The organism is Streptosporangium sp. NPDC002607, from assembly GCF_053592655.1.
This window is the reverse complement of sequence record NZ_JBSFWD010000063.1, coordinates 1-46796: the sequence shown is the minus strand read 5'-3', so window position 1 is coordinate 46796 and position 46796 is coordinate 1. Positions and strand designations below refer to the sequence as shown.

General features: G+C 71.7%; 41 protein-coding genes and 3 tRNA genes. 22 read left to right on the top strand and 22 right to left on the bottom strand.

Annotated features, from left to right (window positions below):
- From kdpB to kdpF, 3 genes are all read right to left on the bottom strand, one after another.
- Positions 1-1483: potassium-transporting ATPase subunit KdpB (gene kdpB / locus ACWD3H_RS41160; protein WP_451958872.1), on the bottom strand; the 1483-nt coding region annotated here is incomplete at its 3' end.
- Positions 1483-3144, bottom strand: a complete 1662-nt coding sequence (kdpA, locus tag ACWD3H_RS41155) for a potassium-transporting ATPase subunit KdpA (protein WP_451958871.1) — start codon at positions 3142-3144, stop codon at positions 1483-1485. The genes kdpB and kdpA, both read right to left, overlap by 1 nt.
- Positions 3144-3233, bottom strand: coding sequence for a K(+)-transporting ATPase subunit F (gene kdpF / locus ACWD3H_RS41150; protein WP_355565104.1), 90 nt, complete (start codon positions 3231-3233; stop codon positions 3144-3146). Before kdpF ends, kdpA begins: the two co-directional genes overlap by 1 nt.
- Before the next feature lie 402 nt (positions 3234-3635).
- Between kdpF and ACWD3H_RS41145 the strand changes: the two genes are divergently transcribed.
- Positions 3636-4139 carry an NUDIX hydrolase gene (locus ACWD3H_RS41145; protein ID WP_451958870.1) on the top strand — a complete coding sequence of 168 codons (504 nt, stop codon included), beginning with the start codon at positions 3636-3638 and terminating at the stop codon, positions 4137-4139.
- A 31-nt stretch (positions 4140-4170) separates the two neighbouring features.
- Here ACWD3H_RS41145 and ACWD3H_RS41140 read toward each other — a convergent pair.
- The 3 genes from ACWD3H_RS41140 to ACWD3H_RS41130 all read right to left on the bottom strand — a co-directional run bounded on the left by ACWD3H_RS41140 (position 4171) and on the right by ACWD3H_RS41130 (position 4627).
- Positions 4171-4243, bottom strand: a tRNA-Leu gene (locus ACWD3H_RS41140).
- Between the two features lie 119 nt (positions 4244-4362).
- Positions 4363-4435 (bottom strand) — tRNA-Pro (locus ACWD3H_RS41135).
- A 120-nt stretch (positions 4436-4555) separates the two neighbouring features.
- A tRNA-Gly gene (locus ACWD3H_RS41130) sits at positions 4556-4627 on the bottom strand.
- Between the two features lie 602 nt (positions 4628-5229).
- On the opposite strand from ACWD3H_RS41130, the gene ACWD3H_RS41125 reads away from it, so the two are divergent.
- Positions 5230-6201, top strand: coding sequence for an alpha/beta hydrolase (locus ACWD3H_RS41125; RefSeq protein ID WP_451958869.1), 972 nt, complete (start codon positions 5230-5232; stop codon positions 6199-6201).
- A 58-nt stretch (positions 6202-6259) separates the two neighbouring features.
- Here ACWD3H_RS41125 and ACWD3H_RS41120 read toward each other — a convergent pair whose 3' ends face one another.
- A complete protein-coding gene (locus ACWD3H_RS41120) occupies positions 6260-7249 on the bottom strand; it encodes a radical SAM protein (RefSeq protein WP_451958868.1) in 990 nt (329 codons plus the stop codon).
- A gap of 269 nt (positions 7250-7518) precedes the next feature.
- Between ACWD3H_RS41120 and ACWD3H_RS41115 the strand changes: the two genes are divergently transcribed.
- The 7 genes from ACWD3H_RS41115 to ACWD3H_RS41085 are packed head-to-tail and all read left to right on the top strand — an operon-like array spanning position 7519 to position 14867.
- Positions 7519-7746 (top strand): hypothetical protein, encoded by a 228-nt coding sequence (locus ACWD3H_RS41115; protein ID WP_350928642.1) that lies wholly within the window; start codon positions 7519-7521, stop codon positions 7744-7746.
- A 17-nt stretch (positions 7747-7763) separates the two neighbouring features.
- Positions 7764-8807, top strand: coding sequence for a radical SAM protein (locus tag ACWD3H_RS41110; protein ID WP_355565117.1), 1044 nt, complete (start codon positions 7764-7766; stop codon positions 8805-8807).
- Positions 8804-9604 (top strand): sugar phosphate nucleotidyltransferase, encoded by an 801-nt coding sequence (locus tag ACWD3H_RS41105; RefSeq protein ID WP_355565120.1) that lies wholly within the window; start codon positions 8804-8806, stop codon positions 9602-9604. The genes ACWD3H_RS41110 and ACWD3H_RS41105 overlap by 4 nt, the downstream gene beginning before the upstream one ends.
- Positions 9601-10851: a DUF6365 family protein gene (locus ACWD3H_RS41100; protein ID WP_451958867.1), complete on the top strand. Its 1251-nt coding sequence runs from the start codon at positions 9601-9603 to the stop codon at positions 10849-10851. The genes ACWD3H_RS41105 and ACWD3H_RS41100 overlap by 4 nt, the downstream gene beginning before the upstream one ends.
- Positions 10852-10858: 7 nt before the next feature.
- Positions 10859-11770, top strand: a complete 912-nt coding sequence (locus ACWD3H_RS41095; RefSeq protein WP_350928634.1) for a radical SAM protein — start codon at positions 10859-10861, stop codon at positions 11768-11770.
- Between the two features lie 5 nt (positions 11771-11775).
- Positions 11776-13041 carry a polysaccharide pyruvyl transferase family protein gene (locus tag ACWD3H_RS41090; protein ID WP_451958874.1) on the top strand — a complete coding sequence of 422 codons (1266 nt, stop codon included), beginning with the start codon at positions 11776-11778 and terminating at the stop codon, positions 13039-13041.
- Entirely contained in the window at positions 13038-14867 is a 1830-nt protein-coding gene (locus ACWD3H_RS41085) for a B12-binding domain-containing radical SAM protein (RefSeq protein WP_451958866.1), read from the top strand. The genes ACWD3H_RS41090 and ACWD3H_RS41085 overlap by 4 nt, the downstream gene beginning before the upstream one ends.
- Here ACWD3H_RS41085 and ACWD3H_RS41080 read toward each other — a convergent pair.
- The 3 genes from ACWD3H_RS41080 to ACWD3H_RS41070 all read right to left on the bottom strand — a co-directional run bounded on the left by ACWD3H_RS41080 (position 14778) and on the right by ACWD3H_RS41070 (position 19421).
- Positions 14778-17543 carry a helix-turn-helix transcriptional regulator gene (locus ACWD3H_RS41080; protein WP_451958865.1) on the bottom strand — a complete coding sequence of 922 codons (2766 nt, stop codon included), beginning with the start codon at positions 17541-17543 and terminating at the stop codon, positions 14778-14780. The two genes, ACWD3H_RS41085 and ACWD3H_RS41080, sit on opposite strands and share 90 nt — an antisense overlap.
- A 2-nt stretch (positions 17544-17545) precedes the next feature.
- Positions 17546-18391, bottom strand: coding sequence for an ABC transporter permease (locus tag ACWD3H_RS41075; RefSeq protein WP_350928628.1), 846 nt, complete (start codon positions 18389-18391; stop codon positions 17546-17548).
- A gap of 76 nt (positions 18392-18467) precedes the next feature.
- On the bottom strand, positions 18468-19421 hold the full coding sequence (locus tag ACWD3H_RS41070) for an ABC transporter ATP-binding protein (RefSeq protein WP_355565136.1): 954 nt from the start codon (positions 19419-19421) through the stop codon (positions 18468-18470).
- A gap of 192 nt (positions 19422-19613) precedes the next feature.
- Between ACWD3H_RS41070 and ACWD3H_RS41065 the strand changes: the two genes are divergently transcribed.
- The 7 genes from ACWD3H_RS41065 (at position 19614) to ACWD3H_RS41035 (ending at position 28104) form a co-directional block, all read left to right on the top strand.
- The gene (locus tag ACWD3H_RS41065) at positions 19614-20285 is read left to right on the top strand and encodes an iron-containing redox enzyme family protein (protein WP_451958864.1); all 672 of its coding nucleotides are present in this window, start codon (positions 19614-19616) and stop codon (positions 20283-20285) included.
- Positions 20285-21373, top strand: a complete 1089-nt coding sequence (locus tag ACWD3H_RS41060) for a radical SAM protein (protein ID WP_451958873.1) — start codon at positions 20285-20287, stop codon at positions 21371-21373. Before ACWD3H_RS41065 ends, ACWD3H_RS41060 begins: the two co-directional genes overlap by 1 nt.
- A complete protein-coding gene (locus ACWD3H_RS41055) occupies positions 21363-21551 on the top strand; it encodes an aroma-sacti cluster domain-containing protein (RefSeq protein ID WP_350928622.1) in 189 nt (62 codons plus the stop codon). Before ACWD3H_RS41060 ends, ACWD3H_RS41055 begins: the two co-directional genes overlap by 11 nt.
- A gap of 12 nt (positions 21552-21563) precedes the next feature.
- On the top strand, positions 21564-24581 hold the full coding sequence (locus ACWD3H_RS41050; protein WP_451958863.1) for an adenylate/guanylate cyclase domain-containing protein: 3018 nt from the start codon (positions 21564-21566) through the stop codon (positions 24579-24581).
- Entirely contained in the window at positions 24578-25414 is an 837-nt protein-coding gene (locus tag ACWD3H_RS41045) for a S8 family peptidase (protein WP_355567789.1), read from the top strand. Before ACWD3H_RS41050 ends, ACWD3H_RS41045 begins: the two co-directional genes overlap by 4 nt.
- Positions 25398-26051 carry a GAF domain-containing protein gene (locus ACWD3H_RS41040; protein WP_355567786.1) on the top strand — a complete coding sequence of 218 codons (654 nt, stop codon included), beginning with the start codon at positions 25398-25400 and terminating at the stop codon, positions 26049-26051. Before ACWD3H_RS41045 ends, ACWD3H_RS41040 begins: the two co-directional genes overlap by 17 nt.
- A gap of 127 nt (positions 26052-26178) precedes the next feature.
- Positions 26179-28104 (top strand): BTAD domain-containing putative transcriptional regulator, encoded by a 1926-nt coding sequence (locus ACWD3H_RS41035; RefSeq protein WP_451958862.1) that lies wholly within the window; start codon positions 26179-26181, stop codon positions 28102-28104.
- A gap of 299 nt (positions 28105-28403) precedes the next feature.
- Here ACWD3H_RS41035 and ACWD3H_RS41030 read toward each other — a convergent pair whose 3' ends face one another.
- Together ACWD3H_RS41030 and ACWD3H_RS41025 are read right to left on the bottom strand one after the other, a co-directional pair.
- Positions 28404-29381 (bottom strand): aldo/keto reductase, encoded by a 978-nt coding sequence (locus tag ACWD3H_RS41030; RefSeq protein WP_355567779.1) that lies wholly within the window; start codon positions 29379-29381, stop codon positions 28404-28406.
- Positions 29382-29490: 109 nt separating this feature from the next.
- A complete protein-coding gene (locus ACWD3H_RS41025) occupies positions 29491-29685 on the bottom strand; it encodes a DUF1918 domain-containing protein (protein WP_355567776.1) in 195 nt (64 codons plus the stop codon).
- A gap of 163 nt (positions 29686-29848) precedes the next feature.
- Between ACWD3H_RS41025 and ACWD3H_RS41020 the strand changes: the two genes are divergently transcribed.
- From ACWD3H_RS41020 to ACWD3H_RS41010, 3 genes are all read left to right on the top strand, one after another.
- Positions 29849-30190, top strand: coding sequence for an ArsR/SmtB family transcription factor (locus ACWD3H_RS41020; RefSeq protein WP_350928608.1), 342 nt, complete (start codon positions 29849-29851; stop codon positions 30188-30190).
- 127 nt (positions 30191-30317) lie between these two features.
- Positions 30318-30446, top strand: coding sequence for a hypothetical protein (locus ACWD3H_RS41015; protein WP_355630014.1), 129 nt, complete (start codon positions 30318-30320; stop codon positions 30444-30446).
- Positions 30447-30575: 129 nt separating this feature from the next.
- Positions 30576-31655 carry a TauD/TfdA family dioxygenase gene (locus ACWD3H_RS41010; RefSeq protein ID WP_451958861.1) on the top strand — a complete coding sequence of 360 codons (1080 nt, stop codon included), beginning with the start codon at positions 30576-30578 and terminating at the stop codon, positions 31653-31655.
- A gap of 203 nt (positions 31656-31858) precedes the next feature.
- Here ACWD3H_RS41010 and ACWD3H_RS41005 read toward each other — a convergent pair whose 3' ends face one another.
- The 10 genes from ACWD3H_RS41005 to ACWD3H_RS40960 form a co-directional block, all read right to left on the bottom strand.
- The gene (locus tag ACWD3H_RS41005; protein ID WP_355566827.1) at positions 31859-32275 is read right to left on the bottom strand and encodes an ester cyclase; all 417 of its coding nucleotides are present in this window, start codon (positions 32273-32275) and stop codon (positions 31859-31861) included.
- Complete coding sequence (locus ACWD3H_RS41000) at positions 32257-32709, bottom strand: VOC family protein (protein WP_350928602.1); 453 nt, start codon at positions 32707-32709, stop codon at positions 32257-32259. Before ACWD3H_RS41000 ends, ACWD3H_RS41005 begins: the two co-directional genes overlap by 19 nt.
- Positions 32710-32768: 59 nt before the next feature.
- A complete protein-coding gene (locus ACWD3H_RS40995) occupies positions 32769-33683 on the bottom strand; it encodes an ABC transporter permease (protein ID WP_350928600.1) in 915 nt (304 codons plus the stop codon).
- Positions 33680-34912 (bottom strand): ABC transporter permease, encoded by a 1233-nt coding sequence (locus ACWD3H_RS40990; RefSeq protein ID WP_355566822.1) that lies wholly within the window; start codon positions 34910-34912, stop codon positions 33680-33682. Before ACWD3H_RS40990 ends, ACWD3H_RS40995 begins: the two co-directional genes overlap by 4 nt.
- Positions 34909-36492: an ABC transporter ATP-binding protein gene (locus ACWD3H_RS40985; RefSeq protein ID WP_355566819.1), complete on the bottom strand. Its 1584-nt coding sequence runs from the start codon at positions 36490-36492 to the stop codon at positions 34909-34911. The genes ACWD3H_RS40990 and ACWD3H_RS40985 overlap by 4 nt, the downstream gene beginning before the upstream one ends.
- 1 nt (position 36493) lies before the next feature.
- Positions 36494-37603, bottom strand: coding sequence for a BMP family ABC transporter substrate-binding protein (locus ACWD3H_RS40980; protein WP_355566816.1), 1110 nt, complete (start codon positions 37601-37603; stop codon positions 36494-36496).
- A gap of 118 nt (positions 37604-37721) precedes the next feature.
- The gene (locus ACWD3H_RS40975; protein ID WP_355566813.1) at positions 37722-38390 is read right to left on the bottom strand and encodes a flavin reductase family protein; all 669 of its coding nucleotides are present in this window, start codon (positions 38388-38390) and stop codon (positions 37722-37724) included.
- On the bottom strand, positions 38387-39826 hold the full coding sequence (locus ACWD3H_RS40970; protein ID WP_451958860.1) for an amidohydrolase family protein: 1440 nt from the start codon (positions 39824-39826) through the stop codon (positions 38387-38389). The genes ACWD3H_RS40975 and ACWD3H_RS40970 overlap by 4 nt, the downstream gene beginning before the upstream one ends.
- Entirely contained in the window at positions 39823-40809 is a 987-nt protein-coding gene (locus tag ACWD3H_RS40965; RefSeq protein WP_355566807.1) for a zinc-binding dehydrogenase, read from the bottom strand. The genes ACWD3H_RS40970 and ACWD3H_RS40965 overlap by 4 nt, the downstream gene beginning before the upstream one ends.
- Positions 40810-41067: 258 nt before the next feature.
- A complete protein-coding gene (locus ACWD3H_RS40960) occupies positions 41068-42537 on the bottom strand; it encodes an aldehyde dehydrogenase family protein (RefSeq protein WP_355566804.1) in 1470 nt (489 codons plus the stop codon).
- Between the two features lie 75 nt (positions 42538-42612).
- On the opposite strand from ACWD3H_RS40960, the gene ACWD3H_RS40955 reads away from it, so the two are divergent.
- The 3 genes from ACWD3H_RS40955 to ACWD3H_RS40945 all read left to right on the top strand — a co-directional run bounded on the left by ACWD3H_RS40955 (position 42613) and on the right by ACWD3H_RS40945 (position 46692).
- Complete coding sequence (locus ACWD3H_RS40955) at positions 42613-43695, top strand: NAD(P)-dependent alcohol dehydrogenase (RefSeq protein ID WP_451958859.1); 1083 nt, start codon at positions 42613-42615, stop codon at positions 43693-43695.
- Positions 43696-43850: 155 nt separating this feature from the next.
- A complete protein-coding gene (locus ACWD3H_RS40950) occupies positions 43851-46076 on the top strand; it encodes a cytochrome P450/oxidoreductase (protein WP_451958858.1) in 2226 nt (741 codons plus the stop codon).
- Between the two features lie 121 nt (positions 46077-46197).
- Positions 46198-46692, top strand: coding sequence for a hypothetical protein (locus tag ACWD3H_RS40945; protein WP_451958857.1), 495 nt, complete (start codon positions 46198-46200; stop codon positions 46690-46692).
- Positions 46693-46796: the final 104 nt, after the last annotated feature.

Genomic DNA, 46796 nt, shown 5'->3' with positions numbered 1-46796 from the left:
CGGTGCGGATGCCCATCCGGCGCATCTCGTCGAACCGCTCGCGCATGCCCTGCTTGACGACGTCCTTGAGATGAATGACCCCCAGCACCCGCGCCCTGCCGTCGACGATCTCACCGACGACCAGCGGGGTGCCACCGGAGCCGGAGACGGCGTCGACGATGCCTCCGACCGCCTCGACGGGATGGCCACCGTGGTCGCGAATCCACTTCATCACGGCGGTGGCGGCGCCCTTCCGGACCTGGCGGCCTTCGAGGTCGACACCGCTCATCCGGGTCTGCGCGGTGAACCCGATCCACTGGGCGCGGGCGAGTTCTCCCGGCAGTCGCTCTCTCAGCCCGTGCTCCTGCTTGGCGTAGACCACGATGGAGCGGCCTTCGGGGGTCTCGTCGGCCAGGCTGGCCAGTTGTGCGGCCTCCGCCAGTTCGTCCGCGGAGACTCCGGAGGCGGTCAGGAACGCCGACGCCTGCCGGTTGCCCAGGGTGATGGTGCCGGTCTTGTCCAGCAGCAGGGTGTTGACGTCCCCGGCGGCCTCGACCGCGCGGCCGCTCATCGCGAGCACGTTGCGCTGGACCAGGCGGTCCATGCCGGCGATGCCGATCGCCGACAGCAGTGCCCCGATGGTGGTCGGGATGAGGCAGACCAGCAGCGCGACCAGCACGACGCCGGTGACGCCGTCCGCGGTCAGGGCCGGCGAGTCCGGGACTCCGGGGTTCTGGGCCTTGGCGTAGATCGCCAGTGGCTGCATGGTCGCGGTGGTGACCAGGAAGATGATCGTCAGGGCGGCCAGCAGGATGTTGAGGGCGATCTCGTTGGGGGTCTTCTGCCGACCGGCGCCCTCGACCAGGGCGATCATCCGGTCGATGAAGCTCTCGCCGGGCCGCTGGGTGATCTGGACGACGATCCGGTCGCTCAGCACCTTGGTGCCGCCGGTCACCGCCGAGCGGTCGCCGCCCGACTCACGGATGACCGGGGCCGACTCGCCGGTGATGGCCGACTCGTCCACCGAGGCGATGCCGTCGACCACGTCGCCGTCACCTGGGATGATCTCTCCGGCCTCCACCACGACGAAGTCTCCCCGCAGCAGTTCGGGAGCCCCGACGACGTCCCACTCGGTGGAGTCGCGGCCACGCAGCCGCCGCGCCGTGGTGTCGCGCTTGGCAGCGCGCAACGTGGCCGCCTGTGCCTTGCCGCGCCCCTCGGCGACGGCCTCGGCCAGGTTGGCGAAGAGCACGGTCAGCCAGAGCCACACCACGGTGGCCCAGGCGAAGAACGAGGGGTTCACCACCGCGAGCGCCGTGGTGAAGGCCGCGCCGATCTCGACGATCAGCATCACCGGGTTGCGCCAGAGCGTGGCCGGATTGAGCTTCCTGATCGCCTCGGGCAGCGATGTGATCAGTTGCCTGGGGTGGAGGAGACCGCCGCCCACCCTGCCGTTCCCGGGGGTGGGGGTATGGCCCGGCATCTGGAACGTCCGGGTGAACATCACTGGAATCCCTCCGCGAGCGGGCCGAGTGCCAGGGCGGGCAGGAAGGTCAGCGCGACGAGGATCACCGTCACACCGACGACCATGCCGACGAACTGCGGCCGGTAGGTGGGCAGGGTGCCCGCCGAGACGGGCACCGGTGCCTGCGCGGCCAGGGAGCCGGCCAGCGCGAGTACGAAGATGATCGGCAGGAACCGGCCGAGGACCATGCACAGGCCGAGGACCACGTCGTACCACGGCGTGTTGGCGGTGAGGCCGGCGAACGCGGAGCCGTTGTTGTTGGCCGCGCTGGTGAAGGCGTACAGCACCTCGGAGAAGCCGTGCGGGCCAGTGTTGAGCATGCTCGCCCGCTGCTCGGCCGAGCCCATCGCCAGCGCCGTGCCGGTCAGCACCAGCACCGGCGTGACCAGGAAGTACATCGCGGCGAACTTGATCTCGCGGGAGCCGATCCGCTTGCCCAGGTATTCGGGGGTACGTCCGACCATGAGCCCGGCCACGAATACCGTGATCACCGCGAGGACGAGCATGCCGTACAGGCCCGCGCCCGCGCCGCCGGGCGCGACCTCGCCCAGCATCATGTTGAACATCGTGATCATGCCGCCGAGCGCGGTGAACGAGTCGTGGGAGGAGTTCACCGCGCCGGTGCTGGTCAAGGTGGTGGCGGCGGCGAAGGCGGCGGAGTCGGGCACGCCGAAGCGCATGTCCTTGCCCTCCAGCGCGGCGCCCACCGCCTGCGGGACCGTGCCGCCGTGGGCGGTCTCCAGCCCGGTGAGCAGCGCGACGCCGATCAGCGCCAGGATCCCCATGATCGCGACGATCGCGTAGCCCTGCCGCCTGTCTCCGACCATGCGGCCGAACGTGCGGGGCAGCGCGAAGGGGATCAGGAGGATCGCGAAGATCTCCACCCAGTTGGTCCAGCTCGTGGCGTTCTCGAAGGGGTGGGCCGAGTTCGTGTTGTAGAACCCGCCGCCGTTGTTGCCCAACTCCTTGATGATCTCCTGGCTGGCCACCGGGCCGCCGGTGATCGCCTGGGTGCCGCCGGTCAGGGTGGTCACCTCGTGCGGGGAGGCGAGGTTCTGGACCAGTCCGCCCGCCAGCAGCACGACCGCGCCGACGAAGGCGATCGGCAGCAGGATGCGGAGGGTGCCGCGGACCAGGTCCACCCAGAAGTTGCCCAGTTCCCCGGTCTCCTTGCGAGCGAGACCGCGGGCCAGGGCGATCGCCACCGCCATGCCCACCGCGGCGGACGCGAAGTTCTGCACCGCCAGGCCGGACATCTGCACCAGGTGGCCCATGGTCGACTCACCAGAGTAGGCCTGCCAGTTGGTGTTGGTGACGAAGCTGACCGCGGTGTTCCACGCGACGTGGTCGGTCACCGAGGGGAAGCCCAGCGACAGGAACAGCTTGTCCTGCAGCCGCTGCAGTCCGTACAGGAACAGGACGGAGATCGCCGAGAACGCCAGCACGCTGCGGGCGTAGCCACCCCACCCCTGCTCGGCGTCCGGCCTGACGCCGATGAGCCGGTAGATCACCCGCTCTGGGGCGAGGTGCCTCCCGCCGGCGTAGACGCGGTACATGTAGTCGCCCAGCGGCCGGTGGACCACCGCGAGAGCGACGACGAGGGATCCGATGAACAGGATTCCGGCCGTGGTCGACGTCATTAGAAACGCTCCGGGAAGAGCAGGGCCACGACCATGAAGATCACCAGGCCGACGACCACGACCAGACCGGCCGCGTTGACGGCGCTCACAGCCGTTCCACCGCCTTGACGACCAGCCCGAGTATCGCGAAGACCGCGATCGTCAGGGCGACGAAGATGACGTCTGCCATCCCCACTCCTCGCATCCGGGATTTGTTCTCACCACCGCCCGACGGGCAGGGCACATGCAAGGAAAGCGCTGCTTTCCGCGCCTATTGCGCCGCTTGACGGTTTCCATACGCCCAGGCACCCAGGCTTGACGCCTCCCCCACACGGGGCCCGGCATACCTTGACGACCGCTTGACACCCGATCACCGGCTCCCGCCGCCGTGCGGGACGAGCGGGTGCCCCGGCCTCGGCGACGCGCCGTGCTCTCACCCGTACCCCGGCCGTCAACCGCCGGGCGTCGCGCGAACGACCCCGCAGGCGGGAGGCTCTTCTATGATCGGAAAGGTGGCTGCCCCGATCTCCCGCCCCAGTGCCCGGGTCCTGCTGGTCGACGACGACGACCGCCTCCTGCTGTTCCGGTTTCAGGCTCCCGCGCACTGGCCCGCCGAGCACTTCTGGGTCACCCCGGGCGGAGGGGTGCACGAGGGGGAGAGCCTGGCCGCCGCCGCGGTCCGCGAGCTGCGCGAGGAGACCGGGCTGGACGTCGCGGAGGAGCGGCTGGGGCCCGTCGTGGCCCGCACCTCCGGCCTCGCCGAGTTCGGCGACGTCCTGGTCGAGGCGACCGACTCGTTCTTCTTCCTGCGCGTCGACGGCCACACCGTCGACGTCTCGGGGCAGGAGGAACTGGAGCGCTCGCAGATCTCGGCGCACCGCTGGTGGCCGCACCGGGAGTTCCTGACCACCCGGGAGCTGGTCTTCCCCGTCAACCTGTCGGCCCTGCTGCCCGGCCTGCTGGCCGGGGACCTTCCCGCCGAACCGGTCCTGCTGCCCTGGCGGAGCGGCGGATAGCCACCCCTGCCGTCTCCGGCGTCGTATCGCGTGCCGCCCCAGAGATTCGAACTCTGAACATCCGCGTCCTGAGCGCGGCGCCTCTGCCGTTGGGCCAGAGCGGCCGGGCGCGCCGGGCGGCGCGCCGGTGGTGCCGTGTTCGGTGCTGCGTTGCCGTGGCGCCCGCCTCCCGGCGGCGGGCACCACGGCTCCGTATCGCCCGCGTCGTGGTGACACGGTGTCGTCGGAACGGCAGGAGTCGAACCTGCGGCCTTCCGGTCCCTGGCCGGATGCTCCTCCTGCTGAGCTACGTTCCGTCACGCGTCCGGGCCGGTTGGCGTGGGCCGTACCGGACGCGCTGCGGGCCTGCCGACCGGGCGGGGGTCGCCACTCCCCTCGCCGAGTCCCAGTCCCATGGCCCTCTTCTTTCAGGGCGGAGCCGCAGCGGGGGCTCGAACCCCGTCCTGCCGGGTGGAAGCCGGCTGCCTTACCGGTTCGGCCTCTGCGGCGTGTCTCCCCGGAGTCTCCCGGAGGTGAATCCTTTCGCGCCCTCCGAAAGGGGAGCCCGAGCGAATTCGCGTTCAACGTGCTGCACTGTGAAGTCGTCCATCTCGAAAATCAGCCGTCCGGTTACCACCGCGAAAGCAGCCAAGGAAATGAAGAAGCCGCCTGCGACGGGGTCTCTGGCGGCTCGACGGTTTCCCTTTCGGGGTTTATCCGCCTGACCGTCCTGGGACCTGACCGAGGCTGTTGAGCAGGGAAGACGCGGGGGGCTTCAGCTGCCACACCGGCGATGCACCGTGGTTCACGGCCGCTCCTTTCCCTGAGCCGGAGCGGGTGCCCCCGCCTTTGTTCATTGAAGGGCAAAGTCGGCCCCCGGCGCCAATGATTTTTATCGGGGTTCATTTCCGGTGGCGGCTTCCGCGATCGGTACGGAATTCACCTCTCCCCCCCTCACACGTGGACCCGAGCCGGCCGGGTCCCTCTCGTCGTACCGAGGGGCGGCCTCCGGGTGGCGGTCGGCGGTGCCCTCATCCCAGCCATGTCGCGGTTGTGGAGGGGTGCGGGTTCACGCATGATCGACGGAAGGGACCGATCTCATGGGAGTGACATGGCATTTCATCCGAACCTTGATCCCGGACTGGCTGCCGCCCTTGAGGCGACCCCCCTGCCGGTCGCGGACCTCGGTGCCCTACGGCTGGAGGACCTGCCCGGCATCCGTCTCCAGCTGAGCGCGGCGCGCGCCGCGATGGCTCCGCTCGCGCCGGACGAGCGGGTCACGATCGAGGACCGAACGGTGCCGGGTCCGGACGGCGACCCCGACGTCCGGCTACGGATCTACCGTCCGGCCGGGCGGCGGGAAGCCGTTCCCTGCCTGTACTGGATCCACGGCGGCGGGATGATCCTCGGCGGGGTCGAGATGGAGGACGCGCGCCTCAACGGCTACGTCGCCGAACTGGGCTGCGTGATCGTCTCGGTCGACTACCGCCTGGCTCCCGAGCACCCGGACCCGGCGCCGGTCGAGGACTGCTACGCGGGCCTGGTGTGGACCGCCAAGAACGCCGTCGAACTGGGGGTGGACCCGGATCGCATCGCGGTGGGCGGGATCAGCGCCGGAGGTGGTCTGGCCGCGGGAACCGTACTGCTCGCCCGCGACCGGGGCGGCCCGGCCCTGGCGTTCCAGCTGCTGATCTGCCCGATGCTGGACGACCGCAACACCACCCCGTCCAGCCTGGAGTTCGCCGAGGCGATCGTGTGGAACCGGGCGGCGAACCTCCTGGGCTGGAAGGCCCTGCTGGGTGAGCGGGCAGGCGGCGAGGACGTCTCCCCGTACGCGGCCCCGGCCAGGGCGGCCGACCTGTCGGGCCTGCCCCCGGCGTACGTCGACGTCGGTGAGCTGGAGGTCTTCAGGGACGAGTGCGTCGACTACGCCCTGCGGCTGGTTCAGGCGGGTGTCTCCACCGAGTTCCATCTCCACCCGGGTGCCTTCCACGGCTTCGACGGGATGCTCCCGCAGGCGGAGATCAGCCGCCGCGCCTCCGCCGAGCGGGTGGTCGCGCTGCGCCGGGCCCTGTTCGGCTGACGGCGTTCGGCTGACGGTGCGCCCGGAGCCCGCCCTCCGCCCTCGCGGAGAGGCGGGCTCACCCCAGGGGGTCCGCCTCCCCGGGCGGTGAAAGAAGCGCCAGCGCGTGCAGGAGGGCGTCGCGCTCGCCCGCGGCGCGTCTCAGCATGTGGCGGCAGATCCCGCAGATGCCGGAGAACTCCCGCTCCGCGAGGTCACGGTAGCGGGGCAGGGCGGTCAGCGCCTCCGTACCCAGGGAGCCGAGGACCGCGAGGAACGGGTCGGCGGCGAGATCGGCCAGGGCCCGGCGCACGCCGTCGCGGTCGCGGGCCACGCGGTGCAGGTCGGGCGGGCCGGCCCCCATGATGACGTTCTCGTCGCAGCAGGCCGAGATCCGCCCGTCGTAGCGGACCGTCGGGGTGTGCGCGATCGCGCACCGGCCCAGCCGCGCGCCGGGCACGCGACGGGCCTCGGGGAACAGGCCGCGGGCGCGGCCGTACGGCAGCGGCGGGACCGGGTGGATCTCGGCGAGATCGCGCCAGCCGTCCCCCAGCGCGCCGGAGAGGAGGTCCCTGGCCGCCTCGATCTGGGCGGGGTCGTCCAGCACCTGCGCCACCAGCCACGCGCCCTCGGCGGCGACGGCGCGGGCGGCGGCGGTCACGGCGGCGCGCGGGCTCGGGTGGTGGGCGTCGACGCCCAGTACGACGCAGGCCGACAGGCGCAGCACAGACCGGATCCATCCGGGGGGATCACCGCCCGCGCCCCAGTAGCCGCTGGTGTAGGGGACCAGCGCCTTGCCCGAGGCGTGGATCCGCCGGGCCGCGTGGGCGAGGGCGCGCCGCTCCACGAACGGTTCCCCGCCGGAGACGCCGACGACCCGCAGCGCCTCGTCTTCGCAGAGCCCTTCGACGATCTCCGCGAAGAGGGCGCGGTCGGTGACGCGCGGGCCGTCCGGGCGGGAGTCGACCGAGCAGTGCGCGCAGCCGACCGGGCACCGGTCGGTGATGAGGAGCAGGGCCGACCTTCCGCGTTGCCGCCGCAGGGCGTCGAGCTCGGCGAACCTGAGCATGCCCCCGACGGTACGCCGCCTCGCGCCGCGGTGGCCGCCCCCGCCCGCGCCGTGCGCCGTTTACGCCACACCGGTGGGGATCTAGGCCACCGCGCCGGGCGCATAGGCCATCGCGCGCGGCCGGGCAGCCGGTCCGAGGTGCGCCCTCCGCCTCCTGGCGGCCCCGGAATACGCCTGCCAGGCGGTGGTTCGGGGACCGCCGGATTCATACCTTGATCGCGTGGGAAGCCCGACCGGCCCACGAAACCCCCGTCCCATGGGAGGGACCAATGAGCGAGTCGTCTCCACGCGTTCGCGATCTCGTGCAGCGCGCCGCATCCGATCCCGGGTTCGCCGAGCAGCTGCTCAGCGACCCCGAGTCGGTCGCCACCGAGTACAACCTCGGCGCCGACCACATCGACCAGATCAAGGAGCTGGCCGGCGCCGGCCTGCTCAAGCCCGCAGTCCAGGCGCACACGGTCCCCGTCAAGGAACCCGGCGGCGGCGGCTACTACTAAACGCCTCTGGGGGTGTCGTGCACTTCAACTCGATACTGGTCAGCGTCACCGAGATCTGCACCGTGGGCTGCCGGCACTGCGGCTTCACCGGCTCCACGCGGGACCGCCAGCCGACCGCGGACGAGATCGGGCGCTGGGTGGCACAGGCGTGCGACAGCGGCATCCCGGAGATCATCTTCACCGGCGGCGAGCCCTTCCAGCGATTCCGGATGCTCAGATCCGGGGTCGGGGCCGCCGCCGGCCACCCCGGCAGGCCACGGATCTCGGTGTTCACCAGCAGCTTCTGGGGCCGCTCGGCCGCGACGGTGGACAAGATCCTCGGGCAGTTGCCGGGCCTCACCCGGCTCTTTCTGAGCACCGACGTCTACCACCAGGAACGCGTCCCCACCCAGCACGTGGTCAACGTGATCGAGGGGGCGATCGCCAGGGAGATCCCAGAGATCAGCCTCTGCATCACCATCGCCGAGGACCACGAGGAGGAGCAGATCCGCAGGCTGTACCGGCGCTTCGAGGACCGGGTACGGGTGCATGTGGACCGGGTGATCCCCACCCCGTTCATCAAGACCGCGCACCAGGTGGGCCTGCCCCCCGACCCCGAGCACTTCTCGGCCTCGTGCTACCTGGAGACCCCGCTGATCAACCCGAACGGCGACCTGTCCGCCTGCCACATCGGCAAGGCCGGGGCCTACGTCACGCTCTCCGACCTGGCCTACTTCATGGGCAACCTGCACGAGAAGTCGTTCCAGGAGATCCTCGCCGACGCCGACCGCAACTACGAATACCAGTTCCTGCGGGTGTACGGGCCGCAGGGCGTGGCACGCATGGTGGCCTCCTCCCCCGCGGTGCGCGGGCTGTTCAAGGGGGCGACCTTCACCAACGGCTGCGACCTCTGCTACAAGATGCTCCGCTCACTCGACGGGCGGGCCCGGCTGCGTGAGATCGCGGCCGACCCGTTCCAGCGCGAGCTGATCGACGCCATCCGGCTGGTCCGGTTCGGCGAGCGACCTGCCGAACCGCGGCCCGCACCCGGCGCTCCCCAACCAGTAAGGAGTGGCACTTGACGAGCACGGACTTCGTCGGACTCGTACCCGCCGCAGGCCGGGGCACCCGGATGGCCCCGCTGCGCTACCCCAAGGAACTGCTGCCCATCGTGTACGAGCAGGCCGAGGGAGGCGCCCGGCTACGTCCCGTCGCCGAGTACGCGCTGGAGTCGCTGGCCGGTGCGGGGGTCGGCAGCGCGATCGTGGTGGTGGCTCCGTGGAAGCTGGAGGTGGTCGCCTATCTCGGGGACGGGCGCCACCTCGGCGTCGACATCGCCTACCTCCTCCAGGAGGAGGCGCGCGGCCTGGCCTGCGCGCTCGACCTGGCCCGGGGATGGACCAGGGGGCGCGACGTCGTGTTCGTCATGCCCGACACGGTCTTCACCCCGCCCGACGCGCTGACCCGGCTGCGCCACGTCTACGAGGAGACGGGGGCCGACCTCGCGCTCGCGGTCTTCCCCACGCCGGACGCGCACCGCCTCGGCCCGGTGATCCTGCGCGGAGACCGGGTGCACCGGGTGTTCGACAAGCCCGCCGACCCGCCGGTCATGAACACCTGGGGCGCGGCGATCTGGGGGGACGCCTTCGCGAGGCTCCTGCACGAGGGGCTGCTCCAGGACACCCGGGAAAAGGCCCCCCAGAACGACAGCCACCGGAACGGTGAGCCGGTGCTCGGCCACTACTTCGACCTCGCGGTCCGCAGCGGCCTGCGGGTCCGCGCCGTCGAGTTCCCCGGCGGCGCGTTCCAGGATGTCGGGACGCCGCTCGCCGTCCGCCGGTCCATGGAGGGCCCCTCACTTCTGGCGGTGGGTCCGTGAGGCTTCTCTTCTTCGCGATGAGCAGCGCCGGATACGGCGAGACGCTGATCGGCATGTCGCTGGCCCGCCAGCTCAGGGTGGCCGGAATCGAGAGCTTCTTCATCGTCGAGCCCACGTCGGAGAAGCTGCTGCGTGGCAGCGGGTTCCCGTACCTGGTGCTGAACAACTCGATGGGCTCCTTCGCCACGCTGCTGGTGGACGAGACGGTCCGCGACTTCCGCCCGGACGCGATCGTGCTGTCCGACTACTTCACCTACTGCGGCGTGTTCCCCAAGCGCTATGGCGTCGACCCGTGGTTCATCGAGCGGTACGGCCTGCCGATCATGCCGATCGACATCTGGGAGTGGGCCAACACCGAGTTCGCGGTGGACGTCTTCCAGGGCAAGGCGATGAGCGTCGCCCGGCGGATCATGGACATGCCCACCCACCTGCGCCCGGTACCGATCTGCCACCTCGACTCCGACTCCCGGACGTACCCCTTCCGCCTGTGGGAGGGTAACGAGCGGGTCAGCCGCCGCACCCGCCACCACCTGCGCGAGACCTTCGGGATGGCGCCCGAGGACCGGATGGTGCTGCTCGCGGTGGCCGGATGGCAACAGGACAGGTACGCCGACGAGAACGGCGACCGGATCGCCGACCAGGTTCCCGAACTGCTCGTGCACTACCTGCGGCAGCTGCCGCCCAGCGCCCGCTTCGTGCTGGTGGGCAGCGTGCCGCCGGTGCTGGCGGACCTGGCCGACCGCGCCCACGTCATCCCCGCCTGTTCGCCGCACCGGTTCAACGTGCTGCTGGGCTCGGTCGACCTGGTGCTGACGCTCAACCTGGGCGCCACCACCCTGGCCAGGGCCGTGCTGTCCGACATCCCCGGGCTGGTGCTGACCAACCGGTTCGACGTCCCGGAGAAACCGGACATCGACCGGGTCGAGGCGGAGCTGTCCGGCCTGTCGGAGGACGTGCGCTCCTGGCTGTCGCGGACCCTGCCCATGTATCCGTTCCGGATGTGGCCGCTGGGGTTCCACAGCTTCCTCGACCCCATCGTGGCGAAAAATCCCTACATGTCGACCTTCGCTCACGCCGAGCTGCTCGACGAGCCCGCCGTGCTGTCCGCGCTGCACGGCGTGCTGTACGACCGGGGGGTCCAGGACGGCCTGGCGCGCGAGCGGGCCGCGTACCTGGAGACGCTGACCGATCATCCCGGCACCCCCGAGGTCTTCGCCTCGGCGGCGCGCCGCCTGGGCCTGGTGTGAGGTGGACATGAAACAGCTGAGCATGCACGTGACCGACCTGTGCAACGAGAAGTGCGGCTTCTGCGTCGTGGGGTCGCCGCTGGCGAAGTCCGACAGCGTGGAGTACGGCGACCTGATCCGCTTCCTCGCCGAGAACTCGGGGCAGGGGTACGCGTCGGTCAACCTGCACGGCGGGGAGCCGACGATCCATCCGCGCCTGTTCGAGCTGCTGCGTACGATCCGGCTGCTGGAGTACCCGCGCGTGGAGATCCAGACCAACGCGCGCCGCCTGAAGGACCCGGAGTTCACCCAGCGCCTCGCCGAGGCCGGGGTCGAGCTGTTCGTGGTCTCGCTGCACGGCTCCACCTCGGTGATCCAGGATTGCCTGACCCAGACGCCTGGCGGGTTCGACGAGACGATCGAGGGCATCCGCAACGCCAAGCGCTCGGGCGTCGCCGTGCGGACCAACACCGTCATCACCCGGCTCAACATGGGCCGGCTGATGGACATCTGCCGGCTCTGCGTCGAGCTGGAGGTCGACCATGTCAACATCTCCAACCTGCACCCGGTGGGCAGCGGCTTCTTCGCCCTCGACATGCAGGCGCCCACGGTCGCCGAGACCCGCAGGCACCTGCTGCCGGTGATCGAGATGATGCTCGCCTCACCGGCGCGGCTGACGCTGGAGGGCTTCCCGCTCTGCGTGGTCACCCCGCACGAGGCGCTGGCCATCGAGGACGGCACGCGCTCGATCCGGATGATGTACCAGGGCAACGTCCTGGACGACTACGACGCGTTCATGGACGAGCAGATGCGCTCGTACGGGCCGCCCTGCGACGGCTGCCCGCTGCGGACGCAGTGCGGCGGGGTCTACAACGAGTACGCCGAGCGCCGCGGCTGGGAAGAGTTCGGCCTGCGCCAGCCGTTCCCCATCGGCGGGTGAGCGAGATGTCCCGGCGGATCGCGATCTGGGCGGGGAGCAGCCTGCCCAACGTCGGTGACCGGCTGCTGGCGGCGGTGACGGAGGCCGAGCTCTCCCGCCGCCTGCCGGGTGCCGTCTTCGGGCACTTCTGCCCGTGGAGCACGGCGGCGGAGCCCGCACCGCTCTGGGTGGACGGGGAGGGGAACTGGCCCGGCGCGGGATCGTTCGACGCCGTCGTGATGGCGGGTGGCCTGTGGAGCGGCCCGCCGTTCCGGCACCCGATCATGCAGGTGTTCTGCCTGGGCGGCGACCCTCGGGCGTTCGACCCCGGCGTGTGGGTCGCCTGGCACGGTGTGGGCCTGCAGGACGACACCTCGGCGGCGGCGCGCGACGACTGGCGCGGCTACCTGAGGGCGGTCCGGGAGCGGATCGACCACCTGACCGTGCGCGGCGCGGGAGCCGCCCTGCGGATGGGCGAGGCGACCGGCGTGCCGGACACGACCGTCGTCCCCGATCCCGCCTTCGCGCTGGAGCCGCTGCCCCGGCCGCCGCGCCCGGGGCGGCGCCGGCCGCTGATCGGCGTCGCCGTCGGCGCCCCGGGGGTGACCTCGCAGCTGGTCACCCACCTCGTCGGCCGCAACCTCGCCGGGCACGGCGCGGCGGACCTCGCGCTGTGCGTGCCACCGGAGCAGGTCATGGCCGAGGCGACGAGTCCCGGGGAGCGGGCCGCCGCGCTGGGGTTCGTGACGGAGCTGGGCCTGACGTTGATCGAGCTGGCGGGCTTCGCCGACATCGAGTTCATCACGGTGCCCAACATCTACGGGGACGAGGAGGTCGGCGCCCGGTTCGCCCGGTCGGTGCCGGGCGCCCACATCCGGGAGGTGCCCCTTCGGAGAACCTCCACCGGAGCCGAGGAGCTCACCGAGGCCCTTTCCCGCTGCGACCTCGTCCTCGTCTCCCGCTACCACAGCGCGATCCTCGCACTGCGCGGCGCCACCCCGTTCGTGGCGGTCGACCCGTTCTGGAGCCGCCGCAACGGCACGAGCAAGCTGCACGAGCTCACCGGCGAGCTGGGCATGGCGCACCGCCACTGGAACGCGCACACCGGCGAGGACCTCATCGGGATCGTGGAACGCGCGCTGGACGAGGAGCCGATCGAGGCCATCGCCTACCGGGAGGCGCACGCGCGGGCGGCGGCCGCCTTCGACAGGCTCGCCGAGGCACTGCGCTCCGCACGGCCGAGAGTGACGCCGGCAGTGACGCCGAAAGCGACAGCGGGGAGATCGTCATGACCCTGAAGGCCGTGCTCGTCTACTCCAACGACGACGGGTTCTCGCTGGGGGTGGAGCTGATCCGGGCGGCCGTGGCCGACCGCCTCCCCCCGTCGCGGGTCGAGCACCGGGTCTGGTTCCACGAGGACGTGGGCAACCTGGCCGAGGACTACCTGGGGCACTACAACGCCTTCATGGCGCGGCTGTTCGACTACCGGCCGGACGTGATCTCCTTCTCCGCGTTCGTATGGAACCACGATGAGTTCACCCGGATGGCACGTATCGTCAAGCGGCACCTGCCGGACTGCCGCGTCGTGTGGGGCGGCGCCCAGGCCAACTCCCGGCGGATGGCCGCCCACCTGCTGCGCGAGTACCCGTGGCTGGACCTGGTGCTGCGCGGCGAGGCCGAGGAGGCGTACCCTGACCTGCTGGAACAGCTGGCGCGGGGCGGCGACCTGGACACGGTGGCGGGCCTCACCCGGCGCGTCGACGGCGAGCCCGTGCACAACGACGACCCACCCGACGTCGACCTGGGCGCGCTGCCGCTGGTCTTCACCGCCGACAGGCTCCCCCTGGAGCCGATCCTGCGGCGCAGGCCCGGCGCGGTCCTGGCCTACGAGACGGGCCGGGGATGCCGGCAGAAGTGCAGGTTCTGCCTCTACAGCGCGCCGAAACTCCGCGCGTTCCCGATGGAGCGGATCGAGCGCGAGCTGACCTACCTGCTGGCCGGGGGCATCCCCTACCTGCGGATGTGCGACGCCCACCTGGGCATCTCGCGGCACCGGGCCATGGAGATCTTCGAGATCGTCGCCGAGCACAACCGGGGGACGGTGGTGGACGTCTACCCGGATGTCAAACACGTCGACCTCGACTACGTACGGGCGATGAACCGCGCCGGGTGCCGCGTGATCACCCTGGGCATCCAGTCGTCCGACGCCGACACCCTGCAACTGGCGGCCCGCAGGTTCGACCGGCAGCGGTTCGCCCAGGCCGCCTCCCTCATCCGCCGCCACCACAACCACGCCCTGGCCGCGGACATCATCATCGGCATGCCGGGGGACAACGCGGACAAGGTCCGCGACAGCGTACGCTTCGCCTACGCGAGCGGCGTGGAGAAGGTGCACTTCGCACCGCTGATGGCCTTCCCCGGGACCGACTTCTTCGAGTACGCCGAGCAGTACGGGATCGAGTTCTTCGACTTCCAGCCCCCGCTCGTCGTCAGCTCGCGCGGCTTCGGCACCGAGGACTACCGGCGGGCGATGGTCTTCGCCGGGCGGGTCGAGGCGCTGCAGGACATCGCGCCCACCCTGCTGCGCTGCATGATCGCGGTCGCGGACTGCGACGTCGCGGACTGGGCCGAGCGCCTGGACCTGGGCTCCGGCACCGACCCCGCGCCCCTCATCGAGGAGGCGGACCTGCCCCCCGGGGTGCGCCGCCTGCTACTCGACGGGCTCGCCTGGGACACCGCGGTCCGAGCCCAGCGGGCGACGACCGCGCAGGATCCACCGGGGCTCGCCGACGGCGCGCTCGTCGCGGGCGTCGCGCCGGACGCCGTGCACTGGGCCGACCACCCCGTCCACCTGCTGCTGCGCGACTTCACGATGACCTTCGACGCGCTCGCCCACGAACGTCAGGGCTACCTGTTCCCCCGGGGCGGCACGGTGGGCTACCCGCTGACCGGCCCGCTGCTGGCCGCCTTCGAGGCGGCCGCGGTGGGGATCACGGTCGGTGAGTGGCGGGACAAGACGCGGGCCGGCTCAGCCACCGAGCCGACCCGTGAGGTATGCGACGCGGCCTTCAGGATCCTCTGCGCCACCGGGGTCGTCGCGCTGCGCGAGGAGGGGTGAGTCCTGCTCGCGCAGGGATCTGGCGCGTGAGTCGTACTCGCGGGCCAGATCCCTGCGCGAGGACAGGCCGAGCTTGGCGAACACGCTGGACAGCTGGGCCTGAACCGTGCGGGGCGACACGAAGAGCTTCGCGCCGATCTCGCGGTTGGTCAGCCCATCGGACGCCAGCAGGGCCACCTGGCGTTCGGCCCTGGTCAGGGCGGCCCAGCCGACCCCCCGCCCGCGCGGCCCCCGGCCCCTGCCCGCGTAGACGACGGCCTGGCCGACGTCCAGCCCGGCGCCCTCGGCCCACGTGGCGGCGAAGGCGTCGGCGCCCAGCGCCGCGCGCACCCCGGCCAGGTCCGCCTCGTGCTGCGGCGCCATCGCCGGGGGACGCGACAGCCCCAGCCGGTCGCGCAGCGACTGGGCCGCGCCGAAGAGCCTGGCGGCGTGCTCGTGGCGGTGGTGCCCTGCCGCGAGCCCGGCCATGGCCTCCAGCGAGTCGGCCGTCTGGGCGCGCAGGCCCATGGTGGCACCGGCCCGCAGCGCCGAGTGGTGCGCGGAGGCGGCACGTACCGGGTCGGCACACCGGGTGACGCGGCCGAGGGTGAACAGGCACCGCCAGGTGAGCGGCCGGTCGTCGGTCTCGCGTGCGCGCGCCATGGCCTCCTCGGCGAAGGTGAGGGCCGCGGCGGCCGCGGCGGCACCGCCCGCACCCAGGATCGCCGCGCCGAGACCGGCCAGCCCCATCGCCGCCAGCCGCGCGGCGGTGCGCTCGCCCACCTCGGCGACCTCGGAGAACACCTCCCTGGCCGCCTCGTACTCGCCGATGTCGAGCAGCATCCTGCCGAGCGTGTCGAGGCAGTCACCGAGCAGCGGCGGGGAGCCTGCGGAGCGCGCGATCTCGACCGCCTCGGCGAGCCGCTCCCCCGCCTGGCCGTACCGCCCCCGGCAGGAGGCCACCTCCCCCAGCCCCCTGAGCACCGCGGCCCTTCCCCAGACGTCGCCCATCCGCTCGGCGGCGGCCAGGCTCTGTCCGAGCGCGCTCTCCGCCTCCGCGTAGGCGCCCTGGTAGACGGCCACCTGCGCGATGGCCAGCAGGCCCATCTCCAGGCTCAGTTCCGAGCCGTGCCTGCGGCCGATGGCGACGCACCGTTCCAATGCCGCGCGTGCCCCGCTGAGGTCCCCTGCGGCGACGCGGGCGTGCCCGAGCAGGACGAGCGGCGCGCAGTTCCACGCGTGGCCCGCCGGCGCCCTGCCCTGGGCGGCGAGCTCGGTGAGGGTGCGGCTGGCCGAGGCGGGCTCGCTCATCGTCCGCAGGCCCGCCAGCACCGCGAGGGCCCGGGTCTGCCCGGCCTCGTCTCCCAGCTCGCGGAACATGGCCAGGGCCCGGCGGCAGGCGTCCGCGGCGTCGGCGTACTCACCGAGGGCGCAGCTGAGCACCGCGGTGCTCAGCGCCGCGGCGGCCGGCACCTCGCCGTGGACCAGCCCTCCGGCGGAGACCAGCGAGGCGAGCCAGCCGCGCCCCTCGCGCGGGCGGCCCCGCACGATCCAGTACGTCTCCAGCGCGCTCGCCAGCCTGGCCCCGACCGTCGCGGGCCCGCCGGAGACGCACCAGCACAGCACCGCCCGCATGTTGGCGTAGGCGGCCTCGACGCGTTCCAGGTGCGGCGTGGCGGCGCCCGTGGTGAGCGCCTCCGCCGCCCGCTCGGCCAGCGCCGCGTAGTACTCGGCGTGGCGCGCCCGCACGGTCTCGGCTTCGCCGTCGGCGCGCAGTTCCTGCCCCGCGTAGGCGCGCACGACCCGCAGCAGCCGGTAGCGGGTCACGGTGCCCGCGGTGTCGCACTCGACGAGGGACCTGGACACGAGCCTGGCCAGGAGGTCGACGACGACGTCGGGCCTGATACCCGCGCCCGCGCAGACTCCCTCCACGTCGTCGATGACGAAGCCGTCCTCGAACACCGAGAGCCTGCGCAGCAGCAGCCGCTCCCGCCCGGGGAGCATCTCGTGGCTCCAGCCGATCGCCGCCTCCAGCGACCTGTGCCTGGGGTGGGCGGTACGGCTCCCCCCCGCCAGCAGCCGGAGCGGGTCGTCGAGCCGCTCGGCGATCTGCGCCGGCGACAGCATGATCGAGCGCGCGGCGGCGAGCTCGACGGCCAGCGGCAGGCCGTCGAGACGGCGGCAGATCTCCTCCACCGCCTCGGCGGTCTCCGGGCTGGCGGGCCGTCCCTGCGCCGCGGCGCGTTCGGCGAACAGGCGGGCGGACCGCGCCACGTCCAGCGGGGCGAGGCGGTAGGTCACCTCGCCGGGAACGCTCAGCGGCTCCCTGCTGGTGGCCAGCACACGGAGCCCGGGGTGGGTGCCGAGCAACTCCGGAACGGTCACGGCGCACCGGTCGGCGACGCGCTCGCAGGTGTCGAGCACGAGCAGCGCGGACCCGTCGCCGGGGACCACGGCAAGAGCGTCGAGGCCGGTGAGATCACCGAGACCGGCGGTCAGGTCGCGAAACCAGATCCCGCCGGGATAGGCGCCGGCCCGGGCATGGGCGTACGCGTGCGCCAGCCGGGTCTTGCCGACCCCCGGCGCGCCGGTGAGCGTGACGAGCCGCGCCGAACCGAGCAGATCGCGCAGGCCGGCGAGTTCGGCGTCGCGGCCGACCGGGTCGCCGGACCATCGCCTGGGCAGATCGCCGTCCACCGCTAACCCACCAGACGCCGCGCGAACGACCGCAGCGACAGCGCGCCTGTGGCGAGCGTCCCGGCGGCGAGCACGCCCAGCGCGACCGCCTCCGGCATGTGCGGGACGGCGGGGCTCAGCGCGCCGCGCAGCGCCTCGCTCACGTAGACCAGCGGATTGACCAGAACCGCGGTCTGCAGCCAGGGCAGCGCCTCCAGCGCGGACCAGGGGTAGTACACGCAGCCGAGCATCATGAGCGGGACTATGAAGATCGCGAACAGCGCGCTGAGCTGCTGGGGCGGGAGCAGCGTGCCGATGAGCAGGCCCAGGCAGGCGGTCAGCAGGGACGACAGCACCAGCACCGCGATCAGCAGCGGCCAGCGACCGAAGTCGATGTTCGGGGCCTCGCCGGGGCCGTGCACGAACAGCACGGCGAGGAAGACGACCACCGCCGCGATCACCCCCTGGATCGCACCCGCGACGATCTTCTCGACCCCGACGGCCCAGACCGGGATCGGGGCCAGCGCCCTGTCGTCGATCTCCTTGGTGTAGGACAGCTCCATGACCAGCGGGGTCGTCACGGCGAAGATGCCCTGGAGCACGATGCCCGAGGCGACCAGGCCGGGGACCAGGATCGTGGCGAACGTCTCCGCGCGCCCGGCCTCGGAGAGTCCCTGCCCCGCCCCGTAACCGATCCGCGGCAGGACCACGGCGAACACGAATATGAACAGGACGGGCTGGACCACGGTGCGGGCCATGAAGGAGGGCAGGTCCCGCCGCAGCACCCGCAGGTCCCTGGCGAGCAGCGCGCCGAAGGTGCGCGCGTAGCCGCGCGACGCGGCCGGCGGCGCGATGGTCGATGCCGTCATCGCATCTCCTTGAGCGGGGAGATCCCGGGCTCTGGCCCCGGGAGAGGTGGCGCGGCGCGATGCCGCGGGGAGGAGGTCAATCCCGGTACTCCCGCCCGGTCAGGGCGAGGAACACCGTTTCGAGGCTGGGCCGGACGACCCGGACGTCGGCCAGCGCCAGCCCGGCGTCCTGGCCCGCGCTCACCAGGGCGGCGAGGATGCCCTCCGGCGCCAGGGTGAAGACGCGCAGCCGGTTCTCCGAGGCCTCGGCGTCCGCGACCCCCGCCAGCCGCCGGGCCTGCTCGACGAGCTTCTCCGGGTCCCCGTCGTAGGTGAGGGTCAGCACGGTCCGCAGGCCGGTCGCCGTCTTGAGCTCGGCGAGTTCCCCGCAGGCCAGCACGGCTCCGCGGTCGATGATCGCGATCCTGTCGCAGAGCTCCTCGGCCTCCTCCATGTAGTGGGTGGACAGCACGATCGTCTGGCCCCCGGCGCGGATCTCCCGCAGGGTGTCCCAGAGGTTCACCCTGGTCTGCGGGTCCAGACCCGAGGTGGGCTCGTCGAGGAAGAGGATGTCCGGCCGGTGCATCAGCGCCCGCGCGATCATGACGCGCTGCGCCTGGCCGCCGGACATCTCGGTGATCCTGGCCGTGGCGCGGGACCCCAGGCCGAACCGCTCCAGCAGCTCGAGCGCCCGCCGCCTGGCCTCCTTCGCGGGCAGCCCGGCGTACCGGCCGCGGAACTCCAGGTTCTCGCACGCGGTGAGCTGCCGGTCGAGGTTGTTGTACTGGGCCACGACACCGATGTGGCGTTTGACCGCGATGGGCTCGCGCACCACGTCCGCGCCCCCCACCCTGGCCACACCGCCGGTGGGCACGATCCTGGTGGTGAGCATGCCGATCGTCGTCGTCTTTCCCGCCCCGTTGGGCCCGAGGAGGCCGAACAGCTCCCCCCTGCCCACTCGCAGGGTGAGCCCGGCCACCGCCTCGGTCACCCCGGACGAGCTCACGTAGGTCTTGCGCAGTTCGCTGGTCTCGACCGCGACGTCCGCCATGTCCGGCTCCCTCTTCGGCACGTGGCGCCCAGTGTGCGAGCACCCGGTTAAAGCGCGCCTTGATCGCGGTTGGAATCCGGTTTGAGGCATGGCACCGCCCCTGGCAGGGCGCGGCACCAGGTACTTCCATACCGGGTTTCAACCGTTATCCAACCGGCCGAGCCGACACTTCGTTCAGACGACGGGAGCCCGATGCCACCCCCCAGCGCCATCCTGCGGGCGAAGATCGACCTGGCCGGCCGCGCGCTCAGGAGCGCGGAGAGCACGCTGTGGCGCGCCCCCGGTCCTCGACGGCGTTACCGCGACTACCTGTGCGCGATGCACATGGTCATCAGAGCCTCGGTACCACTGCTGCGGGCCGCGTCGGCCAGGGCGGTGGAGCTGGGCGAGGGGGAGCTGGGCGAGTACCTGGACCGGCACGCGGCCGAGGAGGCCTGTCACGACGACTGGCTGCGCGAGGACCTGGCCTCGATCGAGCCCTCGGCGGAGGAACTGCTGCGCCGCACGCCGCCCCCGTCGGTGGCCGAACTCGTCGGGGCCCAGTACTACTGGGTGCTGCACCACCACCCCGTCGCGCTGCTCGGATACGTCGCGGTGCTGGAGGGCGAGGCGCCCTCCCCCGCACTGCTCGAACACCTCGAACGGGGCACCGGATACCCCCGGGCGGCCTTCCGCACCCTGTGGCGGCACGCCGCGCTGGATCCGGGGCACCGTGACGGCCTGGACCGGATGCTCGACGGCCTGCGGCCGACGCGCGAGCAGCAGGCCGCCGTCGGCACCAGCGCCCTGCACACCGTGCGCGCCGCGGCCGCGCTCCTGCGCGAGCTGGCCGGGGAACCCCCGGAGGTGCTCCCGTGCACCTGATGGACATCCTGGCGCTGCGCCCGGTACCCGCCGCCGCGGTGCTCATGGCGATCACCCGGCGGTGCCCGCTGCGCTGCGGTCACTGCTCGACCGGCTCGCTGCCCGGCTCCGAGGAGCACCCCGGGGAGATCTTCCAGCGGTTCGCCGGGACGTTCACCCCGGCGGACCGGCCGGAGCTGGTCATGCTCACCGGGGGCGAGCCGCTGCTCCGGCCCCGTCTGGCCCGCTCCCTGGCCGAGACCGCCGCCCGCAGCGGCACCCGCACGATGATCCTGTCGGGCATGTTCTTCGCGCCCCGGATTCCCGCCTCGATCGCCGGGGCGATCGAGGCGGCCGACCACTTCTCCGCCAGCCTGGACGCCTTCCACGAGGAGGAGGTGCCCAGGAAGAGCGTCTTCGCGGTCATGCGGGCGCTGCTGGCGCGGGGCAAGGACCTCAGCTTCCATCTCACCGGGAGCGGGCCCGACGACCCCTACCTGCGCGACGTCACCGCGGAGATCCGGCGGGAGTTCCACGACCGGATCCCGATGCTGGTGGGGCGCGTGCGACCGGTCGGCCGGGCCCGGGCCGGCGCGCCCGCGCTCCGCCCCCTACCGGGCAGGGGCACCGTACCCGCACCGGCCGCCGGGAACGCCGGAAGCGTGACGGGCTCCGGGGTCGCGCCCGCGCTGCCGTGCGCGATGGCCGCCTGGCCGACCGTCGGGTTCGACGGGACGATCACCGCGTGCTGCAACCAGGACGTCGTCGACCACCGTCCCGTCCCCGGCCACCTGCGCCTGGGGCACGCGGGTGCCGACGACTGGAGCACGGTCAGGGAGCGCTGCCTGACCTCCGGCACGCTGCGCGCCCTGAGAACGTACGGCCCGCTCCGGCTGGCCGGCGCCCCGCCGGGCCGGGGGTACTGCGAGACCTGCCGGGCGCTGGAGGTCACCCCTCCCCCGCACACGCCCGCCGCCGCCTTCCTGGAGCGGCGGGTCCTCGACATGCAGCTGGCCGGCGGCGGGGTGGGCTTCGCCGGGAGGTACGGCTGCCCGCCCTACGGCGACCTCGTCTCACTCGGCCACCCCGGGAGGAAACATGACCTTTGACCCCCTCGACGAACTGGCCCGGGCGGGAATCGACCTCACCCTCGTCGGCCCCGAGCAGCGCGAGATCGTCCGCTCGCTGAGCGAGGCCGAGGTCGCGCTCCTGGTCTCCATCCACGGGCAGCTGCGAGAGGGCTCCCCCGAGGTCGAGGCCCACATCGTCGGCGGACTCCTGTTCTGATCGGGGATGATCATGCGGTGCCCTTCCTGCCTGGCCGAGACGCCGGGACACCCCCGGTTCTGCCCGTCGTGCGGCACACACCTCGCCGCGCCGGCGCCGGTGGAGGTGCGCAAGATCGTCACAGTGGTCTTCTGTGACCTGGCCGAGTCCACCGCGCTGAGCGAGCGCCTCGACCCCGAGTCCCTGCGCGCGGTCCTGATCCGCTACTTCGCGCTCATGCGCGACCAGCTCGCCTGGCACGGCGGCACGGTGGAGAAGTTCATCGGCGACGCCGTCATGGCCGTCTTCGGCGTACCGGAGCTGCACGAGGACGACGCGCTGCGTGCCGCCCGTGCCGCGCTGGACATGCGGGCGGCGCTCGAACGGCTCAACGACGACCTCGACCACGATCTCGGGATCCGGCTCAGGGTCCGCATCGGCGTCAACACCGGCGAGGTCGTCACCTCTGGCCTCACCCGCGGTGAGCAGGCCCTCGTCGCGGGCGAGACGGTGAACGCCGCCGCCCGGCTCCAGCAGCTCGCCCAGCCCGGAGAGATCCTGCTCGGGCCCGAGACCTGGCGCCTGGCCGGCCCCTCCGCCGTGGGCACCGCGGCCGGCCCCCTGACACTGCGCGGCAAGCGGCATCCGGTCACCGCGTGGCGGCTGGTCTCGATGCGCTCCGACGACCCGGCCGTGATCCGGCGGTTCGACATCCCGTTCGTCGACAGGCAGGAACCGCTGCGCGAGCTGGACCGGACCCTGGACGGGATCATCAGGCACCGCCACTGCCGCATCGTGACCCTGCACGGCGAGGCGGGGGTGGGCAAGACCCGGCTGGCACGGCTGTGGGCGGAGCGCGCGGGGCAGCGGGGCGTCCTCGTCGGTTCCGGCCGCTGCCGCCCGTACGGCGCGGGCGGCACGCTGCTCGGGGTGGCGGACGCGGTGCGCGAGCTGGTGACCGTGGGCACGCCCGACCCGCGGGCCCTCGCCGTGCTCCGCGACGGCCTGCTGAAGGACGGCACGCCCAACCCCTCACACCAGGAGACCTCCTGGGCACTGCGCAGCGTCCTGGCCGGACTCGGGCGCTCCACGTACGTGCTGATCGTGCTGGACGACGTGCAGTGGGCGGGCGGCCCGGTCTTCGACACGCTCGGCCGGCTGGCCGAGGAGCTGAGCGAGGCGGCGGTGATGGTGCTCTGCGTGACGCGCTCCGACCTGTTCGACCGCATGCCCGGCTGGCAGGTCGCCTCCCGGCTGGCGCTGCCCCGGCTCGGCCCGGCCGACTCCCGGCTCCTGGCCTCCGGGCTGGCCGAGGTGACGCCGCACGACGGCGCCCTGCTCGACCGGATCGCCGACCGCTCCGAGGGCAATCCCCTGTATCTGGAGCAGCTCGTGGCCATGCTCGGCGACGGCGGGGAGCCGCACGGCCTGCCGCTGACCGTACACGCTCTCATCGCGGCCCGCGTCGACAGGCTGGGTCCCGCGGCCAGGGAGGTGCTGGAGTGCGCCGCGGTGGTCGGCAGGGAGTTCACCGCCGGGGAGCTGCGGGCCGTCTCGGGGACCGGCGAGCCCGGCGCTCCGCTGGAGGAGCTCCGGCGCAAGTCCTTCGTCGAGCATCGTACGGAGGCGACGTTCCGGTTCACCAGCGGCCTCATCCAGGAGGTCGTCTACGGCGGCATGGCCAAGCGGCGGCGGGCCGAGCTGCACGAGCGGTTCGCCGGCTGGCTGGCCGCCGGGGACGGCGGGGACGAGGCGGTCGGCACGCACCTGGAGCAGGCATACCGGCACCGCGCCGACCTAGGCCCTCCTGACGAGCACACCGCGCGGCTGCGCGACGGGGCGGCGGCCCGGCTGTCGGAGGCCGGCACCCTCGCGCTGCGCAGGAGCGACCTGTCCAGGGCGGAGAACCTGCTCAGCAGGGGGGCCGCGCTGCTGGGGCCGGCCCACCCCGGCTGGCCGCGGATCAGCGGGCGCGTCGCGGAGACCCAGATCACCCTGGGTGACGTCGAGCGGGGACGGCTGCTGCTCACCGAGGTGCTGGAGCGCGCGACCGGCGACGCGGACGCGGTGGTGGCCGCCCACGCCTCGCTCTACCTGAGCCACTTCGACCCGGCCGGCTCCCCCGAGGTCGCGCGCCGTGCCATACCGGTCTTCGAGGCCGCCGCCGACGACCTCGGACTGGCCAGGGCCTGGACCATGGTCGCCCAGGAGGCGCAGGGGCGTGGCAGGTTCGCCGAGACCAGGGAGATGTTGCAGCGTGCCCTGGAGTACGCCACGCGGTCCGGCGCCGAGCTGGAGCGCGCCACCATCCTGGGCAACCTGGCGGCCTCCCTCTGGCTCGGCCCGGAACCGGCGCCCGTCGCCATCTCCAGGTGCCGTGACCTGCTGGCCGGGCACGGCGGGGGCCGGGGGATCGTGCGCGCCGTCGTCGGCTGTCCCCTGGCGGTCCTGCTGGCCACACGGGGAAGGTTCGACGAGGCCAGGACCACCCTCACGGCGGCCGGGCGTTCCCTCACCGACCTGCGGCACGCCTACGCCGACGCGTTCATGCCGATCTTCTCCGCGGCCGTCGAATCGCTGGCCGGACGCTGGGACCTCGCCGAGGACCTGCTCCGCCAGGCATGCGCCAGGGCCGGGGCGCTCGGCGACACCCAGCTCCTGGCCACCGCCTCACGTGACCTGGCCGGCACGCTGCTGCGCCGGGGAGACCTGGCCGGGGCCGAGCTGTGGGCGGGCACGGCCCTGGAGGGCTCACCCCGGGCCGCCCCGATGAACACGGCCGAGCTGCACGCGATCCAGGCCGAGGTGCTCGCCGCCCGGGGCGCCGCGGAGCCCTGCCGGGAGCTCATGGACCTGGCCGTACGCGAAGCCGGCGGCACCGACTCCCCCGCCTGCCGCGCCACGGTGCTGCTCGGCAACGCCCGCGGCCTCGCCGTCCTGGGCGCCCACCAGGAGAGCGAGGCCGCGGCGCGCGGCGCGATGGCCGAGTTCGCGGCCAAGGGGCACCTGGTCGGCAGGGGATGGGCACTGGCGCTGGCGGGCCGGCGATGACCGCCCATCCCGAGCTCACCTGGCGGCTCGGCGCCGAGGACGACCTCGCCGACATCACCGTGTCCGCCGCGGGCAACGCGGCCATCACCCCGGAGTGGGCGTGGCAGGGCGCCACCGGGCGCGGCGTGCGGGTCTGCGTGGTGGACAGCGGGGTCGACCGCGACCACCCGCTGCTCGCCCCGGTGCAGGCGACCCATGCCGTGGTGACGGGCCCGGACGGTAAGGCCGTCGTGCGGGAGAGCGACGCCGCCGACACCTGCGGGCACGGAACGGCGTGCGCCGGGATCATCCGCTCGATCGCGCCCGAGTGCGAGCTGCACAGCGTCCAGGTGCTGGGAGCGGGCTTCTCGGGAACCGGTGACGCCTTCGTCACCGGACTCCGCTGGGCCATCGAGCAGGGCTTCGACGTGGTGAGCCTGAGCCTGTCGACCAACAGGAGGCATCTGGCCGAACCGCTGCGCGAGCTCGGTGACCTCGCCTACTTCCGCCGTACGGTGCTCGTGGCGTCCGCGCACAACCTGCCGGTGGAGAGCTTCCCCTGGCGGTTCTCCTCGGTGATCTCCGTGGGAAGCCACGCCGGGGCCGATCCCGGGCTGATCCTGTACAACCCTCGCCCGCCCGTGGAGTTCTTCGCCCATGGATCCGACGTGGAGGTGGCCTGGCCCGGCGGCGGACGCACCCGGTGCACCGGGAACAGCTTCGCGACCCCTCACGTCGCGGCCCACTGCGCGCTGATCCTGAGCAAGCACCCCGGGCTGACGCCCTTCCAGGTGAAGACCGTCCTGTACCTGACCGCGCAGAATGTGAGGAAGCTCAATGATGGTGAACGGTGAGATGATCGCGGCCGTCTCGGCGGCGGTCGCCGGCTCGGAGGCGGAACACCGCCTCCTGCTCCAGTCGATCGTCGACACCGCACGCGTGATCTTCGGGGCCAAGGCGAGCTCGATCTTCCTGGTGAACGAGGAGCACGGGGACCTCGTCTTCGAGGCGGTCTCCGGCGAGGGCGAGAAGGTGCTCGTCGGACGGCGCTTTCCCGCCACGCGGGGCATCGCGGGGTGGGTGCTGAGCGCCGGGGACGCGCTGATCGTCGACGACCTGTCGACGAGCACGGTGTTCGCCCGCGACATCGCCGAGTCGACCGCGTACGTGCCGGGTGGGCTCATGGCGGTGCCGCTCGTCCACGACGACGAGGCGCTGGGCGTGCTGGAGGTGCTCGATCCTCACCCACAGGCGCGGGCGGCCATCGACGAGCTGGCCCTGCTGACGCTCTTCGCCGCGCAGGCGTCGGCGGCGCTGCGGATCGTGCAGCGCAATCGCCACGCCCTGCGGGTGCTGGAGGGCACCGGGTCCGAGTTCGGCGACCTGCTGTCCATCGTCTCCGCGCTCGCGGGCGGGACCGAGGAAAGACGGCGGGCCGGACTGCGCCTGCTCGGTTCACTTCACGAGCTCCTGGTTGACAATCAGAGCTGACTACTTCAGCAGAAATCACCGGTTTACTAATAGATAGGCGCATATATCATGACAATTCTGTGAGCCCGCCTCCACATAACCCGGCCAGATTTCCGCAGCCGCCTGGACAGCCAATGGAGAATCCCCCGTGGGTGCAACCGTAGTGCGCGAGAAGGCGGAGGCGGGAGAGACCACCTTCGCCGTGCTCGGCCCTCTTGAGGCCCGCCGCGACGGCAGCCTGGTCCCGCTCGGGCCCTTCAAGCAGCGCGTGCTCCTGTCCCTGCTGCTCTGCCACGCCAACAGGATCGTCCCGGTGGACCAGCTCAGCACCGCGGCGTGGAGCGAGGAGCCCCCCAGGACCGCGCTGAAGAACGTCCAGGTCTACGTGTCCGCGCTGCGCAAGAACGTGCTCGGGGAGGCCGACCGCGACCGGCTGGCCTACCGTCCTCCCGGCTACCAGCTACGGCTCGGTCCCCAGCAGCTCGACATCCTCGTCTACGAGACCCTGGCCCGCAGGGGCCGCCAGCACCTGCGCGACCGCGAGATCGCCAAGGCGGTGGGCCCGCTCCACGAGGCTCTGCGGCTCTGGCGGGGCGACCCCCTGCCCGACATGGCGCACGTGCCGCTGATCAGCGACGAGCTCTCCCGGCTGCGCAGTGAGCGCATGTCGGTGTACGAGGACTGGGCCGAGGCGGAGCTCAGCCTCGGACACCACACGCACATCATCGGCTCCCTGGAGGAGAACGTCCGGCGCCACCCGCTCAGGGAACGGCTGCGCAGCATGCAGATGATCGCGCTGTTCCGCTGCGGGCGGCAGTCGGAGGCCCTGGCGCAGTACGAGGACATGCGCCAGACACTGGCCCGGGAACTCGGCCTCCAGCCCAGCCCGGTCCTCGAACGGCTCTACCGGGCGATCCTCGCGGGTGACCCGTCCCTGGACGGCCCGTTGGGCGGGGGCCCGCCACACCTCGGCGGCGCGACCGTGATCAGGCCGCACCCCACCGCGGGCCACGGCCAGGAGGTGATCGCCCACCTCAGCCAGCTCCCCCGCGACCTGGCCGACTTCACCGGCCGCCGCGAGAGCGTCCAGGACATCCTCGACGTCTTCCGCGCCCGCCGGCACAGCCCGCCGGTGGTGATCTCCGGCCCGGCGGGAGCGGGCAAGACCGCGCTGGCCGTGCACTCCGCCCACCTGCTGCGCGAGCGCTTCCGCGACGGGCAGCTCTTCGTACGGCTGCGCACGGCGGGCGGCCGGGAGCGTTCGATTCCCGATGTGCTGGCCGAGATCCTGCGCACCTGCGGCTTCGAGGGCGACCCTCCGCGCCGGGCCGGCGAGCGGGTCGCCGCCTGCCGGGCCTGGCTGGCCGAGCGCAGCATCCTGCTGATCTTCGACGAGGCGTCCACCGCGGCGCAGATACGGCCCCTGCTCCCCGGTACCGGGGACAACGGAGTGCTGATCACGAGCAGGAGGCGGCTGAGCGCCCTGGAGTCGGCGCACCACGTGGCGCTGGAGACCTTCACCCCTGCGGAAGGCGTCGAGTTGCTACGGCGGACCGCCGGTGCCGAGCGCGTCGACGCCGACCCCGCGGCCGCCCTGCGCGTGGTCGGCACCTGCGCCAACCTTCCGCTCGCCGTCCGCATCGCCGGGGCGCGACTGGCCGCCCACCGTCACGTCAGGCTCTCCCTGTTCGCCGACCGCCTCGCCGACGAGCACTCGCTGCTGGACGAGTTGTCGGTGGACGACCTGTCACTGCGCACCTGCGCGGCCACCTACGAGCGCGACCTCGGCCCCGAACTGTGGACCTCGCTGCGGCGCCTGGGCGCGCTGCCGAGCGGCGAGTTCACCGCCGACGATCTGGCCGCGCTGCTCGACTCGGACGTGCGGCTGGCCGCCGACGTCGCCGACAGGCTCGCCGAGGCCCATGTGGTCACCGCGGAGCCCAGGCCCTCCCCGGTCTATCTGATCGCCGACTGGCTGCGCCTGTACGCACGGGAGCGGCTGCAGCGGGAGGAGTCGGCGCCCCAGCGCACCGCGGCCGGGGAGCGGCTACGCCGCGCCCGCGCCCGCGCGTAGCCTGGCACGGCGCCCGTCCCGCTAAGGCACGTCACACGATGAATGGGCAGATAAAAGGACTTCCTCTATTTTGCCTAACGGACCACCGGCGAACTCCCGGCCAGAGAAAGGGAATTCATCCGGCGGCCAAAAATCCCGGCCGCTCCCTCCCGAATTCCGCTTTTCCGGCTAACCCGATATCATCCGGCACTCCCGATACGGTCCCGCATAACCGGCCGGTTTACAGATCCATAAAAACCTGCCGACGAGGGCCGGGTCCCGCACCCGTGCGGAACCCGGCCCTCGTCACCCGCGGCGGTTCACCAGCGCTGGTGGACCTGGGGGCGGATCAGCTCGTCGTAGATCTCCCGCACACCCTGGAGAGTGGCCTCGGGCAGCGCGTCGAACGCGGCGGCGGCCGCGTTGGCACGGGCCTGGGCCGGGTTGCGCGCACCGGGGATGACCACGGAGACGCCGGGCTGGTCGATGATCCAGCGCAGCGCGAACTGCGCCATGGTGATCTGGGGCGGCACCAGCGGGGCCAGCCGGCGCACCGCCTCCAGGCCGGTGGCGTAGTCGACCCCGGAGAAGGTCTCGCCGACGTCGAAGGACTCGCCGTGCCGGTTGAAGGTACGGTGGTCGTCGGCGGCGAAGACCGTGGACTCGTCGTACTTGCCGGACAGCAGGCCGCTGGCCAGCGGGACGCGGGCGATGATGCCGACCCCGGCGGCGGCCGCCGCCGGGAGCACCTTCTCCAGCGGCTTGAGCCGGAAGGCGTTGAGGATGATCTGAACGGTGGCCACGTTCGGCCGGGCGATCGCGGTCAGCGCCTCCTCGCAGGTCTCCACGCTCACCCCGTAGGCGGCCACGCGGCCCTCTCCCACGATGGTGTCGAGGGCGTCGAAGACCTCGTCCGAGGAGTAGACCGGGGTGGGCGGACAGTGCAACTGCACCAGGTCGAGGGTGTCGACGCCGAGATTGGCCCGGGAGCGGTCGGTCCAGGCCCGGAAGTTGTCCAGGGTGTAGGCGGACGGCTCCTGGGCGACACGGCGGCCCATCTTGGTGGCCACGGTCAGCCCGGGCCTGTCCTTGATCAACTGCGAGACGATCTGCTCGCTCCGTCCGTCGCCGTACACGTCGGCGGTGTCGACGAAGGTGACCCCGGCGTCCACGGCCGCGTTGAGGGTGGCCAGTGCCTCGTCCTCGCCGACCTCACCCCAGTCGGCCCCCAACTGCCACGCGCCGAGCCCGACGACGCCGATCTGCCTGCCAGTTCCACCCAATTCACGCTGCTGCACATCAGCGATCGTAGCCCGCGCGGCACGATGGGATCACCGGTGTCCGGGGCGGAGCGGTCCCGGCCGCCCCGCCATGGGCAATTCTCACCAAACGGGCGCGAAACGCCTTCTAGTCCGGTGTCTTCGACACCACATGGGCGTCAGGCCCAGGAAAAACGAGGCTCTCGTGCTGGTCGTCCTCCCAGCGGACCACGTAGGGCGGGCTTCCGTCCTGGTGATGGAGTTCGACGATGAACCCGATCTTGCGAGGGTCGCCACTGTGGGTCCCCTCCACGATCAGCTTGTCACCTATGGTTGCCTTCACTGTGGCCTCCTGGATCACAGGTGCCGGCTCTCCGGGCATCCCTCTCCTCCCATGGCACCACCCCAAAGCGCATACGTCCAGGTGAGAGGCACATTGGGGCGGCCGAACGGTTCGGTCGGCCGCGGAATTCCCGCATATGAGCCGACACTGGGATAGTGAGGCCATGCACGCACTCGACGTTCTCGGTGACCCCGTCCGGCGCCGGATCCTGGAGTTGCTCGCCGATGGCGAGCGGGCGGCCGGCGAAATCAGCGCCGTGGTGCAGGAGGAGTTCGGGATCTCCCAGCCCGGCGTCTCGCAGCACCTGCGCGTGCTGCGAGACAACGGGTTCGCGACCGTGCGCGCCCAGGGAACACGGCGCCTGTACGCCGTCGACCCCGCCCCGCTGCGGGAGGTGGACAGGTGGCTCGACCGCTACCGGCACTTCTGGACCCAGCGCCTCGACGCCCTGGGCACCGAGATCGCACGGGGAAAGCGGGAGCGCCGCGCCGGAGAGGCCCGCTGAGGCCGTCCCCGCCCGGAGGGCCGCAGAGGCGCACAGGCGTAACGGAGGGCGAGACGACATCTCTATTGACGGAACCTTTGGGAGCGGTCTAGCGTGGCGGAAGAACCACCAGCCGCAGGAGAGAACCATGACCCAGGTAGCCGCACCAGGCTCCGGGTCCAGCCTGCCCTGCTTCAGGGATCCGATGCGGATCCGCCCGCCGCGCAAGGGCCTGCGCCCAGGTACCGCCGCCGGGGATCCGCAGACTCCCTTCTGACCCTGGCGTCGCGGCGGGCTCCGCCGCACGACCGGTTCGTGCGGCCTCTCCCGTCGCGTTCCCGCCCGGATCACGTGTCCCGCCCCGGCGAGCACTTTCTGAGACGACCCCGAGCACTCGGAGCGCATCATGACCACAGACCTTTCCTCATCCTCCATCACCGGCCCCTCCGCCTGGCGCGGTGACGAGCTGGCCGGATCGACCGAGTGGATCTACCTTCTCAACGACGCCGAGCGTGAGGAGCTGGAAACCCTCGGCCGCCGGTTCGTCGAGGACGACCCCGACCTGCGCGAGGTGACCGCGGAGAGCTACCCGCTCGTCGCCGCGCGCGGCATGATCGAGGAGTGCGCGCGGCAGATGGACGCCGGGCGCGGCTTCATCCTGGTCCGCGGCCTGCGCACCGCCGAGTACGGCGACACGCTGGCCGGCGCGATCTTCTTCCTGATGGGCCTGCACCTCGGCACGCCGATGGAGCAGAACCAGCTCGGCAACGTGCTCGACCACGTCATCGCGACCTCCAACAAGACGCTCGACGACCCCGGAGCGCTGCCGTCGCGGGTGCGCGACCGGCTGCCCTTCCACTCCGACAGCTCCGACGTGGTGGCGCTGATGTGCCTGCGCGCGTCCAAGGAGGGCGGCTCCAGCAGCCTGGTGAGCGGCACGACGATCTACAACGAGATCCTGCGCCGCCGCCCCGACCTCGCTCCCCTGCTGTTCGAGCCCTGGCACTGGGACTGGCGGGGCCAGGACCCCGACGCCCTCTCAAACACCTACGTCTCCCCGATCTGCAGCTACGTCGACGGGGTCTTCAGCACCTACGCGGGCAGCACGATGATCTTCTCTGCCCAGAAGTACCCCGGCGTGCCGCAGCTCACCGAGGCGCAGATCGAGCTGCTGCACCTCTACGACGAGATCACCCAGGAGCAGGGGCTCCCGATCGACATGGACTTCCAGCCAGGTGACGTCCAGTGGCTGCTGAACTACGCCGCCCTGCACTCGCGGACCAGCTACGTCGACTGGCCCGAGCCGGAGCGCCGCCGGCACCTGCTGCGCCTGTGGCTCAAGCGCGACGTGGGCCGCCCGCTCGTGGAGGGGTTCGGCAAGAACGTCGTGAAGGCGAGGGGTGACGGGGAGGGCAAGAAGCCGCTGCCGGGCGGCAGCTTCCACATCGCCGAGGCGGTCGTGCCCAACCAGGACTGGGGCAACTGACCCGCGCCACACAGAAGAGACGGCTGGTGGGATCTCTCCCACCGGCCGTCTCACGTTCGGGGCCTTCGGACGCCCCCCAGCAGCCCTCAGGGGCCGCTCGGTGCCCGTTCCGGCACCGAGCGGCCCTTAGGGTCATTTCGGCCCACCTAAGCCCTTACTGATGCTTTGGGAGCCTTTATTGGTTTGATCGACCTAAAGGGGGTTTAGGGCTGGGTGTCGAGTTGTCGCCGTACCTCGCCGCTGTCCCAGTAGTCGGTGCGGTGCGCGATCAGACCGTCGGCGTCGACCCGGAACCTGAACACCCCGCGCACCACCACCGGCCTGCCGTCCGCCGAGGCCAGCCGGAACGACATCCGGTAGGCGAGCGACGCCCGGTCGCCCTCGACGAGGAGATCCTCGACCTCGTAGCGCAGGTCCACGAAGTCGGCCAGGAAGCCGGTGAGGTTGGCGCGGTAGCCGTGCCTGCCGGTCACGCTCCGCCCCAGAGCCGAGGTGTGCTCGTTGACGAAGTCCTCGCTCACGCAGGCCGCGACCGCATCGGCGTCGTGCGCGTTGAGCGCCTCGACGTACCGTGCGACCGCGGCCCGGGTGAGCTGTCCGCTCAGGAGGGGTTCGCCCACAGCTTGCGCACCGTGTTGAAGACCTGCTGGTTGTGGGAGATCTCGATGACGTTGCCGTCGGGGTCCTTCAGCGCGCAGATGTAGCCGACCGGGTCGGGCATGTCGCGCGGCTCCCAGTGCAGGCAGCCCAGCTCGCGCGCCCGCTCGGCGATGCCGTCCACGTCGGTGCGCTCGGGCACCTCGATGCCGATGTGCGCGAACGGCGTCAGCAGCCCCAGCTGCCCGCCCTTGTCCTTGTTGAACGAGACGAGCACCAGGACCATCGGGGTCTCCACCTGCTTGTCGTTGGAGAGCCAGGCGCTCTCACCGTCGGCGTCGCGGAACCGCTCGACGACCACCAGCGGCGTCAGCGACGTGTAGAACTCGATCGCCTTGTCGAGGTCGCCGGTGGGCAGCGCGACATGAGTCCATCTCGCCTGGGTCAGATCACTCATTGATTCCTCCAAATATCGTGTGTTTCACTGCGGGTGGTCATCGGGGCTCGGCCCGGTCGTCAGGTAGATCCCCGTTCGAACGGTTGGCCGAGCGCCCTGGGTTCACGGTTCTGGTTCGCGAAGAGCAGCATCGCCAGCAGCGCGAGCAGGTACGGCGCCACCACGAGCAGCTGCGAGTTCATCGTCAGGCCCAGCGCCGGCAGCGCCAGGCGCATGGCGTCGGCCAGGCCGAAGAGCGCGCAGCCGATCAGGGTCCGCCGCAGCCGCCAGGCACCGAAGATCACCGCCGCGATGACGATGTACCCGCGCCCGGCGGTCATGTTCTGGTTGAACGAGCCGACCTCGCCGACCGCCAGGTACGCGCCCCCCAGCCCGGCCAGCGCGCCACACCACAGCAGCGCCTGGCGGCGGCGCAGGTTGACCCGGATACCGGTGACGTCGGCGGCCTGGGGCTGCTCGCCGACCGCTCGCAGCTCCAGGCCCCACCTGCTGCGTTCCACCAGCCACCAGGTCAGCGGGATGAGGACGATCAGCAGGTAGACCGGCCAGCGCTCGACGAACAGCGGGTGGCCGATCAGCGGGATGTCGCGCAGCCAGGGGATGCTGACCTGCGACACCTGGTGCGACTCGAACGAGCTGACCGTGATCAGGTAACTGGTCAGCCCGAGCACGAGGGCGTTGAGCACCAGGCCGATCACAAAGGTGTTGATCTCCAGCCGGTGTGAGAGGTTGCCGTGCACGAACCCGATCAGGAGCCCGATCAGCACGCCCGCGACCAGCCCGGTGGTGGCACTGCCGGTGGCGCTGGCCGTGGCGACCGAGCCGAACGCGGCGCCCAGCATCATCGCCTCGACGGAGATGTTCATGGCGCCGGCCCGCTCGGCGAGGTACTCCCCGCACGCCGCGAAGGCCAGCGGAACGGTGAGCCTGATCCCGCTGGACAGGATGGTGGAGATGTCGTCTACGGCGATCACAGCGCGGCCCCCTCTGCGACGGGCGCGGGCCGGTGCTCGGCGCGCGCGGTACGGACACCGGCCCTGCGACGCCGGATCATGGCGACGATGACGGGCGGAGCGACGAAGGCCAGCACCAGCAGGGCCTTGACCACGTCCACGAGGAACGGGGGCACACCGGTCGCGGCGAGGAAGCCGCCGCCGGAACGCAGCACGCCGAAGAGCAGGGCGACGGGTACGGTCAGCAGCGGCCGGTTACGCGCGACCAGGGCCACCAGCATGCCGTCCCAGCCGATGTTCATCGCTATGCCCGGCTGAAGCCGGTTGACTCCCACCGGGCTGGCCAGCAGCACGGCCCCGGCCAGGCCGGCGAAGGCGCCGGAGATGGCCAGCGCCATACCGCCCAGCGCGTTGACGCGCACCCCCGCGTGCTTGGCGGCGAGCGGGTTGAGGCCGAGCATGGTGAGCCGGAACCCCCACCGGGTGCGGGCGAGCGCCACCGCGACCACCACGGCGCCGACCAGCGCCAGCAGCAGGCCCCCGTTGACCTGAAGGTTGGGGTACTCACCGATCGAGCCGAGCAGCGCGCCGGCCGGCAGCGGGTTGGACTGCGGCGAGACGATGGCATCCCCGATCCGCGACTCCTGCAGCAGCCACGGCGTGTTCACCGCGAACGCGACGACCTGCTGGGCGATGAAGATCATCAGGAGCGTGCTGACCACGATGTTGACGCCGCGGATCCGGTACATCAGCGCGCTGAGGGCCGCCCAGGCGCCGCCCGCCAGCGAGGCGGTCAACAGGACGATCACCAGCAGCAGCGGCCCCGGGACCGCCAGGCGCAGGCCGACCCAGGCCCCGAAGAGGGCGCCGATCAGCACCTGGCCCTCCTGGCCGATGTTGAACGTGCCCGATCGGGCGCTGACGCAGGCGCCCACGGCGACCAGCAGCAGCGGTGCCGCGTACAGCAGCGTGGAGGTCCAGGCCGTCCAGTTGGCCATGCTGCCCTGGAAGAGGGCCTGCACCGACGCCAGGGGAGATCCCCCGGTGACGGCGATCAGCAGTGACGACAGGGAGAGCGCCACGAGCACGCCCACGGCGGTCGCCAGGCCGGTCTGCCAGCCGCCCGCACTCGGGGTGAGGAAGGCCAGCAGGCGACGCCCGGAGGTGTCGTCCGTGCCGGGAGCCGGATGGGACTTTCGCCCCGGCTTCTGGGGGGAGTCCTGGCGGAGGTCCTCGCGGACTTCGTTCACGCGGCCACCCCGCCCACCAGCATCCCGAGCCGCTCGGCCGTGGCCTCCCCGGTGGAGAGCACACCGGTGATCTTCCCGGAGGAGATCACCGCGATCCTGGAGGAGAGCGCCATGACCTCCTCCAGTTCGGTGGATATCAGCAGCACGGCCACTCCTCCTGACGCGACGTCGCGCAATCGCCGGTACATGTCCTCGATGGCCCCCACGTCCAGCCCGTGCGTGGGCTGCGCGGCGACCAGCACGAGCGGTCCCGCCGAGAGCTCACGGGCGAGCACGACCCGCTGCTGGTTGCCTCCCGACAGGCTGCGCACCGGGGTGTCCATCGACGGGGTGACGATGTTGAACTCGGCCGCCAGGCGGCGGGCCACCTCATGCGTCTTCCTGCGGCTGACGAACGCGCGGCCGCTCACGGCGTTCAGCGACTTCATGACCAGGTTCTCGGCGACGCTCATGTCCAGCACCACCCCGGATGCGTGCCGGTCCTCCGGCACGATGCCGAGTCCGGCCGCGTGCAGCGCCCCCGGGCGGTTCAGGTCCACCTGCCTGCCGGAGATCTCGACAGACCCGGCGTCCGGGACGACGAGCCCGGACAGCACGTCGCCCAGGTTCGACTGGCCGTTGCCCTCGACCCCGTACAGGCCGACGATCTCGCCGGGGGCGACGTCCAGGTCGAGGTCGGACAGCACACGCACCCCGTCGACGGTGACGGTCAGGCCGCGCAGCCGCAGCGCGGCCATCGAGGCCTCCGCTTTACCCGCTCCGGATTCACCCGTCCGCGGGGTATCGACCGGCAGCAGGCCGAGCGCCGCGGCCTCGCTGCCCAGGGAGACCTCCCTGCCCACCATCTGGCGGGCCAGCTCCTGCGGCCCCGTCTCCGCGGTCGCGCTCTGGAAGACGACCCTCCCCTTGCGCAGCACGGTCACCCGGTCGGTGGCCGCGGTGATCTCCGCCAGCTTGTGGCTGATCAGGATGACCGCACGGTTCTCCGAGCGGACCACGTGGCGCAGCACACCGAACAGCTCGGCCGACTCCGCCTGGGTCAGCACGGACGTCGGCTCGTCGAGGATGAGCACCGACGGATCCCGGCGCAGGCATTTGATCAGCTCGACCCGCTGCCGCTCGCCCGCGGAGAGCCGTTCGACCCTGGCCAGCGGGTCGATCGGCAGGCCGTAGCGCTGGGAGACGTCCCGCACCTGGTCACAGGCGGCGGCCTTGTCGATCTTCCCGGTGTCCCCCAGGATGACGTTCTCCCAGACCGTCAGCGGATTGATCAGGCTGAAGTGCTGGTGCACCATGCCGATGCCGAGAGCCACGGCCTCCTGCGGGCTGCCGATGTCGACGGGCCCGTCATGGTGCAGGATGGTCCCGGCGTCCCGCTGGACGAGGCCCAGCAGGATCTTCATGAGCGTCGACTTTCCGGCCCCGTTCTCACCGAGCAGACCGTGGATCTCGCCCTGGTGCACGGCGAGATCCACGGCGTCGCAGGCGACGACCGGACCGTAGCTCTTGCTGATTCCCCGCAGCCGCAGCGCGGGCGCCGATGGCGGGGTGAGCTCCCTCGCCCGTTCGTCCTCTGTCATCTCAGGAACCGAGCCTCTTCACCGTCTCCGTGGTGTCGATCTTCTTGCTACCGACGTCGGCGATGAAGGCCTTCAGCTTCTCGTTCTGCTCGGGGGTCCCGTTACAGATCTTGACGGTCGGGAACGGGTCGACGCCGAGCGTCCAGACCTTCTCCACGCCCATCTGCAGCTTCGCGGCGGCGAGTTCCTCCAGCGCGGCCTTGAAGTAGTCTCCGGGGCTGAAGAGCACCGAGATGTCGAACTTGGGCTTGGTGGAGTCGCACCGGTCGGTACCGGGGGTGAGGGTGAGGACCCCGTTGGCGTTGGCCAGCTCCGCCGCCGCGTCGGTGGCGCCGCCGAGGTAGGGGTAGATGACCTTGGCGCCCTGGCTGATCTGCGCCTGGGTGGCCTCCTTGGCCTTGGCGGAGTCGTTGAGGTCTCCGCTGTAGGTGGTCGTCAGCGTGGCCTCCGGAATCACCAGCCGGATGCCGGCCTTGAACGCGGCGGACGCGGTGACGGTGAAGTCGGCCTCGGGGCCGGTCACGAACCCGGCCTTGGTGTCGCCGTTGTCCTTCATGATCAGGCCCGCCGCGTACCCCGCGGCCAGCATGCTCTGGTCGGCCCGGTCGGTGGAGAGCATGATCTTCGGGGTCTGCAGGATGTTGTCGGCGGACGGCACGTACCAGGCGGTGTTCGCGCACACCGGCTCCTCCGAGGCCGGGATCGCGTCCCGGAGCTCCGAGGCGCCGAGGGCCACCATGTCGACCTTCTGCTGGCAGAGCGCCCGCGCGGCGTTGAGCGCCTCGCTGGTGTTGACGCTGCCGCGCTTGATGATCGTCCAGCCCTTCTCCGCGGCGAACGCGTCCGCCGTGTCGACGAAGCTCTGGTAGTAGCCCTTGTCGTTGATGTCACCCGGGCTCAGCACCCCGATGACGACCTTGCCGTCGCCGTTGATGTCCGGCTGACCCGGCAGCACGTTGCCGCCCTCGGTCTTCGCGCTCGCGTCGGCCGGGGCGGGGGCCGTGGCCTGGGGCGCGGTGGCATCGTTGCTCGCGCACCCGGCGAGCGCCAGCGCGCTCAGGCAGGCGGTCAGTGCGGCCGTGGCCCGGCCCCTTCGATAGTATGCGGCCATGACGATCCTCTCGATCTGAATGCTCGCGCACCGCCCACGGTGCGCGAGTGGGGGATGAATCTTGGTCGCCGGCGGGGTGCGGGCTTTAGCGGAGCCCCTCCCCTGCCTGCGCGATGGGTCAGGCGAGCACCTCCTCGCCACCCGGCAGATCGGCGTAGGCGATGCGGTCCTGGCTGAAAATCGACTCCGGCGACGCCGCGACGAACCAGGGAAAGCCCATCCTGCCGACCGCGTGCACCTTGGTCGGGTCGATCCTGGTGGGAGACGCCATGATCGACTCGTCCACCGTTATGCAGACCACCTCGGCCAGCACGATGTGCACGCCCGAGAAGCAGGAGGAGGAGTCCCCCCGGTCGATGACCTCGCGCACCCGGCACTCCAGGTGCGCCGGGCTGTCGGCCAGCGACGGGGGCCGGACGACCTGCGACGGCACGGTCCGCCAGCCGACGAGGCCGGCCTCGTCGACGCCGGCCGGATACTCCCTGGCCACCGTCTCGATGTGATCGGCCAGGGCGGTCGTGGTCACGTTGATCACGAACTCGCCCGAGGCGTTCAGATTCACCCAGCTGTCCTTGGGTTCGTCTGTCGCCTCCCTGACCGAGCCCACCGTGACCGCGACGAGCGGGGGTTCTCCGGAGACCGGCATGTAGTAGCTGAACGGGGCGACGTTCACGCCGCCCTTGGCGTCCAGCGTGGTGATCATCGCGATCGGGCGCGGCACGACGAGCTGGGAGAGCAGTCCCTGCTTCTGCGCCGGCGTCCTGTCTGCGAGATCGATGATCCTCATCCGCGTACTCCTTGGATGTATTCTTCCGCCGACAGGGCCTGCCAGCGGTGGGGAACGTCGATTCCGGTCCTGCGGAGCAGCGCGGCGGACCGTGCCTGCGCCTCCTCCGACAGGGCTTCGAGATCGACGGTGGTGATCCGGCGGTCGCGCACGACCACCTGACCGTCGACGAGGACGTCCCGGACCGTGTGGCTCGGGGCGCCCCAGACGAGGTGGGTCGCGAGGTCACCGCGCGGGGCCCAGACAGGGTCCCCGGTGTCCAGGACCACGAGGTCCGCGGCCTTGCCGACCTCGATCGAGCCGACGAGGTCGCCCAGGCCCACCGCGGCGGCGCCGTCGATCGTGGCCAGCGCGAACGCCTGGTCGGCGCGGAGGACGGGCCGCACGTCGCGGTCGCGCTCCAGCGCGGTCAGCAGCCACGCGGCACGCAGCAGATCGGGCACGTCGCCCGCGTTGTGGGAGTCACAGCCCAGGGCGACCCTGCCGCCTCGGCGTACGAGCTCGGCGTGCCGGCCGGCGCGGGTGTAGCCCTGGCCGAGGCGCAGGTAGGCCCCGGGGCAGGATGCCACCGCGGTCCGCGTCTCGACGAGGGCGTCCAGCTCCGCGTCGTCGAGCCAGACGGCGTGGCCGAGCACCAGCCTCGGGCCCAGCACGCCCAGCTGCCCGAAGTGGAGCACCGGCCGCCTGCCCGCGCGCCGCGCGTAGGCGTGGACGTCCGCCTCGCCCGGCGAGATGTGCCAGGTGAGACCGACATCCAGCCGCTCGGCCAGCTCGGCGGCGCCGGTGAACAACTCGTCGCTCGCCAGATCGTGCCCCACCAGGGTGACCCAGCCGGTGACGGTCCCGCCTGGCGGCAGCGCGCGTACCGTCTCCTCCTGCAGGGCCAGGGTCTCGGCCGCGGGCAGCGCGTGCAGGGCGCCGGGCACGTCCCAGCCCCACCGGCCGACCCGGCCGCGGATGCCGGCCGCCCGGAGCCCCGCCGCCACCCGCAGCGGGTGGGCGACGGTGCCCGGCTCCAGGATGGTGGTGACCCCGCGCAGGAGCGACTCGGCGGCGGTCAGGGTGGCGGACAGCTCGTCGTCGTCGCCGGTGACCTTGCCGTGCAGCGGGACGATCCAGTCGAAGATCGACTCCTGGGAGTCGATGTCGTCCGGGATCATGCTGCGCACCAGCGGGTCGGCGGTGGTGTGCTGGTGGGCGTTGACCAGGCCCGGGATGACGACGCAGCCGCCCGCGTCGAGTTCGGCCGCGCCGGGGAAGTCCTTCCGCAGGGTGGCGGCGGGACCGATCGCGGCGATGCGCCCGTCGGCGACGGCGACGGTGGCGCCGGTGACCACCTCGCGACGCGGCGACATCGTCACCACGTCCCCGCCGACGATCAGCAGAGCGGCGTCATGCCCCGCTCGATCCGGCTGCGCTGCCCGCTCCCCTGTCATGGCCGCACCAGCACTCTGCCGACCAGATCGCGCGAGCGCTCCAGCCCGAAGCTCTCGTGCAGGTCTTCCAGGCCGCACTCGGCGGCGCGGAGGGTGCGCATGCCTCCCGCGAAGTACGCGTCGAGCATGGCGGTGAAGTCAGCCGGGGTGTAGGCGCCGGCGCCCAGCAGGCGGAGCCCTCGGTGGTAGATCTCGGCGAGGGAGAGGGAGACCTGGTCGCCGCTGGTGTTGCCGAAGGTCACCAGCCTGCCGCCGATCCGCAGGCAGCTCAGGGAGTGCCGCCAGGTGGCGGCGCCCACGTGATCGAGGACGACGTCGGCGCCCCTGCCGCCCGTGTGGTCGCGGACCGCGTCGGCTATCGGGGCGTCGTTGCGCAGCAGCAGGTCGGCACCGAGCCCGGCCGCGACGGCGAGCTTCTCGTCGCTTCCGGCCACGGCCACCACCCGGGCACCGGCCCGCTTGGCCAGCTGGATCGCGGCGATGCTGACAGAGCCGGCGGCGCCCTGGATCACCACGCAGTCGCCGGCGGTCACCTTCCCGACGGCGTAGGTGGCGTTCCAGGCGGTGCTCCACGGGGTGGGCAGCGCCGCGGCCTCGTCGAGGTCGACGTGGTCCGGCACCGGGTGTGCCAGGTTGGCGGGGACCGCCACGAACTCGGCGTAGCCGCCCGGCATGTTCCCGCCGATGACCCGCAGCCGGGCGCAGTGGCCGCGGTCACCGGCCAGGCAGTGCGGGCACGATCCGCAGCCCACCGTAGGATCGACCACGACCCGGTCTCCGACCGTCAGGCCGGTGACCGCCGATCCGATCGCCGCCACGTGGCCGGCGATGTCCATGCCGGCGATGTGCGGCAGGCTGAAGCCGGGGAGCACCCCGGGGCCGCGCCGCTGGAGCAGGTCGAGCCGGTTGAGGGCGCAGACGCCGACCCGGACGACCACGTCGAGCGGACCGGGCTCGGGGTCGGCGACCCGTTGAACGCTCACCGCCTCCGGACCTCCGAAGGCCGTCTGGACCAGTGCTCGCAACTCTAACCCTCCAAGCGATCGTTATTCACGATGGCATCTCGCATTGTGATTCATCGCCCGCAATGCGTCGTACTCTGCCGCCGCTCCGATAGGCGTGTCAATGCCTCCGGAGCCAACTGCCCCGCGCGTCACATGCTTGTTACATGCGTGCCGCGTGGCGTGAATATGTGCAGGTTGGAACGCTGCCATTTAACAGCCGCTCCGTCACTGCCACGTTCATTCCACGGGCGACCGGTCGAGCAGGCGTACCGCGACAGCCTTCTCCTGCGTGTACTCCCGCATGGCGGCGTATCCGCCGCCACGGCTGAAGCCGCTGTCCCTCTGCATGTTGAAGGGGAAGCCGATGACCCCGGCGTCGGCGAACTGGTTGACCGAGACCTGCCCCGAGCGCACCTCCTGGGCCAGGCGCAGCGCCCGGGAGACGTCGCTCGTCCAGATGCACGCCAGCAGGCCGAAGTCGGTGTCGTTCATCATCTCCACCGCCTGCCGGGCGCCGGAGAACTCCTGCACCGCGAGCACCGGGCCGAACACCTCCTCCCTGGACAGCCGGGAGCGCGGGTCCACGCCGTCGAAGAGCGACGGCTGGACGAACCAGCCGCCGTCCGCCCGCTGCGCGGGGCCACCCCCGGTGACCAGGCGGGCGCCTTCTGCGGGGGCACTCTCCAGGAAGCCGAGCACCCGGCGGTACTGCGCCTCGTTGACCAGCGGCCCCATGTCGAGGTCGGCGTCCCACGGGCCGATCCGCACGGCGCGCATCGACTCCGCCACCCGCTCCACGACCTCGTCCCTGATGGACGCCTCGACGAGCAGCCTCGACCCCGCGTAGCAGTTCTGCCCGGCGTTCTCGGTGATGGAGCCCACGATCGCCGGGATCGCCACGTCGAGATCGGCGTCGGCGAAGAGCACGTTGGGCGACTTGCCGCCCAGCTCCAGCTTGACCGGGACCAGGTTGTCCGCCGCGGCCCGCATGATCGCACGGCCGGTGGTCGTGGAGCCGACGAAACTGATGTGGTTCACACCGGGGTGTGAGGTGAGCGCGGCACCGGCGTCGGCGCCGACTCCGGCGAGCACGTTGAGCACGCCCGGTGGGAAACCGGCCCGCCGCGCCAGCTCCGCCAGCGCGAACGGCGCCAGCGGCGCCACCTCCGAGGGCTTGAGCACCACCGTGTTGCCCGCGGCCAGCGCGGGGGCCACGTTGGCCGCGGTGAGCACTGCCGGAACGTTCCAAGGGATGATGACCGCGCAGACGCCGTACGGCTCCTGCAGGGTGTAGCCAAGGTAGTCGGGGGTGCGGGTGGGAAGAGTCACGCCGGTCAGCTTGTCGGCGGCGCCCGCGAAGTACTCGATGATGCCCTGGGTGATGAAGATGTTCATCCGGCCACCCGACAGCGGCTTGCCGACGTCTCGGGCCTCGAAGCGGGCGAGGTCCTCGACATGCTCCCCGATCAGCTCCGACCAGCGGCGCAGCAGCCTGCCGCGCTCGGAGGCCGAGGTCGCGGCCCAGCCGGGGAAGGCCCGCCGGGCGGCCTGCACGGCGTCGTCCACGTCCGCTCGGCCCGCGCAGGCCACCGTCTGGATGGTCTGGCCGGTGGCGGGGTCGGCGATGTCGAGCTCGCCGGCGTCACGAGCGGCTGCCCACTCTCCGTCGATCAGTTGCTGGGCGGAAGGGATCACAAGTTCGGCCATGTCGGAATCCTTGACCCCCCTTGTTCTGCATGTCAAGATGCCATCTCGTTTTATGAAAATAGCTGTGGAGGATCCGTGCGTATCACCGCCGCCGTTCTGGAGGCCTCCGGAGGGTCCTTCGCCCTCCGGGAGACAGAACTCGAAGAGCCCCGTCCCGACGAGGTGCTGGTCCGGGTGAGCAGCACCGGCATCTGCGGTACCGACCTGGAGTTCGCCACCTTCTTCCCCACCCCCGCGGTGCTCGGCCACGAGGGCGCCGGGGTCGTGGAGCGGGTCGGCTCGCGGGTGACCTCGGTGGCCCCCGGTGACCACGTGGCGATGAGCTTCACCTCCTGCGGCGCCTGCTCCCTCTGCCTGACCGGGTCCCCCGCCTACTGCCGGAGCTTCGACGCCCTCAACTTCGGCGGCAGGCGGCCCGACGGCTCCTCGGCGCTCTCCCTGGACGGCGCGCCGGTCAACGGCCACTTCCTCGGGCAGTCGTCCTTCGCCACGCACGTCGTGGCGACCGAGCGCGCCGTCGTCCCCATTGACAGGAGCATCGACCTGACCCATGTCGGCCCGTTCGGCTGCGGCCTGCAGACCGGCGCGGGTGGGGTGTTCAACGTGCTGCGCCCGTCCCCCGGCTCCTCGATCGCCGTCTTCGGGGCCGGCGCGGTGGGGGTCGCGGCGATCATCGCGGCGGCGATCAGCGGCTGCTCGGTCGTCGCGGCGGTCGACGTCAACGCCGCCAAGCTGGAGGCCGCCCGCTCCTACGGCGCGACGCACACGGTCGACTCCTCCGTCTCCGACTCGGCCGAGGCGCTGCGCGAGATCGCACCGCACGGCTTCGACTTCGTCATCGACACCACCGGCCGCCAGGACGTGCTGCGCACCGCCGTCGAGGCGCTCGGCCCGCTCGGCCGGTGCGGCGTGATCGGCGTCGGCCCCAGCCAGGAGATGAGCTTCGACTGGCGCAGTATCCTCAACGGGCGCACCGTCACCGGAATCATCGGCGGCAGCAGCCTCCCCCAGGTGTTCCTGCCCAGGCTGCTGGATCTGTACGTCGCGGGACGCTTCCCGGTGGACAGGATGATGACGTCCTACCCCTTCGAGCGGATCAACGAGGCGATCGCCGACCTGCGCGCCGGTAGGACCGCGAAGGCCGTCCTGACCTTCTGAGCTCCCGGTCCTCGCCGGAGACCGTGTGACATCGCTGCGATATGCGAGACATTGTCTCGTGATCCGCACGTGAGTAGACTTCCGGCACCCAGACACCCAGTGGCGCGGCTGGGCAACACCGCGCATCGTTCGTATGGATATGGGGCCTGTGCGCCATGACCCAGCAGGTTGACTTCGACCACCACTCCGCGGCGTGCACCGCGGACCCGGTCACCTACTACGACTCCTTTCGCGAGCAGTGCCCGGTCGGCCGGACCCCGGCCCACGGCGGCTTCGTCTACACGACCCGCTACGCGGACGTGACCAGGATCGCCCGCGACGACGACACCTTCTCCTCCTCCAGGGCCTCCTCGGGCGAGGACCGGGTCGCGATCGTCATCCCCAGCGGGCCTGGCCTGGAACAGTACCCGATCGAGTTGGACCCTCCACAGGCCACCGAGTACCGCGACCTGATCAACCCCCTGCTCACCCCGGACGCCGTCGACCGGCTGCGGCCGATGATCGCCAGGCACGCCACGCGCGTCGTCGACGCGTTCATCGAGCACGGCTCGGCCGACTTCGTCCGTGATCTGACCAATCCGCTGCCCGCCGCGGTCACCCTGGACTGGCTGGGCTTCCCCGAGGAGGACTGGGCCCGGCTGGCCGGGCCGATCCACGACATCTTCGCCGCGCCCGCCGACAGCGACCGGGCCCGCAGGGGCGCCGAGGGCCTCGCCTACATGGAACGGCGGATCCGCGAGATCATCCGGCTACGCCGGGCCGAACCCGCCTCGGACGCGACGAGCGTCCTGGCCGCACAGCACCGTCCCGACGGCACCCCGTACGGCGAGGACGAACTGGTGTCGGTGATCGGGCTGCTCATCGCGGGCGGTGTCGACACCACCACATCGCTGACCGGCAGCGTCCTCGTGCATCTGAGCCGCCACCCCGAGCAGCGGCGCCGCCTGATCGAGTCGCCCGACCTGCTCGACACGGCCACCGAGGAGTTCCTCCGGGCGTTCGCCCCCTCGCAGTCCATGGCGCGCACCGTACGCGCCGACACCGAGATCGGCGGGTGCCCGGTACGGGCCGGCGAGCGCGTGCTGATCCCGTGGGTCGCCGCCAACCACGATCCGGCCGTCTTCCCCGACCCCGCCGAGGTGCGCCTGGACCGGGACGCCACCAGGCACCTCAGCTTCGGCATCGGCACGCACCGCTGCGCCGGCGCTCACCTGGCCCGCGCCATGTTCCGCGAGATGATCACCCAGGTGCTGACCAGGCTGCCCGAATTCCAGGTGCTCGAAGACGGGCTCGTCGCCTACCCCACGCGGGGGAACCAGTCCGGCTGGGACGCGATCCCCGCGATCTTCCCACCGGGACCCCGGCTGGGTGCCGGATCCGCGCCCGGCACCCAGCCGGCCTTCACCTCTCCTTTCAACAAGGCCGCCTCCTTCGAGGCGGTCGTCACCCGGACCGAGCCGGTCGCCGACGGTGTGCTGGCGCTGACCCTGGCCAGGGCGGGCGGCGGCGAACTGCCCGCCTGGGAGCCCGGCGCGCACCTGGAGTTCCGCCTGCCGTCGGGCCGCGTCCGGCAGTACTCCCTGTGCGGCGACCCCGGGCAGCGAGACAGCTACCGGGTGGCGGTGCTGCGCGAGGAGAACGGCCGCGGCGGCTCGGCCGAGATGCACGAGATCGCCCGTGAGGGTGTCACCGTCGGCGTACGGGGACCGCGCAACCACTTCCCGCTGGTGGCCGCCGAGGACTACCTGTTCGTCGCCGGGGGTATCGGCATCACCCCGATCCTGGCCATGGTCCGCGCCGCCGCCCGCCGGGGCAGCCCCCTGCGCGCCGTCTACGGCGGGAGATCCCGCGCGTCCATGGCCTTCGGCGACGAACTGGTGGAGTGCGCGGGCGAGCGCGCCGAACTCGTGCCACAGGACGAGTTCGGCCTTCCCGACCTGGACGCGATCCTGGCCTCGGCGGGGCCGGCCACCGCGATCTACTGCTGCGGCCCGTCCGGGATGATCGAGGCCGTTGAGCGGGTCTGCGAGCGCCTGGGCATCGGCGACCGGCTGCACGTCGAGCGCTTCACCGCCGGGGACGCCCCGGAGGTGCTCTTCGACCCGGCGGCCAACACCGCCTTCGACGTCCACCTCGCCCGGACGGGGCGGACCGTGCGGGTCGAGCCCGACCAGCGCCTCATCGAGGCGATCCGCGAGGTCGCCCCCGGCCTCTCCTACGACTGTGAGAAGGGATACTGCGGCGCCTGCGAGACCCGGGTGCTCGCGGGAACGCCCGAGCACCGCGACTCGCTGCTGACCGCCGAGGAGCGGGAGGCGGGCCGGACAATGATGATCTGCGTCGGCCGCTCGTCGTCACCCCGCCTGGTCCTGGACCTCTGACGGTCCGGCGAGACTCGCAGGAAGCGAGGAGCGGGGGCGGAGGGGGAATCCGCCCACGGGTGCCCCGCCTCCGCCCCTCGCACCTGTACCGCTCGCGCGGATCCGTCATACGATGCCGCACATGCCGAACATCGGACCCGTGGAGCTGCTGATCGTCGCCATCCTGTTGGCGGTGATCCTGGTGATCGTCATCGGGGTCGTCATGGCCGCCAGGAAGGGCAACCAAGTGCCCATGCCCGTGCCGACGCCCATGCCTACCCCGCAGGGGCTGCATGAGCTCGTCACCGGCCTGGTCCGCACGGGACGCAGGATCGAGGCGATCAAGGAGCTGCGCCGCCACACCGGGCTCAGCCTGCGGGACGCCAAGGTGACCGTCGACGGCGTGGCCATGGGACACGACCTGTGGAGCCACCCCGCCATGACCCGGTTCAAGCCCGCCCAACCCACCGCTCTGCCGCACCCCGGTGCCGCGGGCCCCGACCTGGCCACCCGCGTGCGCGAGCTCAAGGCCGCCGGCCGCGCCGAGCAGGCGGTCTATCTGGTGCGCGGCGAGACCGGCATGGGCGAGCGCGAGGCCGAGTTGTTCGTCGAATCACTGTCAGCTTCTCAGCCCTGAAGGACTGAACTTGCAGCTCCTCGCCGTCGGTGGCTTCGACGGTCTGGTCCGCGTCAGGCAGCGTGACTCACTGCCCAGCTTGTGACACCGCGTGAGGCGATGTT

Excerpts from the sequence above, each read along its gene's own strand:
- kdpA (WP_451958871.1), bottom strand. The coding sequence starts at position 3,144 with ATGACGTCGACCACGGCCGGAATCCTGTTCATCGGATCCCTCGTCGTC.
- ACWD3H_RS41125 (WP_451958869.1), top strand. The coding sequence starts at position 5,230 with ATGGCATTTCATCCGAACCTTGATCCCGGACTGGCTGCCGCCCTTGAG.
- ACWD3H_RS41120 (WP_451958868.1), bottom strand. The coding sequence starts at position 7,249 with ATGCTCAGGTTCGCCGAGCTCGACGCCCTGCGGCGGCAACGCGGAAGG.
- ACWD3H_RS41115 (WP_350928642.1), top strand. The coding sequence starts at position 7,519 with ATGAGCGAGTCGTCTCCACGCGTTCGCGATCTCGTGCAGCGCGCCGCA.
- ACWD3H_RS41095 (WP_350928634.1), top strand. The coding sequence starts at position 10,859 with ATGAAACAGCTGAGCATGCACGTGACCGACCTGTGCAACGAGAAGTGC.
- ACWD3H_RS41090 (WP_451958874.1), top strand. The coding sequence starts at position 11,776 with ATGTCCCGGCGGATCGCGATCTGGGCGGGGAGCAGCCTGCCCAACGTC.
- ACWD3H_RS41085 (WP_451958866.1), top strand. The coding sequence starts at position 13,038 with ATGACCCTGAAGGCCGTGCTCGTCTACTCCAACGACGACGGGTTCTCG.
- ACWD3H_RS41075 (WP_350928628.1), bottom strand. The coding sequence starts at position 18,391 with ATGACGGCATCGACCATCGCGCCGCCGGCCGCGTCGCGCGGCTACGCG.
- ACWD3H_RS41070 (WP_355565136.1), bottom strand. The coding sequence starts at position 19,421 with ATGGCGGACGTCGCGGTCGAGACCAGCGAACTGCGCAAGACCTACGTG.
- ACWD3H_RS41065 (WP_451958864.1), top strand. The coding sequence starts at position 19,614 with ATGCCACCCCCCAGCGCCATCCTGCGGGCGAAGATCGACCTGGCCGGC.
- ACWD3H_RS41060 (WP_451958873.1), top strand. The coding sequence starts at position 20,285 with ATGGACATCCTGGCGCTGCGCCCGGTACCCGCCGCCGCGGTGCTCATG.
- ACWD3H_RS41055 (WP_350928622.1), top strand. The coding sequence starts at position 21,363 with ATGACCTTTGACCCCCTCGACGAACTGGCCCGGGCGGGAATCGACCTC.
- ACWD3H_RS41050 (WP_451958863.1), top strand. The coding sequence starts at position 21,564 with ATGCGGTGCCCTTCCTGCCTGGCCGAGACGCCGGGACACCCCCGGTTC.
- ACWD3H_RS41045 (WP_355567789.1), top strand. The coding sequence starts at position 24,578 with ATGACCGCCCATCCCGAGCTCACCTGGCGGCTCGGCGCCGAGGACGAC.
- ACWD3H_RS41040 (WP_355567786.1), top strand. The coding sequence starts at position 25,398 with ATGATGGTGAACGGTGAGATGATCGCGGCCGTCTCGGCGGCGGTCGCC.
- ACWD3H_RS41020 (WP_350928608.1), top strand. The coding sequence starts at position 29,849 with ATGCACGCACTCGACGTTCTCGGTGACCCCGTCCGGCGCCGGATCCTG.
- ACWD3H_RS41015 (WP_355630014.1), top strand. The coding sequence starts at position 30,318 with ATGACCCAGGTAGCCGCACCAGGCTCCGGGTCCAGCCTGCCCTGCTTC.
- ACWD3H_RS41010 (WP_451958861.1), top strand. The coding sequence starts at position 30,576 with ATGACCACAGACCTTTCCTCATCCTCCATCACCGGCCCCTCCGCCTGG.
- ACWD3H_RS41000 (WP_350928602.1), bottom strand. The coding sequence starts at position 32,709 with ATGAGTGATCTGACCCAGGCGAGATGGACTCATGTCGCGCTGCCCACC.
- ACWD3H_RS40985 (WP_355566819.1), bottom strand. The coding sequence starts at position 36,492 with ATGACAGAGGACGAACGGGCGAGGGAGCTCACCCCGCCATCGGCGCCC.
- ACWD3H_RS40980 (WP_355566816.1), bottom strand. The coding sequence starts at position 37,603 with ATGGCCGCATACTATCGAAGGGGCCGGGCCACGGCCGCACTGACCGCC.
- ACWD3H_RS40975 (WP_355566813.1), bottom strand. The coding sequence starts at position 38,390 with ATGAGGATCATCGATCTCGCAGACAGGACGCCGGCGCAGAAGCAGGGA.
- ACWD3H_RS40970 (WP_451958860.1), bottom strand. The coding sequence starts at position 39,826 with ATGACAGGGGAGCGGGCAGCGCAGCCGGATCGAGCGGGGCATGACGCC.
- ACWD3H_RS40960 (WP_355566804.1), bottom strand. The coding sequence starts at position 42,537 with ATGGCCGAACTTGTGATCCCTTCCGCCCAGCAACTGATCGACGGAGAG.
- ACWD3H_RS40950 (WP_451958858.1), top strand. The coding sequence starts at position 43,851 with ATGACCCAGCAGGTTGACTTCGACCACCACTCCGCGGCGTGCACCGCG.
- ACWD3H_RS40945 (WP_451958857.1), top strand. The coding sequence starts at position 46,198 with ATGCCGAACATCGGACCCGTGGAGCTGCTGATCGTCGCCATCCTGTTG.